The sequence below is a fragment of the Sinomonas sp. genome, assembly GCF_051955515.1.
In the GTDB taxonomy this organism is placed as follows: domain Bacteria; phylum Actinomycetota; class Actinomycetes; order Actinomycetales; family Micrococcaceae; genus Sinomonas.
In genome coordinates, this window is record NZ_JBQCGQ010000177.1 from 1 (window position 1) to 43696 (window position 43696).

At 70.7% G+C, this 43696-nt stretch carries 30 protein-coding genes and 1 tRNA gene; 5 read left to right on the forward strand and 26 right to left on the reverse strand.

What is annotated here, in order from left to right; genetic code table 11:
* The 24 genes from ACTHL9_RS09920 to ACTHL9_RS10035 all read right to left on the reverse strand — a co-directional run bounded on the left by ACTHL9_RS09920 (position 1) and on the right by ACTHL9_RS10035 (position 32108).
* Positions 1-1128 carry a DegT/DnrJ/EryC1/StrS family aminotransferase gene (locus ACTHL9_RS09920; RefSeq protein ID WP_440518749.1) on the reverse strand — a complete coding sequence of 376 codons (1128 nt, stop codon included), beginning with the start codon at positions 1126-1128 and terminating at the stop codon, positions 1-3.
* Positions 1125-1790: an acetyltransferase gene (locus ACTHL9_RS09925; RefSeq protein WP_440518751.1), complete on the reverse strand. Its 666-nt coding sequence runs from the start codon at positions 1788-1790 to the stop codon at positions 1125-1127. The genes ACTHL9_RS09920 and ACTHL9_RS09925 overlap by 4 nt, the downstream gene beginning before the upstream one ends.
* Complete coding sequence (locus ACTHL9_RS09930) at positions 1787-3028, reverse strand: DegT/DnrJ/EryC1/StrS family aminotransferase (protein WP_440518753.1); 1242 nt, start codon at positions 3026-3028, stop codon at positions 1787-1789. The genes ACTHL9_RS09925 and ACTHL9_RS09930 overlap by 4 nt, the downstream gene beginning before the upstream one ends.
* Positions 3025-4020: an NAD-dependent epimerase/dehydratase family protein gene (locus tag ACTHL9_RS09935; RefSeq protein WP_440518755.1), complete on the reverse strand. Its 996-nt coding sequence runs from the start codon at positions 4018-4020 to the stop codon at positions 3025-3027. The genes ACTHL9_RS09930 and ACTHL9_RS09935 overlap by 4 nt, the downstream gene beginning before the upstream one ends.
* Positions 4017-5207 (reverse strand): Gfo/Idh/MocA family protein, encoded by a 1191-nt coding sequence (locus ACTHL9_RS09940; protein ID WP_440518757.1) that lies wholly within the window; start codon positions 5205-5207, stop codon positions 4017-4019. Before ACTHL9_RS09940 ends, ACTHL9_RS09935 begins: the two co-directional genes overlap by 4 nt.
* A 50-nt stretch (positions 5208-5257) precedes the next feature.
* Positions 5258-6766, reverse strand: coding sequence for a sugar transferase (locus ACTHL9_RS09945; protein WP_440518758.1), 1509 nt, complete (start codon positions 6764-6766; stop codon positions 5258-5260).
* Between the two features lie 306 nt (positions 6767-7072).
* The gene (locus ACTHL9_RS09950) at positions 7073-9751 is read right to left on the reverse strand and encodes an AAA family ATPase (RefSeq protein WP_440518760.1); all 2679 of its coding nucleotides are present in this window, start codon (positions 9749-9751) and stop codon (positions 7073-7075) included.
* 61 nt (positions 9752-9812) lie between these two features.
* Entirely contained in the window at positions 9813-12524 is a 2712-nt protein-coding gene (locus tag ACTHL9_RS09955) for a LuxR C-terminal-related transcriptional regulator (RefSeq protein WP_440518761.1), read from the reverse strand.
* Positions 12525-12679: 155 nt separating this feature from the next.
* On the reverse strand, positions 12680-13135 hold the full coding sequence (gene sufU, locus ACTHL9_RS09960) for a Fe-S cluster assembly sulfur transfer protein SufU (protein WP_440518762.1): 456 nt from the start codon (positions 13133-13135) through the stop codon (positions 12680-12682).
* Entirely contained in the window at positions 13132-14511 is a 1380-nt protein-coding gene (locus ACTHL9_RS09965; protein WP_440518764.1) for a SufS family cysteine desulfurase, read from the reverse strand. Before ACTHL9_RS09965 ends, sufU begins: the two co-directional genes overlap by 4 nt.
* Before the next feature lie 308 nt (positions 14512-14819).
* Positions 14820-17471: a LuxR C-terminal-related transcriptional regulator gene (locus ACTHL9_RS09970; protein WP_440518766.1), complete on the reverse strand. Its 2652-nt coding sequence runs from the start codon at positions 17469-17471 to the stop codon at positions 14820-14822.
* Positions 17468-20185, reverse strand: coding sequence for a LuxR C-terminal-related transcriptional regulator (locus tag ACTHL9_RS09975; RefSeq protein WP_440518767.1), 2718 nt, complete (start codon positions 20183-20185; stop codon positions 17468-17470). Before ACTHL9_RS09975 ends, ACTHL9_RS09970 begins: the two co-directional genes overlap by 4 nt.
* Before the next feature lie 249 nt (positions 20186-20434).
* The gene (gene pth, locus ACTHL9_RS09980; protein ID WP_440518768.1) at positions 20435-21019 is read right to left on the reverse strand and encodes an aminoacyl-tRNA hydrolase; all 585 of its coding nucleotides are present in this window, start codon (positions 21017-21019) and stop codon (positions 20435-20437) included.
* A gap of 180 nt (positions 21020-21199) precedes the next feature.
* Complete coding sequence (locus tag ACTHL9_RS09985) at positions 21200-21781, reverse strand: 50S ribosomal protein L25/general stress protein Ctc (protein ID WP_440518770.1); 582 nt, start codon at positions 21779-21781, stop codon at positions 21200-21202.
* A 366-nt stretch (positions 21782-22147) separates the two neighbouring features.
* Complete coding sequence (locus ACTHL9_RS09990) at positions 22148-23128, reverse strand: ribose-phosphate diphosphokinase (RefSeq protein WP_440518772.1); 981 nt, start codon at positions 23126-23128, stop codon at positions 22148-22150.
* Positions 23129-24730 (reverse strand): bifunctional UDP-N-acetylglucosamine diphosphorylase/glucosamine-1-phosphate N-acetyltransferase GlmU, encoded by a 1602-nt coding sequence (gene glmU, locus ACTHL9_RS09995; RefSeq protein ID WP_440518774.1) that lies wholly within the window; start codon positions 24728-24730, stop codon positions 23129-23131.
* A 104-nt stretch (positions 24731-24834) separates the two neighbouring features.
* Positions 24835-24906 (reverse strand) — tRNA-Gln (locus ACTHL9_RS10000).
* A gap of 115 nt (positions 24907-25021) precedes the next feature.
* Positions 25022-25675, reverse strand: coding sequence for a DedA family protein (locus ACTHL9_RS10005; RefSeq protein WP_440518776.1), 654 nt, complete (start codon positions 25673-25675; stop codon positions 25022-25024).
* 10 nt (positions 25676-25685) lie between these two features.
* Positions 25686-25937 carry a hypothetical protein gene (locus ACTHL9_RS10010; protein WP_440518778.1) on the reverse strand — a complete coding sequence of 84 codons (252 nt, stop codon included), beginning with the start codon at positions 25935-25937 and terminating at the stop codon, positions 25686-25688.
* A gap of 96 nt (positions 25938-26033) precedes the next feature.
* A complete protein-coding gene (locus tag ACTHL9_RS10015; RefSeq protein ID WP_440518780.1) occupies positions 26034-27893 on the reverse strand; it encodes an ABC-F family ATP-binding cassette domain-containing protein in 1860 nt (619 codons plus the stop codon).
* Positions 27893-28852, reverse strand: a complete 960-nt coding sequence (locus ACTHL9_RS10020; RefSeq protein ID WP_440518782.1) for a 4-(cytidine 5'-diphospho)-2-C-methyl-D-erythritol kinase — start codon at positions 28850-28852, stop codon at positions 27893-27895. Before ACTHL9_RS10020 ends, ACTHL9_RS10015 begins: the two co-directional genes overlap by 1 nt.
* A gap of 10 nt (positions 28853-28862) precedes the next feature.
* Positions 28863-29720 carry a 16S rRNA (adenine(1518)-N(6)/adenine(1519)-N(6))-dimethyltransferase RsmA gene (gene rsmA, locus ACTHL9_RS10025; RefSeq protein ID WP_440518784.1) on the reverse strand — a complete coding sequence of 286 codons (858 nt, stop codon included), beginning with the start codon at positions 29718-29720 and terminating at the stop codon, positions 28863-28865.
* A gap of 91 nt (positions 29721-29811) precedes the next feature.
* Complete coding sequence (locus ACTHL9_RS10030; protein WP_440518785.1) at positions 29812-30960, reverse strand: transglycosylase family protein; 1149 nt, start codon at positions 30958-30960, stop codon at positions 29812-29814.
* 197 nt (positions 30961-31157) lie between these two features.
* A complete protein-coding gene (locus ACTHL9_RS10035) occupies positions 31158-32108 on the reverse strand; it encodes a TatD family hydrolase (protein WP_440518786.1) in 951 nt (316 codons plus the stop codon).
* A gap of 336 nt (positions 32109-32444) precedes the next feature.
* Between ACTHL9_RS10035 and ACTHL9_RS10040 the strand changes: the two genes are divergently transcribed.
* Genes ACTHL9_RS10040 through ACTHL9_RS10050 form a run of 3 tightly spaced genes read left to right on the forward strand, consistent with a single transcriptional unit; the run spans position 32445 to position 37246 of the window.
* Positions 32445-33482, forward strand: coding sequence for an AAA family ATPase (locus ACTHL9_RS10040; protein ID WP_440518787.1), 1038 nt, complete (start codon positions 32445-32447; stop codon positions 33480-33482).
* Between the two features lie 6 nt (positions 33483-33488).
* Positions 33489-34835, forward strand: a complete 1347-nt coding sequence (locus tag ACTHL9_RS10045) for a DUF58 domain-containing protein (RefSeq protein ID WP_440518789.1) — start codon at positions 33489-33491, stop codon at positions 34833-34835.
* Entirely contained in the window at positions 34829-37246 is a 2418-nt protein-coding gene (locus ACTHL9_RS10050; protein WP_440518791.1) for a transglutaminase TgpA family protein, read from the forward strand. Before ACTHL9_RS10045 ends, ACTHL9_RS10050 begins: the two co-directional genes overlap by 7 nt.
* Before the next feature lie 106 nt (positions 37247-37352).
* On the opposite strand, the gene ACTHL9_RS10055 is transcribed toward ACTHL9_RS10050, so the two are convergent.
* Complete coding sequence (locus ACTHL9_RS10055) at positions 37353-38843, reverse strand: NAD-dependent succinate-semialdehyde dehydrogenase (protein ID WP_440518793.1); 1491 nt, start codon at positions 38841-38843, stop codon at positions 37353-37355.
* 262 nt (positions 38844-39105) lie between these two features.
* Positions 39106-39957 (reverse strand): 16S rRNA (cytidine(1402)-2'-O)-methyltransferase, encoded by an 852-nt coding sequence (gene rsmI / locus ACTHL9_RS10060; protein ID WP_440518794.1) that lies wholly within the window; start codon positions 39955-39957, stop codon positions 39106-39108.
* Positions 39958-39989: 32 nt separating this feature from the next.
* Between rsmI and ACTHL9_RS10065 the strand changes: the two genes are divergently transcribed.
* Positions 39990-41645 (forward strand): dolichyl-phosphate-mannose--protein mannosyltransferase, encoded by a 1656-nt coding sequence (locus ACTHL9_RS10065; protein WP_440518795.1) that lies wholly within the window; start codon positions 39990-39992, stop codon positions 41643-41645.
* A gap of 10 nt (positions 41646-41655) precedes the next feature.
* Positions 41656-43557, forward strand: coding sequence for an AMP-dependent synthetase/ligase (locus ACTHL9_RS10070; protein WP_440518796.1), 1902 nt, complete (start codon positions 41656-41658; stop codon positions 43555-43557).
* Positions 43558-43696 lie beyond the last annotated feature (139 nt).

Consider the following 43696-nt stretch of genomic DNA (forward strand, 5'->3'; position numbering starts at 1 on the left):
TCAGCATCCCCTGACCACCTCCGCCACCAACTGCTGCTGCTCCGGCGTGATGTGCGGGAACATGGGCAGGGACAGGATCTGGGCGGCGGCCTCCTCTGCGACGGGGAAGTCGCCGGTGTGGTATCCGAGGTACGAGAACGCGTCGGTGAGGTGCACCGGCGTCGGGTAGTGGATCCCGGTCCCGATTCCGGCTGCGGCGAGCGCGGACTGGACCCGCTCGCGCTCCTCGGCACGGATGACGTACAGGTGCCACACGTCCTCGTTGCCGGGCTGGCTCCTGGGCGTGCGCACCCCGGCGATCCCGTCGAGGAGTTCGGCGTAGAGCCTTGCCGCCGCCCGCCGTCGTGCGTTCCACTCGGCGAGCCGCTGCAGCTTGGCGCGCAGGACGATCGCCTGCATGGCATCGAGGCGGGAGTTGAAGCCCACGATCTCGTGCACGTACTTCACGACGCTGCCGTGAGCCGCGAGCAGGCGCACCATGTCGGCGAGGAGCGGGTCATTGGTGGTGACGGCGCCTGCGTCGCCAGCGGCTCCCAGGTTCTTGCCCGGGTAGAAGCTCGTGGCGGCGATATGCCCGAGTGATCCGGCAGCGCGGCCGTAGCGCCGGGCCCCTTGCGCCTGCGCGGCGTCCTCGACGAGCGCGAGGCCGCGGTGCGCAGCAAGGGGCACGAGCGCCTCGACGGGTGCGGTCTGCCCGAAAAGGTGGACCGGGACGATGGCCTGAGTCCTAGGCCCCACCGCCCGGCCCACCTTGTTCGTGTCGATGAGCAGTGTGTCGGGGTCGACGTCCACGATGATGGGCCGAGCACCCGCGCGCACCACTGCCTCCGCCGTCGCCACAAATGTGTTCGCGGGGAGGATCACCTCGCCCCCAGGCCCCACGCCCACGGCTCGCAGCGCGAGCTCGAGCGCGTCCGTGCCGTTCGCGACGCCGATGCAGGCGCGCACCCCGACGAATTCCGCGTACTCCTCTTCGAATGCCGTGACGTGCGGTCCGCCGATGAAAGCCCCCAGGTCGAGGGCGCGCACGACTTCCGGCACCACGTCCGCGCTGACTTCCTGCTGCTGTGCCACGAGGTCCACAAAGGGGACCCGCTGCACGCGTCCTGCCTGCGCCTCTGCCGTCATGACTCCACCCCCCGATCCCCGCCGTTGGTTGCTGACGACATGGGCCGGGCGGGGACACCGGCCCATGTCTGCCCTTCGGGCACATCGCTGACGACGGCGGCGCCCATTCCCACGACGGCCCGCGCACCCACCCGGGTGCGCTGCCGAATACTGCTGTTCATTCCCACATATGCGCCGCGGCCGACGACGACGGATCCGCCGAGCGTCGCCCCGGCGGCGAACGTCGCATAGTCGTCGGCGACGTCCCCATGGGTGAACACGACTCCTGGCATGACCACCACGTGTCTCCCGAGAGAGACCGCGGCCGTCAGGACGACGTTGGCAAGCAAGATGCTCCCCTCCCCCACCGTGCAGCCCTCCGGGAGCGAGACGCTCGGATGGACGATGGTGGCGAACCGGCCGGGCGGGAGCCCGAGGGTGCCCAGCCGGCGCACGATGTCGGCGCGGATGGCACCACTCCCCACGCACACCACAACGCGTGCACTCGGGTGCTTCCGTACCTCGGTGAGCGGCCCGAGCACGTGCGCGCCGTCGAGGACGCTGCCGACTCGGATGGGATCGTCGTCGAGGATCCCGAGGAGGTCGTAGTCGTCACCGGCGCGGATGAGCGCCATGACCTCGCGGGCCAGCCCGCTCGCCGCAACGATGAGCAACTCCGTCACCTGGGGCTCGCTTTCGGCTTCTTGTCCCGCATGGTGTTGGCGCCCGGCTTCTTCGAGGCGCGGACGACGGCGTCCGCTACCCTCTCGACGCCCTCCTCGCTGAGCTCGTGGTACAGCGGGAAAATGAGGGTGCCAGCATTGAGCCGTTCGGTCACGGGCAGCGGCACCCGCAGCGGCCGGTCGGCGAAGGCCGGCTCGAGGTGGGAGGCCATGATCCCGGAGCGGGCCGAGATGCCGTCCTCCGCGAGTGCGTCGAGCAGCTCGTCCCGGGTCAGCGGGAAGCCCTCACCGACCTCGGCCCAGAACGACTGGAAGTTCGATTCGCCCTGCGGCGGGTCCTCCACGAAGCGGATTCCGGGGACGCCGTCGAGCAGGTCCCGGTAGAGCGCGGCGAGCGCGCGGCGCCGCTCGACCATCGCCGGGAGCCTGCGCAGCTGGACGATGCCGATCGCGGCTTGGAGGTCCGTCATCCGGAAGTTGAACCCGAGCTCGGTGTACGCCTCGGCCGGCGCCCGGACCGCCTCGTGCCGCTCGGCCGCGGACACGCTCGCCGCGTGCTGGCGCAGCCGCTTCGCGCGGGCGGCCCAGTCGTCGCGATCGGTGGTGAGCATGCCGCCTTCGCCGGTCGTGAGGAGCTTGCGCGGGTGGAACGACCATGCGGCGATGTCCGCGCCGACGCCCACTGGCTTTCCGCGGTAGCGCGAGCCGGCCGCGCAGGCCGCGTCCTCGATGAGCTTGATGCCGCGCGCCTCGCAGAGCTCCGCGATCGGGCTGACGTCGGCGGGCAGGCCTCCCTGGTCGACGACGATGACAGCAGTGGTGCGCGGTCCGATCACTTGGGCGACGGTCTCCGCCGTGACGTTCCCGGTCATGGGGTCGACGTCGGCGAACACTGGCTCGGCGCCGACGTACAGCGGGGCATTGGCCGTCGCCACAAAGGAGAACGACGGCACCACGACCTCGTCGCCGGGCTTCACGCCGGCAACCAGCAGCGCGAGGTGGAGCGCCGTGGTGCAGCTCGACGCCGCCACGCCATTGAGGACGCCTTGGGCCTTGGCGAACGCCCGCTCGAATTCCGCGACGCGCGGGCCCTGGGCGAGCCACCCCGAGGCGATCACGTCGGCGAGGGCGTTCGCCTCCTCGGTGCCGACCCACGGCTTCATGACGTTGAGGCGCTCCATGGCGTGGGCACCGCCAGGTTCCAGCCCGGAGGCGCGGTCGCCGCTCGTGATCGTCATGACGCCGCCACCACTCGGGCTGCCGCGATCTCCTCGCGGAGCGGGCGCCACCAGGCGACGAGCCGGCGCAGGCCCTCGTCGAGCGGCATCTCGGCCCGGAAGCCGAGGTCCCGTGCGGCGGCCCGCGTGTCCGCAAGTCGCCGCGGAACGCCGTTGACCTTGCGCTCGGGGCCGAATTCGACCGCGAGATTGGAATCCATGGCCGTCAGCAGCGAGACGGCGAGCGCGAGCAGGCTCGTCTCCGTTCCGCTCGCTACGTTGTACACGCCCTCGCGCACCTCCGACTCGGCGGCGTAGACGTTGGCCCGCGCCACGTCCGTGGTGTAGATGAAGTCCATGGTCTGCTCGCCGTTACCGTAGACGAGCGGAGGCCGCCCGTCGGCGATGCGCTCCATCCAGCGGACCAGGACCTCGGTGTAGAGGCCGTGGACGTCCATGCGCGGTCCGTACACGTTGAAGTACCGCAGGGCCACGTAGTCCAGGCCGTACATGGCGCGGAAGCTGCGAGCCATGCCCTCGTTGAAGCTCTTCGCCGCCCCGTAGAGGGTGTCGTTGTTGTGATGGTGGTGCCGTTCGCCGGTCGGGAACTCCTCGGCGGCTCCGTACACGGAGGCGCTCGAGGCCAGGACCACCTTGTCGACTCCGTGCTGCGATGCCGCCTCCAGGACCGAGAACGTCCCGTCCACGAGGACTTCGAGCGCGAGCCGGGGCTCCTCGGCGCACTGGGTGATGCGGATCGCGGCCTGATGGAAGACGAGGTCCTTGCCGACCGTCGCGTCGTGGACGAGGTCCCGGTCGCGGAGGTCGGCGTCGATGAGGCGGACCCGCCCCGTAGCGAGCGCGTGGTCGAGGTTCGCAAGCCTCCCGCGCGTCAGGTTGTCCAGGACGTCGATGTGCTCCACGCCGGCGTCCAGCAACTGGTCGACGATCGTGGATCCAATCGTCCCGGCTCCCCCCGTGACGAGCACGCGTGCCCCTGCCAAGACGGTCATGCCCCAGCCTCCTGCTTGAGTGCGCCTTCTTCTTGTTCCATGTCCTGATCCACGATCTGCCGCGCGTAGCCCGAGGCCGCCGGCGCGCCCCCCAATGGCGCCTGCGCTCCCCCGGTCGTCAGGCTTCGCGTCGTGGCCTCGAGAATCCCCAGCACCCGCAGCGCGGACATGCCGCTCGTGGCCGAGGCCCGTTCGCCCCGGATCGCGGCCGCGAACTCGTCCACCATCTGCCCGAGCGCCTCCCGTTCCGGCAGCGCCGGCGACCAGGTGTCCCCGAGCCGGTACGAGATCGCCGCGTCGCGGCGGTCGGCACCGTTGCGGGAGCTGCGGCCCCCGTTCGTGGGAAGCTGGACGCCGCGGTCGTAGACGCTGAGCCGCTGCTGGGGATTGAGGTCGTCCCAGACGAGCGTGCGCCGCGTGCCGCCGATGACCATCTGCCGGATCTTGGTGGGGCTGAGCCAATTCACGTGGATGTGGGCCATGCCGCCGAACGGGAGATCGAAGGAGAGGTGGCCAACGCAATCGTGGCCAGTGCCGAGCGGGTCGGCGCCGTGGGCGGAGACTGCCTCGGGGGTGAGCCCTCCGGGGAGGACGTATTCGAGGATCGACAGGTCGTGGGGGGCGAGATCCCAGAAGACGTCGACGTCCGGCTGCACGAGACCGAGGTTGATGCGCACGGAGTCGATGTAGAGGATGTCCCCGAGCTCGCCGTCGTGGAGCAGTTCGCGCATCTTCTGCACGGCGGGGGTGTAGCAGTACGTGTGGTCGGCCATCAGCACGAGCCCTTTGGCGTCCGCGACGCTCACCATGTCGGCGCCCTTGTCCCAGCGGTCCGCGAGCGGCTTCTCGACGAGCACGTGCTTGCCCGCTCCGAGCGCTGTAAGTGCCACGCTGTGGTGAGTCCGGGCCGGCGTCGCGATGGCCACGGCATCGATCTCGACCGTGTCGAGCGCCTCGTCGAGCGAGCCGAACGCCTTCGCGCCATATTGGCTCGCAAGCCCTTCGGCGCGGTCGAGGTCGAGGTCGCACACGGCGCGCAGGTCCCACTGCTCGGACCGGTGGAAGTTCCGGGCGAGGTTGGGGCCCCAGTAGCCGGCGCCGACGACCGCGACTCCGAGAGTGCGGTCACGGTGGGCTCCTGAGCGGGAAGCCCGGAGCTCGGTGAGCGAGTAGGGAAGGTCTGCCACGGTCGCTTCTCCTCCTGGGTGCACGGATGGATGGCCCGGATTGCCCGGGGTCAGTAGGCCCCGACGGGGGCCAGGACGGCGCGGAAGGTGCGCCAGAGGATCATGAGGTCGCCCATGATCGACCAGTTCTCGACGTAGTACAGGTCGAGCCGGACTGAGTCGTCCCAGTCGAGGTCCGACCGCCCGCTCACCTGCCAGAGTCCGGTGATCCCGGGCTTGAGGAGCATCCTGCGATGCGTGTAGTGCTCGTACTCGCCGACTTCCCGCGCAAGCGGGGGCCGCGGCCCGACCAGGCTCATGTCGCCCTTGAGCACGTTGACGAACTGGGGAAGCTCATCGAGGGAGAACCGTCGCATCCACCGGCCACACCGGGTAATGCGGGGATCGTCCTTGACCTTGAACAGCACGCCAGCGCCCTGGTTCGCTTCGGCGAGGGCGGCAAGGCGAGCCTCAGCGTCCTGCACCATCGAGCGGAACTTGAGCATGGGGAACGGCCGCCCGTCCTTGCCGATCCGCTCCTGCCGGAACAGGACGGGACCGGGCGAGTCGAAGTGGACGATGAGTGCCAGGACGAGGAGAACGGGCGAGAGCGCCGCGAGGGCCGCCGCCGCAAGCACGATGTCCATGGCCCGCTTCACCACGTGCTTGGCGCCCGAGTAGTGCGGCAGGTCCACCTCCATGAGGGGCAGTCCCTGCACGGGACGCCAGTGGATGCGTGGGCCTGCCACGTTGGTGAGCGACGACGCGAGGACAAGCTCCGCGTCGTACTGCTCGAGGTTCCAGCCCAGCTCGCGGACGTACTGGTTGCCCCCCGGCACCGGTCCGGCGATGATCACCGCGCCCGCCTTCTTGAGCGCAACAGTCCGCGCGACGTCGTCCGTCGAGCTGAGCACAGGGAGTCGGTTCCCCTCGACAGCGAGGGACTGCCCTCGCCGCCCGCCCGGGAGGACGACCCCCAGGACGTTGTATGGCGCGCCGTCGCTCGCTGCGATCCGGCGCACCACGTAGCGGACATCCTCGGGTTCGCCGACCACGATCGCGGGGGTCAGGTACAGCCCCATCTGCCGCTGCCGGTTGAGCCAGCGGCGGCTCCCCCACCTCGTGCCGAGGAGGGCCACCAGGCCCGTGCCGAACACGAGGGCGAACACGCGCACCGGAAGCCAGTCTGAGACGATGAGGGCCGCGATCGCGAGCACGGCGAACAGGTGGGTGGAGGCCGCGACGACCCGCCGGTACTCCTCCGCACCGATGCCGAGGACCGAGGCGTCGCGGCTGCCGTAGACGCCGAGGGTCACGGGCCACACGGCGGCGATGAGAACGAGGGCGATCGCCGTCCGCGGACCGGCCTCGCCCAGAACGAGACCGGCCGTGACGGCCGCGAGGACGATGACGCTGTCAGCGCCGCGCAGGTAGAGCGCGTACCGCTTGGCCCAGGCCTGCGCCCGCACCGAACGGGCAATGCGCGTCGACGAGGACTCGAGCCTCAGGGCGGACCGAAGTCGGAGACCGCGCCATGACGGGATCGAGCGCCCAACTTCCTGCTCTGCGCCTACCGACATGACCGCTCCTAGGCTTCCCCGCGGGGGCCGGATCCTGTTGCCGGCCCTCCACCTCCACCAGTACAGACCCGCGGCTCCGCTGGGTCACCAGTAGTCGGTACCCGAGCTTTCGCGGGCCCCGGAGAGGGCAACCCTTGCCGAGTACGCAGGTAACACTCAGTGGACCACCCGTATGGTGCGTACTCACCACGGGGTCGGGGCAGCTCAGTACTCGAAGGGGCGCCAACTAGGGCCGCAAGACCCTGCTTTCGGGGGCAAGGAGGAGGGCGGGGATCAGGCACGGACTTGCGGGAACGGGCGCGGGGGTCAGTCCTCGACGGCGTCGCGCAGCTCGTCGCGGCTCTTGATGCCGAGCTTCGCGTAGCTGCGGTGCAGGTGGCCCTCGACGGTGCGTACCGACAAGTGGAGGCGGTCCGCGATCTGGCGGTCACTCAGGCCCTCGACGGCGAGGTCCACAACATCCTGCTCACGGCGGCTGAGGCGCAGGGAGGCGAGGATCGCCTCTTCCTGCTCGCCGGCGTCGCCCGATCCCGGCAGGCCTTCGCACGCGCGGGCAGCGGTCCCGGCGCGGCGCGCGGCGGCGCGGTCGCCGTCAGTATCGAAGCACCCCGCCGCGCGCGCGTACGCCGCCCGCGCCCGCCGGAAGAGCCCGAGCTTCTGGAAGAGGTCGCCCGCGCCCATGTACCCCTCGCCGCTGGCGGCCGCCTCAGCGCGCGCCCACGCGCCCCACGCCTCGGCCCAGGGTCCTTCCGCGGATCCCGCAAGCAGCGCACCACGCTGCGTCTCGTCCGGGGCACCGAGCTCGAACGCGAGGATCCGCGCGAGGAGCTCCCAGCCTGGCCTCTCCGCCACGCGGTTCTCCTCGGCCAGCTCGTCGAGCTCTTTCACGCCCGCACCGCGCTCGAGCAGCTCGCGCGCCCCGGCCCGGTGCATCGCGGCAAGATGCCGCATCCCCGCGCTGCCGATCCGGCTGGTCTGCTCGGCGCGGGCCAGATACTGCCGGGCCTCGGCCTCGTCGCCGATTGCGGCGAACGCCCACGCAGCGAGCGCGGTGCCGACCGAGAGGAGCTGGAGCGGGTCCATGAGCTCGAGGTTCTCCACGATGTCGCGGAGCATGACGGCGGCCTCTGCCTCGCGTCCCTGCCGCAGGAGCGCGTAGGCGCGCGCGCAGTAGAGGCCGGGGCCGAACACCACGATCGGCCTCGTGTGGCCGCCCGGATACGAGCCCAAGACCCCGTCCACGCTCGACCAGTCTCCGGTGAGGAGCGCCCCGGCCAAGTAGCGGACCAGGCCGTGCTCCTCGAGGGGGAAGTGCTCGTCCTCGGCGCTCCCGTCGGAGAGCGCGAGGCCCGCGTTCCGGGCGGCGGCCTCGAAGCGTCCGGCCGCCAGCTGCGCCTCTGCGTCGAGAAGCAGCCAGAGGTTCCGCTCGATGGCTGGGGCTGCCGCAGCCTGAGGAAGGCGCCCGTCGTGCTCGAGCGCGGCGGCCACGGCGGCGAAGTCAGCGCGTTCGACGGCGGCCAGGGCCCGCAGGAGCCGGGCGCGCCGCAGCACGGACTCCTTGGCCCCGGGCCCGAAGGCGAGCATCCCACCCTCGCTCCGCCCGTCCACGGTGTCGGCGGCGCGCTCGAGCTCGGCGGCGTCGTCGTCGACCTTGTCGAGCTCGCCCACGGCCGTGCGGGCCGTGAACTTCACGAGCGACCCTGCGAGCAGGTCGCGGAGGTCCGAGGGCGAGGCCGGGCCCGCCGAGAGCGCGGCGAGCGCCGACTCCGGGTCGCCGAGGTTGAGATGCGCGCGGGCGACGACGCCCCTCACCAGCGAGCGCTCGGCCGGGCGGTCGATGAGCGCTGCCGCGCGGAGGCCGAGTTCGTTGCGGAAGCGTCGGACAGCTGCCGCGGCTCCCCGCGCGAGCTCGGCGGCCGGGAGGGTGGCGCCCGTGTCGAGCGCAAGCTCGAGAAGGCGCAGCTCGTTTGCGGGATGCCGGATCTCATCCCCGCCGAGGGACAGCGCGCGGCGGTAGAGGTGCAGACGACGGGTGGCCGTCGTCATCCGCCGCACGGCGTCGGCCTCGAGCTGGAAGCGGATCCGCAGCCCGTCGCCGCTCGCGTCGGCGAACCAGCCGAGATCGGTGAGCCGGTCCAGGACGTCGCGGTCCACGAGGGCGCGCGCCGCGGCCCGTGGCAGCGGCTCGGTGAGGGCCACAAGCATGAGCGCCTCACGCTCCGTGGCGGAGAGCGATTCCATACTGCTGCGCACCGGGTCGGCGAGCGCCTCGCCCCGGCTCGCGAAGCCGCTTGTGAGGAGCCAGATGCCTCGCTTGCACACGAGCGTGCCGGCGTGGAGGGACTCGTCGATCAGCGCGAGCAGATGCAGCGGGTTCCCTCCGCTGAGCCCGTGCAGCACGTTCGCGGCGGTCACGGAGAGGCTGCCGCCCAGCCGCTTCTCGGCGGTCTCCCGGCTCTCGTCGAGGCTCAGCGGCGCGAGCTCGATCCGCTCCGCGATGCCGTCATGCCACATGTCCAGAAAGTCCCGGGGCACGCCGTGACGGGAGGTGGCCGCCACCAGAAGGCGCACCCATGAGGATGCGACCGCCTCAGCGATGAGGCCAGCCGATCCGTCATCGAGGTCCTGCGCGTCATCGACGACCAGCACGATCGGGCGTCCCGCTTCTCCGGCGATCCGGTGGAGTTCGGCCCATAGGGCGCGCAGGACGCCGATGCGGTCCTGGACGTCGTCGGGGGCAAGCTTGGGGAGGCGCTCGATGAGCGCGGCGTAGGTCACCGAATGCAGGCTGCGGCCCGTGTGGATGGCCATCACTTGGACCTCGTTGCCGAGCTCGCGGACCACGGCGTCGAGCAGGTGCGTCTTGCCCGACCCGCTCTCCCCCACGACGAGCACGGCGCCCGGTCCCTCGCGGCGCAGCACATCGGCAGCCGACGCCGCGACATCGCGCCGCGTCGCCTCCGCGATGGATGGAGTCCCCGCCAACTTCACCCCTATGCTCGTCGCGCTGGACGTGCTTTCTGTCACGTCAGACCGGATCACCACCTTAGACCAGCCCGTCCAGTCCGCTCCGCGACGATACGCCGAGCTTCATGAACACCTGGTAAAGATGGCCCTCGACCGTGCGAACGGAGACGCCGATGGCGTCCGCGATGTCGCGGTTCGAGGCTCCCGAGGCGGCCATGACGGCAATCTGGCGCTCCCGCTCCGTCAGGACGGGAGCGGGCACCTGCGGCAGGAGCGGGAGCATGGGGAGGACCCGCGTGAGCCGGTCCAGCCGGGTCTGTGCCCGGCCGGCGGCCGCGGAGTCGCTGCGGTCCCGCGCGAAGTCCAGGGCGAGCGCGGCGCAGCGCGCCTCGAGCGCGTCGAGCTCCATCCCGTAGGCCACCTCTGCGGCGTCGAGGAGCGCTTCGGCGTCCTTGCGGCGAGAGCCGACGGCGACGGCGGCCATGAGGTGGGCGAGCGGGCCCTGCCGGCGATGGGCCAGGCGTTCGATCCAGAGGAACTCGCGCTCGGTGCCCGGGACGCTGGCGCCGAACACCTCGATCCCTGCGGCGGTGACGCGCCCGGCGCTCTCCTCGTCGGCCGCCTTGGCCAGAAGGAGCTCGCACGCGCTCGGATCGCCCAGCCAGCGGCGCGCCATGCCCTGGCAGAAGTCGGTGAGGAACTCGAAGAGCCAGGGAGCCGTCATCGAGAGCGCTGCCGAACGCTCGAGGAACCGCTCCGCCTCGCCGCTGTCGCCGATCTGTGCGTAGGCGAACGCGGTGGCCGCGTACGCGGTGCGCAGGGCGTTGCGGGCCGGGAATTCCTCGAGCTGCGCGATCGCGTTCAGGAGGGGACCCAGGGCGGAGCTGCCGCGGCCCGCCATGACAAGAGCCAGGGCGAGGAAGAGCTCTGCAAGCCCGCCGCGCAGGCTCAGCCGCCGGCCGCCGCGGTCGATGTACCGCTCGAAGAGGTCCACGCAGCGCTTCCAGTCGCCATTGGAAATCCACACGGCGAACGCTGCGGCGACGTAGGCGTCGTCGTCCAAGTGCTGGGGCGAGTTGAGCCCGAAGGAGGCCATCAGCGCGGCTGCGTCTGCCTCCCGGCCGCACGCCGCCCAGCCTTGGGCGAGCAGGAGTGAGCTCTCGCGCCGGAAGTCCTCGCTGCACCCCGTCCGGCGGGAGGCGGCCTCGAGCGCGTCGAGGACCGCCGTGTAGTCGCCGCGGAAGGCCCGCATCCGGAATTCGGCGAGATCCAAGATCTCCTCGGCGTCCCGCAGCTCGGACGGATCGGCCTCGGCCATGACCGCCAGGGCGTCCCACGCCTTGTGGAGGGGCGCCTGCGCCTCGCCCCGCTCTGGCAGCCACGTGAGCAGCTCCGACTTCGCCGCCGCGTGGCGCGCGAGGGGCACCGGCGGGAGCGCGGCGAGGGCCTGTTCGGGCAGGGCGTCGAGGGCGACAAGCGCTTCCTCCCTGCGTTCGAGGAGCGTCAGGGCCGAGGCGCGGTGAAAGGCGGCCTCCACGGTGACCTCGGGGGCGAGCCGGCCTGCGCTCTCGAGGATGTCGAGGGCCCGCTGGGGTTCGAAGAGCGCGATGGCGGCCCGCGCGGCGTGGACCACGAGCTCTGGGCCCACAGTGCTGCCGACATCGAGCGACCATTCGACGTAGGAGACGAGGTCTTCCCGGTCGAGCCCCGACTCCTCGGGGGCTCCCCCGAGAGAGGTGAGCGAGGCGAGCTCGCGATGCCGGTCGGGCCCGAGCCGCTCGCGCACCAGCTCGGCCATCCGAGGCTCGCGCAGGTACGCGCACCGGTGTTCGCTCGTATCGACGGCGATGAGGGCCCGGTCCTCCATGTCCACCAGGACCTCAGAACCAAAAAGCCCGGCGAGCCCCGCGATGGGGACCCGCCGGGCGACCGCGAGGTGCTCGATCACCTCGCGGACATCCTGCGGCTCCCGAGCCCACCTCGCCCGGATGATCTCGTCGGTTCCGCTCCCCTGCTCGGGCTGCACGGCGCCGTCGAGCGTCCACACGCCGCCCCGCTTGTGGAGGTTTCCGGTGGCGCGCTCGCGGCGGACGATCCCTTGGACAGCGGCGGGGTTGCCCCCGCACGCGTGATGCAGCTCGCCCACCGCGGAGGACGCCACGCGCCCGTCGACGAGCGCCGTGACGAGCCTCCGGGTCTCGGGGACGCCGATGCCACGCAGCGGGATCTCGGCCAGCCGGCCGCGGCGGAGCAGGCGGAGGAAGTCCGCGGGCAGGTCGGTGGCGCGCTGGGCCACGGCGAGGAGGCGGGCCGTGCCGCTCAGGAGGAGGTGGAGCAGGACACCGACGCTCGCCTCGTCGAGGGCGCCCGTGAATTCGAGGACCAGCACCACCGGCCGCCCCATCGCGTCCTCGCGTAGCATGCGCTCCACTGCGAGCAGGAGTCCCGTGGGCGACGACGATGTCCCCTTGGGAAGCCGGGCCAGCAGCGCCCCGATGCACGCGTAGTCAGACGAATGGCCAGTGGTCGAAGTCCGCAGCCTCAGCGGATAGGCGTCCGAGCCGAGCGCCGAGAGCACCGCGCTCGCGAGAAAGGATTTGCCGACCCCGGGCGGGCCGGTGACCACAGTGCCGAGGGAATCGGGATCGAGGAGGGCATGGGTTGCCGCATCCAACTCGTCCTGGCGCACGAGCATCGCCCATCGCAGGCGGTCGGCCTGCCGCTCGGCGGTCTCCGCCGGCGGTTTCACGGCCCGCCTCGGCTGGGCCGAGACAATCGAATCCCTGAGCATGTCACGCCTCCCCCCTTGAGGGCGGCAGGGACACGCGCCACCCCCCAAGTCAGGCATAGCGTACGCCGAAGTCACAGTTTCGCAACAGAGAACATCTGCCCCTGTGGCGGGGACGCAGATGTGTCAGCGCGGCCCGTCGGCCGCCTGGGAAGGGCTCAGATGCCCGCCTGCCGGGCCGCGTCCTCGGCAGCAACCCACGCGATCATGGCGCACTTCACCCTGGCGGCGTAGCGGGAGACCCCCTCGAACGCCGCCGCGTCGCCGAGCACCTCGGGATCGGCCTGGACCTGGCCTCGGGACCTGATCATCTCCCGGAACGTGTCCACGAGATCGTGGAACTCCGCGGGGGTCGCCCCCTCCGCGAGATCGTGCAGGACGGACGCCGACGCCATCGAGATCGAGCAGCCGTGGCCCTCCCAGCGCAGGCTCTGGACGGCGCCGTCGGCCACCGCCACGCGGACGGTGACCTCGTCTCCGCACACGGGGTTGAGCTGGTGGGACTCCCCGTAGCCCACAGCCTCCGCCTCGGCGAGCCATTCCGCGAAGCCGCTCCCGTGCCGCTCCTTGGAGTGGTCCAGGATGACCTGCTGGTACAGGGAATCGAGGCTCATGATCCTGCCTTCGAGGTCAGGCCGAAGTAGCCGCGCACGTCGGCGAGCGCCGCCACGAACCCGTCGATCTCGGCCTCGGTCGTGTACAGGTACGCGCTCGCGCGGGTCGAAGCCGTGAGGCCGAGGCGTCGGTGGAGCGGCTGGGCGCAGTGGTGGCCCACGCGGACGGCGATGCCGAGGCTGTCGAGGTACTGGCCGACGTCGTGTGCGTGGACTCCGGCGACGTCGAACGCCGCAATGCCGAAGCGCGGGTGGCCGTACCACTCCTCGTCCGGGGCCGGGCCCAGGAGGCGGACGCCGTCGATCGCGGCGATGCCTTCGGCGAGGCGGGCGCCGACCTGCGCCTCGCGCTCCGCGATGCGCTCCATCCCGGTCTCGCGAAGGTAGTCCACGGCCGCCGCGAACGCGACCGCCTGCGAGATCCGCTGCGTCCCCGCCTCGAAGCGCTGCGGCGCGGGCAGGTACTCGGCGCGCTCCATGGTCACGGTGGTGATCATGGATCCGCCCACGAGGAACGGCGGCAGCGCGTCGAGGAGCTCGCGGCGCCCGTACAGCGCGCCGATCCCGGTAGGGGCGAGCATCTTGTGGCCCGAGAAGGCGGCGAAGTCCACGCCGAGCGCCTTCACGTCCACGGGCATGTGGGGCGCGGACTGGCACGCATCGAGGACCACGAAGGCGTCCACTCCGTGGGCCAGGTCCACGAGCTCCTCGACCGGGCTCACGCTCCCGAGGACGTTCGAGGCATGCGAGAAGGCGAGGAGCCGCGTGCGCGCCCCGATGATCTGGCGGGCGGTGTCGAGATCCAGGCGGCCGTCGTCGTCGACCGGGATGTAGCGCAGCGCCGCGCCGGTCCGGAAGGCGAGCTCCTGCCAGGGGATGAGGTTCGCATGGTGCTCGAGCTCGGTCACCACGATCTCGTCGCCGGGCCCGAGGGCGAAGCGGCGCAGCTCGGCCGCACCGCGGCCGCGCTCGGCCCACACCGTCGCATTCGAAAACGCGTAGGCCACGAGGTTGAGGGCCTCGGTGGCGTTGGAGGTCCAGACGAGCTCCTCCGCGTCGGCGCCTATGAACGCCGCGACGGTAGCACGGGCATCCTCGTAGACGTCCGTCGCGCGGACAGCGAGCTCATGCGCACCCCGATGGACAGCAGCATTCCTTGTCTCGTAGAAGTCCTGTTCGGCCTCGAGCACGCTGCGCGGCTTCTGGGACGTCGCCCCGGAATCCAGATAGACGAGCGGGTGGCCGTTGACCTCCTGTTCCAGCGCCGGAAAGTCGCGGCGGATCCGCTCCGCCTCGGCGTCATCGAGGGCAGCAGGTGCGCCCGCGGTGGCGGTTTGCGCGGGCCTGAGCGGGGCCGGGATGCTGACGAGGGCCACGGTGGCGGCTCCTTCACACGGGGGGCTGGAATTAGAGTACGGCTTTGTGCCGCAATCCATTCTCCCACGCCTCGCCGCTGACCCCGCCACCGAGCTCCGGGCCCGTGATTGCGGGGCCCGGACACCAAGAGAGCCGGCGACGGCTGGGGGAGGAACCTTGGTCTCGGGGAGGTTCCGTCGTCGCCGGCTCCGTCCTTGGGGGTGTAACCGGCAGCCGGTGCGTCCGGCTGTGGAACAACTCTCGCACGATCCGCCCCCGGGTGCATGAGTGGCGACTACGCGATTGCGCGGAGGTTTCCGAGACAGCACTACTTGGTCTGCGGAACCGTGTACTCATTCTCCGGAGCGAGGCCGACGGCGGAGGAAAGCTGCTCCCGGCTGCTCACCCCGAGCTTCGAGTAGGCGCGATAGAGGTGCCCCTCGACCGTACGGACGGAGACCGTAAGGCGGTCGGCGATCTCGCGATCGCTCAGCCCGCTGATGGCAAGCGCGACGATCTGCCGCTCGCGGCGCGTGAGTTCCCCGGCGGAGTCCGAGGGCTGGGGCGCCGTCTCGCGCTCGCCCAGCTCCGCGTCGCACGCGCGCTGGCCTTCCCAGACCAGGCGGGCATCGGATCTCGACGGCGAGTTCTCGAGCTGCGCGAGGGCCTCGGAATAGCATTCGCGGGCCAGGCGCGGGAAGCCCGCGCTGCGCAGCGCGTCACCCGCCGCCCGGAGCGAATCAGGGCTGCCCTCGTCGAACGCGGCCCCCAGGAGGACGCCCGCCTCGGCCCACTGGCCCTCCATGGGCCAGGCGACCGCCAGAAGCTCATCGAGCCGATCTCGCTGGCCCGCCTCGAACCACAGGAACAGCGCTTGGAGGCTCACGTCGCGGCGGGGCCCCTGGGCGGCCTCGTCGATCGCGGCCTCGAAAGCGGCGAGGGCCGAGGCGTCGGGGCCGACGGCGCACGCGGCCGCGGCCTCGTACAGCGCGGCAAGCGGGCGGACCATGGAGGCCGAGACGCGACCGCTCGACCTCGTGTCCTCGAGGAAGTCTGCCGCCTGGCCCCAGTCCCCCAGCCGGGCCGCCGCGTAGGCGGCACCCGCGGCGCAGAGGCGGAACACGTGCTGGGAGTCGCAGATCCGGAGCTCTTCGAGCGTCGGCTCGAGTTCTTCGAGGGCGTGCCGGAAGCGGCCCTGCCGCAGGAGCGCGATGCCGCGCGCGCACGCGAGCGTGGCGCCGAGCTGGAAGGAGTCCTCGTGCAGCGGGGGCGCCGCGAAGCGCGCCGGAATCGACTCGACCGCATCCCACTGCCCGGCGGTGACGGCGGCGTAGACGAAGCGGACCGCCGCGAATTCCGAAAGGGCTCCCATCGTCTCGTCCGAGACGAGGAGTTCAAGCGCTTGCGAGGCCGCCGCCATGCTCTCGACGAGCAGCCCGCGGCACGCGAGCACCTCGGCCTCGAGCGCCGCAGCGACGCCACGCTCGGCGGCAGATCGCTCGGTCGCCTCGCTGGCCCGCCACGCGGAGCGCCACGCCGCGAGCCCCACTTCGAGGCCCGCGTAGTCCCCGCGTACGGACGCGAAGATGAGCCGCAGCAGGTCCCAGGGGCCCTTCTCCTCGTGCTCCGCCAGGCCCTTGAGGTCGCGCGCGATCTCATCGTGCGGATGGCCGAGGGCGTCCCGGCTGTAGAGCCAGAGGAGGCCGGAGGCCAGAAGGCCCTCGGCGTCGAGCTCCGCGGACGGTTCGAGGAGTTCGACAGCCTCCGAGTAATGGTTGGACGAGTAGGCCACGAGGCCCCGGACGAGCCGAGCCTGAGCAAGGAGCTCCGGCGACGTCACCGCGTCCGTTGCCCGCAGTGCGAGCGAATGCTCGCCGAGCCGTGCCGCGACCCTCGCCGCCTTCAGGTAGATCGCCTCGTCGAGGACGAGCCCGCAGCCGAGAGCCCAGGACACCGCGCAGAGGAGGCCGTCCGCCGTCGACACCTGCCGCGCACGGTGGTCCGCCGCGAGCTGCTGGAGGCGCAGCGATCGGATGAGCGGGATGAGTTGGAAGATCGCCTCGCCGTACACCACGTGCCGCAGCCGCAGCGCTCCATCGGCGCCGTCCGGCGGGAGGACCAGCCGTTTCGCGACGAGGCTCCGCACCACGTCCCCCCCGAAGTTCGCCTCCACGAGGTTCAGCGGGGCCGGCTGCGCGACGGCCACGAGCATGAGCGCCTCGCGCTCCTCCGCGGAGAGCCTCTGGAGCTGATCCCGCACGAGGCCAACGAGCCCGTCGCTGCGGCGTTCCGGCTCTGCGGCCAGGAGCCAGGTCCCGCGCCGCTCGATGAGCGAGCCGGCCCGCCGGGCCTCGTCCATGAGGCAGCGCAGGAGCATGGGATTGCCCTGGGAGTCCCGCCACAGGCGACGCGCGGTCGAGGGCAGCACCCGTTCGCCGAGGGCAGCCTCGAGGAAGGTCTGGGCGTCGTCCGCCGAGAACGGCTCGAGATCGATCCGCTCGGCACCGCCATCGATCCACAGCTGCATGAGGGGCGGCGGGAGCAGCGCCCCGTCCGGCGACGTCACGAGGGCCTGGGCCCACCCGGCGCCGACGAGCTCGGCGATGACTTCGGCCGTCAGCGCGTCCACCGTGTGCGCGTCGTCGATGACGAGCACGAGGCGGCTCTCGCTGCGCGACCGCAGCTCCTCGACGCGACGCCAGAAAGCGCGCAGGACCGCGATACGCGAGCCCGCCTGCTCCGTGGGCAGGCCGCCGAGGAACGGGGCCAGGACGCCGTACGGAACGCGCTGCAGCGAGGGGCTGCCGTGGATCTCGAACGTCTCGGCGAAGTCCTCGATCTCGGCCCGGACCGCCGCGAGGAGCGCGGACTTGCCCACGCCCGTCTCGCCGAGGATGAGCACGGCCGGAACCCGGTCGCGCAGCATCGCCGCGCATTGGGCCGTTTCCCGCTCGCGGCCGACGAACGCCGGGCCGCTCACAGGAGGCCCGCCAGTTCGGACCGGGAGGTGATGCCGAGCTTCGAGAAGACCTGGTAGAGGTGACCCTCCACCGTGCGGACGGACAGGCCCATCTCATCTGCGATGGTCCGGTTCGACTCGCCACGAGCAGCGAGCACAGCGACCTCCCTCTCCCGAGCGGTAAGCAACGGTCCAAGACTCTGCGGTACGACGGGGAGCACTTCGACCAGTCCGGTGAGGCGGTCGAGGCGGGCCTGGAGGATGCGGGCCGAGCGGACGTCGCCGGTGTCGCGGGCAATATCGAGGGCGACGGCGGTGCACCGCGACTCGAGCGTGTCCAACTCGAGGCCCGCGGCGAGGTCGGAGGCGGCGACGAGGTCGGTGAGGTCGCGCAGCCGCGTCCCGCGGGCGAGGCGGCGGCCGAGCTCGGCGAGGGCACCCTGCCGATGGGAGCACACCTCCTCGAGGAGGGCCAGCTCGTCGTTCCCGGTCTCCACGGTCGCCCCCACGAGCCGGATCCCGGCCATCGTCCAGCGTTCGGCGGCGATGTCCTCCTGCGCGGCATCCACGAGACGGGCGGAGGCGCCCCGCTCCCCGATCCAGCGCCGCGCCATGTCGGCGCAGAATTCCATGGACGCGTGAAGCGTGTAGCTCGTGGGTGCCGACCAGCCTTCGAGCCGATCCAGGTACGAACGGGCGGCGGCGCTGTCGCCCTGCTGGGCGAACGCGAAGGCCGTTGCGGCGTAGGCGCAGCCCAGCGTGGCACGGACGTTGCCCTGCTCAAGCTGGGCGATGGCGGCGAGCAGCGGCGAAAGGGCGTCCGACCCTCGGCCCGCGAACACGAGTGCGAGGCCCGCCGCGAACTCGTAGTGGGCGCCCGAGACGCGCAGGCTCGGAACAGTTTCGTGGCCGGCCGACCGGACGAGGGCAAGGCACTGGCGCCAATGCCCGTTGAAGAGGAGCGTGTCGAAGGCCCGCGTCACGAACTCCTGCCGCACTCGCGGGGTCCCGGCTGGTCCGGCAAGCTCGCTCGAGACGCGGTGGAGCGTGGCGAGCGCCTCGTCCTCGCGGCCCACCATGACCTGCGCCTGCATGAGCAGGCATCCGGCGCGGAGGCGCAGCTCGTCGTCGCCCCCGGGGACTCCCGCGGCGGCGGTCTCGAGGCGGTCGAAGACGGAGGCGAAGCGGCCGCGATAGGCGGCGTCGGCGAACTCGGCGAGGTCGAGGATTCCCCGTGCCCGCTGGGTCTCGGGTTCCGGCGCGCCCCCGAGTTCGGCGTTGACGAGGAGGCGCGCCCGGGAATCCTCGAAGAGCGCGGTGATCTCGCGCTCCCGTCCGGGAGTCGCCCGCTTCACCATCGCGAGCGTCTCGACGAACATCGCGAAATCGATCGGCGAGAGTGCGCCGATCTCCTCCTCTGCGACCTGCTCGAGGAACGCGTGGGCCTGGACCGGGAGGCCGAGCGCGAGGTAGGCGCCCGCCCGTAGTCGCTGGACGGTAGCCCACGTCGCCTTCGCCCGGGACACCCCCTCGAGGCAGTCCAGCGCGAAGTGCGGATCGTGCAGCCGCAGGGAAGCGTGGGCGGCGGCCATCGCGTGCTCCGTGGGGAGGACGGCCTGGCACTCACGGGTCCACGCCGCGTAGCCGAGGAGCTCCACGACGCCCAGCGTCTCGAGCGCGGGTTCCGAGTTCCCGATGAGGAGCGACCGGAGCTCGCGACGGCGCGGGATGCTCAGCCACCCGCGCACCACTTCTTCCATGACGGGATCGGAGAGCGCGACCGAGTGCCGGTCGCCGTCCTCGACGGTGATGAGTCCCGCCTCGTCCATGGTGGAGATGACCTCGACCCCGAAGACACTGGCAAGCTGCTCGAGCGGGAGGCGTCGCGCACATGCGAGGGCCTCGATCACGGTCTGGACCTCAGGGGTCTCGCGTTCCACGCGGGTGCGGACCACGTCGTCGATCTCCCGGCTCCGCGTGGTCTCCGCGTCCTCGGCAAGCGTCCACACGCCGTCGGTCGCCCGCAGCTGCCCGCTTTGGAGGAAGTCCCCGATGATGCGGTAGAGGAGCTCGGGGTTACCGTGCGCCATCGCGTGGAGCATGCGCGCAACGGTCCGCGGCACGATCCCGCCCAGCACCTCCTCGACTACGGCCTCGGTCTTCTCCTCGGGCAGGAGGTCCAGCGGGATCTCCCGGATGCGGCCCTCCGTGAGCATCCAGTGGAAGTCCTGGGGCAGGTCGCTGGTCCGGGTCGCCACCACGATCACCTTGGCGGTGTTCGTGATCATGAGATTGACGAGTGTGGCGGTGCTCAGTTCGTCGAGCCCGCCCGGCGTCTCGAGGGCGATGACGGCAGGGCGGCCTGCCGCATCGGCGGTGAGGGTCTCCATGATGCCCCGCATGGTCGCCGCGGGGTTCTCGAGGGCCTCGTCGGGCAGCCGTGCAAGAAAGGGGGCGAGGGCACCGTAGGGAGTCTCGGTACCCACCCTCGTGCTGCGCAGGGTCTGCGCGTACAGGTCGGGGGCGAGCGAACGGACCAGCGCCGTCTGGAACGCGCCCTTCCCGATGTCCCGGGCGCCCGTGATGACGATCCCGTAGCTCTGCTCGCTCTCGAGCGCCTCGCGGGCCGCCTTCAGCTCATCGCTTCGAACGATGCGTGCCCAGTGCACGCGGTCGGACGCAAAGGCGCGCGCCGGAGACTGGTGCCTCTCGGACACCCCAGTCGTCCACCGCATTGCGCCTCCCCGTATCCCCCAATGCATGCAGGTGTCCAAAAGATACCCCTAAGGCGCGACATTTCAGTAGGGGCAGAGGGACTTCAGTTCTGCCTTTCTCGCCCGAAATGGCGGGGCGCGCGGCGAAAGACGGGACTTAAGTCCCGGTTATGGCACCCTCTTTGTGACGCTTCATGGCGCTGCAGTTGCGAAATCGACGCAACGTCGAGCGAAATCGACTACTGCGCCGAGAGCTGTCAAGAGTGCGTGCTACGCCTTTGCGGGATGGTGTTTCTGCTGCGCAGCGAGGAGGCCTTCGCGTACCAGGAGCTCCACAGCGTCCGCCGCCTCGGCCAGCAGGAAGGGCAGGTCCTTCCGCTCGGCCGTCGAGAAGTCGCGGAGCACATGGTCGGCGGCGTCCATCCGCCCAGGCGGCCTCCCCACGCCGACTCGCACGCGGTAGTAGTCCTTCGTTCCCAAGGCCTTGGAGATGTCGCGCAGGCCGTTGTGCCCTCCCTCTCCGCCGCCGATCTTCAGCCGGACGGAGTCGAAGGGAATGTCGATCTCGTCATGGACGGCGACCACATGATCCGGTGCCACGCCGTAGAACTTGGCAGCGCCCGACGTCGGCCCTCCGGACTCGTTCATGTAGGTGAGCGGCTTCGCGAGCACGACTCGGGGACCGCCGATGCCCAGCCTTCCCTCAAGGACCATGGCACGGGAACGGTGCGACGAGAAGCTCCCGCCGATCCGGCCGGCGAGTTCGTCGAGGACCATCTGGCCCACGTTGTGCCTGTTCCCGCTGTACTTCGGGCCGGGGTTGCCCAGGCCAACGATGAGCCAAGTCTCTGCCATCGGCGAAAGCTCCTTGAAGGGTGGTAGACAGCAAGGCGGCCCGCCCTTGGGGGGACGGGCCGCCTGGGTTCCTTGAGCAGGCTACCGGCGCGCCAGCGTGTCCGCTCTCGTTGCGCCGTCACATCTGCAGGGTGTGCACCCTGCAGACGTGACGTCGCAACCGCCGTTTGGTGCGGAGGACTACTCGGCAGCAGCCTCTTCGCCCTCGGCAGACTCCTCGGGAACCGTCGCGAGAGCTTCGGCGATGTTGACGATGATCGTCTCGGGCTCGGTCAGGAGGGAGACGTTCTGCGGGAGCTGGATGTCCGAGGCGTGCACGTGCTCGCCCACGCCGCGTCCCTCGATGCTGACCTCGAGCGCGGTCGGGAGGTGCGTGGCCTCAGCCTCGACGGTCAGGGCAACGGTCTCGTGGGTCACCACGGTGCCGGGAGCAGCCTCGCCGGACACGTGGACGGGGACGTCCACCTGGACCTTCTCGCCGCGCTGCACGGTGAGGAGGTCGATGTGCTCGATGATCTGGCGGACCGGATCGCGCTGGATGTCCTTGACGAGCGCAAGGTGCTCGGTGCCCTCGACGTCGATCGTGAGGAGGGCGTTGGCCACGCGGACGGCGAGGTTGGTCTCGCGGCCCGGGAGGTTGACGTGAAGCGGCTCAGCGCCGTGGCCGTAGATGACGGCGGGGATCTTGCCGGCGGCGCGGGCGCGGCGGGCGTAGCCCTTGCCGAACTCGGTGCGCTTCTGGGCGGCGAGCTTGTCGCTCATGGAATGCTCCTTCGGTGGGTCAGATGGCTTGGCGGGACGTCAGGCATCTGAACGGCAGAGCCCCGTCAGGAAGAGGGGCACCGAAAGGAGTCCAGACCCAGTCGATCACGGACCGGGCACATGCGCGCTGGTCCCTCGCCAAGGTTCGCCGTCCATCCTAACAGACCGGGGAACACGACTTCGCCGACTTCTCCTCCGCTGACTTCCCCAACATCCCCGCCGACTCCCCCAGCTTTAGAGCGCACTCCGCGGCAGCGCGCCTCCAATGCCAGGGGCAAGCGCCGTCGGTCAATTCGGTCGGCCGCGGAAACTGGGTAAGCCGGCAAAAAAGTTGGGGAATCCGGCAACAGGGACGTGCAGTGTGGACTAGCTGCGGCCGTCGAAAAGGCTCGTGACGGAGCCGTCGTCGAAGACCTCGTGGATCGCGCGGGCAATGAGCGGCGCAATCGAGAGGACGGTGAGCTGCTCGAAGCGCTTCTCGGACGGGATCGGCAGCGTGTTCGTCACCACGACCTCGCGCGCGCCGCTCTCGGCGAGACGGCGCGATGCCGGGTCGGAGAACACGGCGTGAGTCGCGGCGATGATCACCGAGCGCGCCCCCGCGTTCTTGAGCACCTGGACCGCGCCGGAGATCGTGCCGCCCGTGTCGATCATGTCATCGATGAGCACGCAGTCGCGGCCTTCGATCTGGCCCACAACCTGCTTCGACACGGCCTGATTCGGCACATTGACGTCGCGCGACTTGTGGACGAACGCGAGCGGCGAACCGCCGAGGCGCTCCGCCCACTGCTCGGCCACGCGGACACGGCCGGTGTCCGGCGAGACGACGGTGACCTTGTTGAGGTCCACGCGGGTACGGACGTAGTCGGCGAGGAGCGGGATGGCCATGAGATGATCCACGGGCCCATCGAAGAAGCCCTGGATCTGCGCCGTGTGCAGGTCGACGCTCATCAGGCGGTGGGCACCTGCCGTCTTGTAGAGGTCCGCGATGAGACGGGCCGAGATGGGCTCGCGGCCGCGGTGCTTCTTGTCCTGCCGTGCGTACGGGTAGAACGGCGAGACGACCGTGATCCGCTTCGCGCTGGCGCGCTTGAGCGAGTCGATCATGATGAGCTGCTCCATGATCCACTCGTTGATCGGAGCCGGGTGGGCTTGGATCACGAATGCGTCGGCGCCGCGGACGCTGTCCTCGAACCGAACGTAGGTCTCGCCGTTCGCGAAGTCGTACGCCGACGTCGGAAGCAGCTCGGTGCCGAGCTCTTTGGCGATCTCCTGCGCGAGTTCGGGATGGGCCCGGCCTGACGCGACGACGAGGCGCTTCTCGCCGTTGGCCGTGATCTCGGTCATCTACTTGCCTTCTTCTGTTGGGTGCGTGGTGTCGGAGGGAGAAGTCTTCGTCGCCGCGAGGGGCACCACCGGGTCGGCTTCGCGGGCGGCAGCGGCGGCGATGGCCGACGGCGATCCCGGCCGTTTCGCCTCCGTCCAGCCTTCGGCATTGCGCTGGGGTGCGACGCTGAGCGCAAGCGCCCCGGCGGGAACGTCCTTGCGGACCACAGCGCCGGCGCCGGTGTAGGCCCCGTCGCCCACCGTCACCGGGGCAACGAAGACAGTGTTCGACGACGTGCGCACGTGGGCGCCGATGACAGTCCGGTGCTTGTTGACCCCGTCGTAGTTGGCCGTGATGTTGCCGCAGCCGATGTTCGTGCCCTCGCCGATCTCTGCGTCCCCGGCGTAGCCGAGGTGAGAGAGCTTGGCCCCGCGGCCGATCTGGACATTCTTGGTCTCGTAGAAGGCACCGATCTTGCCGTCGGCGCCGAGGACCGTGCCAGCGCGCAGATACGTGAAGGGCCCCACGGTCGCGCCAGGACCGATCTCGGACTTCGTCCCTTCCGTGCGCCGCACCGTGGCCCCCTCGCCCACCACGACGTCGGTGAGGGTCGTGTCGGGGCCGATGACGGCGTCGCGCTCCACCACGGTGATGCCATGGAGCTGGGTGTTCGGCTTGATGGTGACGTCTTCGGCGAGCCGCACGGTCCCGTCGATCCACGTGGTCGCGGGGTCCACGATCGTCACGCCGGACCTCATCCAATCCTCGAGGATCCGCCGGTTGTGCTCGGCCGCGAGGGCCTGGAGCTGGATGCGATCGTTCGCGCCCTCGACCTGCCACCGGTCCTCGGTCACCAGTGCAGCGACACGGCCGCCAGCCTCGCGGACGATGGCGAGCACATCGGTCAGGTACTTCTCCCCTTGCGCGTTCTCCGTGGTGACGCGGCGCAGCGCCTCGGCGAGGACGCGCCCGTCGAACGCGTAGATGCCCGAGTTGACCTCGAGCACGGTGCGCTCGTCCTCACTCGCGTCCTTGTGCTCGCGGATCGCGGCCACGCCGCCGTCGGCGTCCCGCAGGATCCGCCCGTAGCCCGTGGCGTCGTCGAGCACGGCAGTCAGGACGGTCACGGTATTCTCATCGGCCTCGTGCAGCGTCACGAGTTCGCGGAGCAGCTCGGCGCTCAGGAGCGGAACGTCGCCGTACGTGACCACGATCGTCCCCTCGAGCGGCCGCCCCTCCGGCTGCCGCGCCGCCAGCGCGTCGAGGGCCACCTCGACCGCGCGCCCGGTGCCCGGGATGTCGTCCTGGTCCACGATGAGCGCCTCGGGGTCCACGGCGGCGATGTGCTCGGCCACGCGGTCGCGCTCGTGACGGACGACGACGGCAAGATCCCGCGGATCGATGCCCCTCGCCGCGGCGAGGGCGTGCGCGACCATAGACCGGCCGCCCAGTTCGTGCAGGATCTTCGGGGTGCGGGACTTCATGCGCGTGCCCGCACCAGCGGCGAGGACGACGACGGCGGTCGGCTGGCGCGCGCTTCCGTACGGAACAGGACCAAGACCCGGCTGCGGGGACTCCGGGCGGTCGGTTGCGGGACGCTGTCCGGGGTTCTCCGCATTCACTGTCGCTGGTTCTCCTGATCGTCGCGATTCGGGCCGGCCCCACCGAACACGCAGGGGCCTGCGCTTGCCCCGGCCATTCTATCCACGGCTCGCCGGTCCCCCCGTTCCGCCCCTAGGATTCGAACCTAGACTGCACGGCTCCAAAGGCCGGCGTGCTGCCATTACACCAGGGCGGACCGTGCCGCGCTGCACGTCGGGAGAACTCCCGGCGGCGCAAACGGCACAGTCGTTTATTCTGCCATGCCTAGGATGGTCACGTGACCCAGCGGGCGCCAGCCTCAGTTTCGGAGTTCACGCGTCTGCTTGCCCCTCGTGGGGCCGACGGTAGTCTCGCTCGTTGCGGCGCTCGGCGCGCCCCCTGCGCACGCGCCACACGATGAACGCGATCACGGCGATCACCCCGACGATCGCGGCGATGTCCCGCCCCGCGGCCTTCGCGACGGCGTCATAGGAGGCGCCCGCAACGAATCCGAGCAGGGTGAAGCCCACTCCCCACGTGACGCCGCCGAGGGCGTTGAAGGCCACGAAGCGGGGATAGCGCATCTGCGAGGCGCCGGCGAGGGCCGGCATCATGGCACGGAAGAAGGCGACGAACCGCCCAAGGAACACGGCCCATCCGCCGCGCTTCCGGAGGAAGGCCTGGGCGTCCTCGAGCTTCTTGCGGTGCCGGTCGAAGACCCTGAAGCCGAGCAGCCGTGGCCCGAGGTGCTTGCCGATCTCGTAGCCCACCGTGTCCCCCACGACGGCTGCGAGCACCACGAGCGGCGCCATGAGCCAGATGTCCGCCTTCCCTTGGCTCGCGATGACACCGCCAAGCACGGCAGCGGTCTCGCCGGGGATCACGAACCCCACGAAGATCGCGTCCTCCGCGAAGACCAACGCGAACACCAGAGCGTAGGCCAGAAGGGGCGGCATGCCCAGGATCGCATCGACGAAGGAAGCCATTGGGCCGATGCTACAGAGGGAGTCTGGAGGGTTCCAGAGAGTCCACGCTCGAATCGGAGGCGCCATCCCGCCGTCGCACCTCGGCGCGGTCGGTGACATGGATCATGCGGCGGCCGTGGCCGCCCTCCTCCCGGACCCAGAAGACCGACCCGTCGGGCGCCACGTCATCGACCGTTCCGGCTACGTATAACCCGTCGAGACCGTCCACCACGACCCAGTCACCCCGGGCCACCCGTGCGAAATCGTCCGTGCGCTTCCCCATGCCCTACCCCTCACGCCCGTCTGTCCCCTGTGCCAAGCGAGACCACGGTATCGGCGGCGGACGACGGCAAGGTGGCGCGGAAGTGAACTGCGTGGGCTACTCGAGGACCTCCGAGGCCTCGAGCCACGCGAGTTCGAGCTCCTCCTTCTCATTGAGCAGCGCCTGGAGCTGTTCGTTGAGCCCTGCGAGTCGCGGGTAGTCCTCGGCCGCCTCCGCCATCTGCTCGTGGAGCTTGGCCTCCTGGTCGGCGATCTTCCCGAGCTGGCGCTCAACGCGGCCGAGCTCCTTCCGGGCCTGGCGCTTCTCGGCCTCGCTCGCTCCCGAGCCTAGGGCCTTGGACTGGGTCGCTGTCTGGTTCGCTGCTTGGGTCGCCGCCTGAGCCGCCGGGCCGCCGTCGCCCGCTGAATCCCCAGCGGGGACTGCTGCAGCAAGGGCCTCCTCGCGCAGCTTGAGGTACTGCTCCACGCCTCCCGGGAGGGCGCGCACGGTGCCGTCGCCCAGAAGCGCGAGCTGGTGGTCGGTGACGCGCTCTAGGAGGTACCGGTCGTGGCTCACCACGACGAGCGTGCCGGGCCACCCGTCGAGGACGTCTTCCACGGCCGCGAGCGTGTCCGTGTCGAGGTCGTTCGTGGGCTCGTCCAGCATGAGAACGTTCGGCTCGCCCACGAGCAGCCGCAGGAGCTGGAGCCGCCTCCGCTCGCCGCCCGAGAGCTCGGACACCCGCGTCCACTGCTTCTGGTTCGTGAACCCGAGCTGTTCGACGAGCTGGCCCGCGGTGAGCTCCTTGGCCCCCACGGTGAAGGTCTGGCGCTCGCGCTGGATGACCTCGATCACGCGGAGGTCCGCCACGTCGTCGAGCTCGCGCACGTCCTGGCTCAGGACCGCGGTCACCACGGTCTTGCCGCGCTTGACCCGCCCGGAGGTCGGCTGGATGTCCCCCGAGAGGAGCCGCAGGAGGGTGGACTTTCCCGCGCCGTTGACGCCCACGAGCCCCACCCGCTCCCCCGGAGCGAGACGCAGGGTGACGTTGTCGAAGAGGGGTTTCGCGCCGTCGCCTGCTCGGTCGTGGTACGCGAGGGTGACGCCCTCCAGATCGACCACGTCCTTGCCGAGCCGCGCGGTCGCCATCTTGGCGAGCGCCAGCGAATCGCGTGGCTCCGGGACGTCCGCGATGAGCGCGTTGGCGGCGTCGATGCGGAACTTCGGCTTAGAAGTGCGCGCCGGGGCGCCGCGCCGGAGCCAGGCGAGCTCCTTCTTCATGAGGTTCTGCCGCTTGCCCTCGACCACCGCGGCCATGCGGTCCCGCTCGGCGCGAGCGAGGACGTACGCGGCGTAGCCGCCCTCGAAAGGATCGACGATGCCGTCGTGCACCTCCCACGTGCCGGTGCAGACCTCGTCGAGGAACCAGCGGTCGTGGGTCACCACCACGAACGCGCCCTCGTTCGCCCGCCACCGGCTCTTGAGATGGTGCGCGAGCCACGCGACGCCCTCGACGTCGAGGTGGTTCGTGGGTTCGTCCAGCATGATCACGTCGTGCGGCTCGATGAGGAGCTTCGCGAGGGCCACGCGGCGCTTCTGGCCGCCTGAGAGCGAACCGACCTGAGCGTGCCAGTCGACGTCTTCGACGAGTCCGGCCATGATCTCGCGGATCCGCGGATTGGCCGCCCACTCATAGTCGGCCCGGTCGCCCACGATCGCCCGCCCTACGTCGAGATCGCCATCGAGCACGTCGCCCTGGTCGAGGTAGCCCACGTTGACGTCCCGGCGCTTGGTCACGCGGCCGGCATCCGGCTCGCCCCGCTGCGCGAGGAGCCTCATGAGCGTGGACTTCCCGTCGCCGTTGCGGCCGACGATCCCGATCCGGTCCCCCTCGTTGAGCCCCACCGTCACGCCATCGAGGACAGTGCGCGTGCCGAAGGAAATGCGGAGGTTCTCGCCCCCGAGAAGGTGTGCCACTACAGCAGGGTATCGCTCACGATGCGCGCGCCCGGAACCGGTCCGTGCACCGGGATCGCGGGGGTGCCGCGGCGCGCGAGGGCGTCGGCGAGGAGCGCTGCGGCCTCCGCATCCTCCGCGAGCAGTGCCACGGTCGGACCGGATCCCGAGACGAGGGAGGCCAGGGCGCCGTGCGAGTCGCCCCACCCGAGGGTGTTCCGGAGGCCGGGTGCGAGCGAGACGGCTGGCCGCTGCAGGTCGTTGAGCAGGAGGTGGCTCAGGGCGCGTGGATCCCCTGCCCGAACGGCAGCGAGGATTCCGGGCTCAACGTCGGTCGGTTCCTCCGCGTCGACGCCCTCCTCCGAGCGGAGGCGGTCGAGTTCCCGGAACACCGCCGGGGTGCTGAGCCCGAAGTCCGCGGGCACGAGGACCCAATCGAGCCGGGCGGTCGCGAGGGCGGGCGAGAGCTGGTCTCCCACTCCGAGGCCGACGGCGGCCCCTCCGAGGAGCGCGAACGGCACGTCCGCGCCGAGCTCGGCCGCGAGGTGGGCGAGCTCTTCACGGGAGAGGCCGGCGCCCCAGAGCGCGTCGCATGCGACGAGCGTGGCGGCAGCGTCCGCGGACCCGCCGCCCATGCCGCCCGCCACCGGCACGCGTTTGGTGATCTCGAGGTGCACCCCTGTGGGGTGTTCCGAGACCTCGGCCATGAGGGCCGCAGCCCGCACCGCGAGGTTCCGCTCGTCGAGCGGGATCTCGAGCTCGTCGACGTCCAGTGTGCTCTCCGGGCTCACGCTCACCGTGATGCCTGGCTCATCGCGGACGGTTGCCGTGACCTCCTCGAAGAGCGAGACCGCGAGATACACGCTCGCCACGCTGTGGTAGCCGTCGGGCCGGACCGGCCCCACCTGGAGCGAGACATTGACTTTGCCAGGGGCCTTCGCCCGTACCGATCTCCGGCCCGTGCCGCCCGCTGAACGCATGGCCCCCACGCTATCCCAGGGCCTCGCGCTGCTCGGCGATCCTGGCGAATTCCTCGATGCCGAGGGTTTCGCCGCGCGCGCTCGGGTCCACTCCGGCCGCGACGAGGGCGCGTTCGGCCGCCGGCGCTCCCCCGGCCCAGCCCGCGAGCGCGGCCCGCAGCGTCTTGCGGCGCTGGGCGAAGGCAGCATCGATGACAGCGAAGACCTCGGTGCGTGCCGCCGTCGTCCGCGGATGCTCGGCGCGCTCGAAGGCGACCAGGCCGGAGTGGATGCGGGGGGCCGGCCAGAAGACGTTGGTGCCGATCACGCCGGCCTTGCGCATGGTCCCGTACCACGCCGCCTTGACGCTCGGGATCCCGTAGATCTTGGATCCGGGCTCGGCGGCGAGGCGGTCCGCGACCTCGTCCTGCACCATCACGAGCCCGTGGCGCAGGCTCGGAAAATACTCGAGCAGGTGCAGGACCACCGGCACCGCGACGTTGTAGGGCAGGTTCGCGACAATCGCGCTGGGCTCCTGCGGGAGGTCCGTGACCTTGAGGGCGTCGGCGAGGATCAGGTCGAAGCGGTCGACGGCGCCCGGCCGCCATTTCGCGACCGTCTCCGGCAGCCGCTTGGCGAGCTTCGGGTCGATCTCGACGGCGACCACGTGGCGCGCGGCGTCGAGCAGCCCAAGCGTGAGGGACCCCAGGCCCGGGCCCACCTCGAGCACCGTCTCGTCCGGATCGAGCTTGGCCGCCGCCACGATGCGGCGGATCGTGTTGCCGTCGATCACGAAGTTCTGGCCAAGGGTCTTGGTGGGGCGGATGCCGAGCTCGTCGGCGAGCGCCCGGATGTCGGCCGCCCCGAGCAGGTGCGCGGGTTCAGTCACCAGAGCATCCTATCGGGGGCCTTAACCCGTTGCGCCGTCACGTCCGCAGGGTGTGGACCCTGCGCACGTGACGGCGCAAGCGAGAGGGGTGTCAGCTCTTGGCGGCCCAGGCGCAGCCCCACGGGGACAGGCCGGCCTTCGCGTAATAGGTGTTCGCGACGGCGATCTGCTGGGCCTTCGTGGCGAGGGAGGCATTCGGCGCGTACTGGCCGCCTCCGTTGGCCATCCAGGAAGAGATGTCGAACTGGAGGCCGCCGTAGTAGCCGTTGCCGGAGTTGATGGACCAGTTGCCGCCCGACTCGCACTGGGCGATCTTGTCCCACATGGCCTCGTTCATCATGGCCGGGGCATCCGTGCTGGTGGGCGCCGCGGTGGGTGCGGGCTTCGGCTTGGTGCCCACGAGGATCTTCTGGACCACGGGCTGCACCGTCACGTTCTGGGCGACGAGGGTGCGGCCGGCCTCGTGTCCGTCGACGGTGAGGACCTGGTAGTTCTTGACGAGCGATCCGGCGACGCCCTGCTGGACGATCTTGGTGTCGCCGACCGTGAGGTCAGGGCTGTCGGTCTTCTCGACGCTGAACGGGATGGGCTCCGTGACGGTATCGGCCTTGCCGGCGTCCACGCGCGTGACCTTGAGGACCGTGCCGCTCACGATGGGTGTGTTGGAGGGCAGCGACACGTGGTCGTTGTCCGTGAGGGTGAGCCCAAGCTCGGTGAGCAGCTCGCCCACGGTGGCGGCCGCCGTCGTCCGTGCCACGGCCTGGCCGTCGACGAGGATGGTGACGTCCTTGGGCGTGGTGATCGCCACCACGCTGCCCTCGGGCGAAAGCTGCGTCGAACCCGCGAGGGAGACCACGCTGTTCGAGGCCACGCCGAGCTGGCGCACGAGGTCGTCGACCGTGGGAACCGTGGTTTCGACCGTGCGCTGGGCGCCATCGAGCTTGACGGTCACTTCCTTGGAGCGGCTCACGGTGATGACCGAGCCATTCTGGATGCCCTGAGAAAGGGCCGGCTGGACGAGATCGCTGGGCTTGATCTCCACATTGGCGCCCCGGACCACCTGCTCGACGGTTCCGGCGAAGGTCTGGACCGTGCTGGACTTGCCGTCGATGCTGACCGTGACGGTCTTGGTGTTGGCCACGAAGGCGGTCGTGCCGAGCACGAGCGCGCCGACGACGGCGACCTGACCGGCGATTCTGAACGGCTTCGCCGTGGCGCTTTCAGCGGAGTATCTGCTCACAAGGGCCCTTACCTCGCAGGACCGGGCACGGGAGGAGCAGGACGGGGCACAAGGGGTGGGCCCGGCCCAGCGCGCGTGGCACGCAAGGGCTTTCGCGTCCGCGGGCCTTCCCCGACCCCGGCTATTGAGCCCCACCGTAATCGAAGCGTTATCAAAGGGCAAGCCAAGATTACGTTCCGGTCACGCCAGAAAGGAGCTCACTCCCAACTGCCGTAGGCCTCGAGGGTGTTCTCGGAGATGCGCGAGCAGAGCTCGGCGAGGTCGGCGTCCAGCACGTGGGCCATGCTCCTGACCGTGTACGGGACCATGTAGCTCGCGTTCGGGCGGCCCCGGTAAGGGTGCGGGGTCAAGAACGGCGAGTCAGTCTCGACCAGCACCCGGGAGGGCTCGGCGACCGCCAGCGCGCGGCGCAGATTCTCGGCGTTCTTGAAGGTGAGGGTGCCCGCGAACGAGAGGAACCAGCCGTGCTCGTTGCAGATGCGCGCCAAGTCCTCGTCCCCGGAGAAACAGTGGAAGACCACGCGCTCGGGTGCGCCTTCCTCGCCGAGGATGCGGACCACGTCGTCGTGCGCCTCCCGATCGTGGATCTGCAGGGTGAGGCCCAGCCGCTTCGCGATGTCGATGTGGCGCCGGAAGGATTCGCGCTGGATCTCGAGCGCCTCGCCATGGGTGCGGTAGTAGTCGAGGCCGGTCTCCCCGATCGCACGGACGCGCGGGTGGGCGGCGAGCTGTTCGATCTCCGCCAGGGCCGACTCGAACTCGCCGCGGGCGGCATAGCGAGGGGCGTCGTTCGGATGGAGGGCGACCGCGCCGAGGAGTCGCTCGTCGATCTCGAGCGCCTCGACGGTGAAGCGCGACGACGGCACATCGCACCCCACCTGCACCGCCCGGTGCACGCCCACGGCCTCGGCGGCATCCAGGGCTTCGCGGACACCCACCTCGACGAGCCCATCGCGGAAGTTCAAATGGGTGTGATTGTCCATCACCGGCACGGGCAGGGGCTCGGGGGCTGGCGGGTATTCGAGGCGGCGCTTGCGGCCCGATTCGTCGTGGGCTGCCCGGACTTCGCCGGCGGCTCCGCGTGGGCCCGAGTCGGTTCCCTCGGCATCGTTCCAGCGGTACGGAGCGGGGGGAAGCGAGGCACACATGCCCTCCACTGTAATTCGCGTCGCCGGCCCTTCGCCGCTGGGGCCGCCCACGTCGCGTTGTCGCGGACACGTCACGTTGTCGCGGACAAGTCACCATCTCGGCGAGCCGAAGTCACCTTCTCGCGCACAAGTCACGCTGCCGGGAACTTCTGCGCGAAGAGGTGACTGCGACCGTCTCGGGCCGAGAGTCTCGTGGACGCGAGACCCTCCCCAGCCTCACAGCGGAGGCACAGAATGACGCTGAGTCGAAGCGGCCTGTTGCGGGTAACGTGGACTCCACACAGGTGTGACGGACGTCTCCTCCCGGTCACGCCTCCGCCGGGTCGAGGGGGACGCATGGATGTGCATCACGCCGCCGGGACCGCACTCAGCCAGCTGAGCGCCGGCCCTCCACCTGCCCCCATGGCCGCGCCGCGCTTCAGCGAGACGTGCGAGCGGATCCTCGCGTCTGTGGATCAGGTGATCGACGGCAAGGCCGAGGCCTCGCGCGTGGCACTCACCGTCCTCCTGGCACAGGGCCACCTCCTCGTCGAGGATGTCCCGGGCGTGGGGAAGACGATGCTCGCGAAGACCCTCGCGCGGACGATCGACTGTTCCGTGAGCAGGATCCAGTTCACGCCGGACCTCCTGCCGAGCGACGTCACGGGAGTGTCGATCTACAACCAGGCCACCCGCCAGTTCGAGTTCCGGCCGGGTGCGGTCTTCGCCAACATCGTCATCGGCGACGAGATCAACCGGGCCTCGGCGAAGACGCAATCGGCCCTGCTCGAATGCATGGAGGAGCACCAGGTCACGGTGGACGGGACCTCGTACGGGCTGAGCGAGCCGTTCATGGTGATCGCGACGCAGAATCCGATCGAGATGGAGGGCACGTATCCCCTGCCGGAGGCCCAGCGCGACCGGTTCATGGCCCGGATCTCCATGGGGTACCCAGACGAGGCCGCCGAGATCGAGATGCTCGAGAGCCACCAGTCCGAATCGCCCCTCCTCTCCGTCCAGCCCGTCGCGGAGGCGTCCGAGGTCGCCGCCATGGTCGAGACGGTGAAGGACGTGTACGTCTCCGACCCCGTGAAGGAGTACACGGTGGCCCTCGGCAAGGCGACGAGGACGAGCGATCGCCTGCGCCTCGGCGCGAGCCCCCGCGCCATCCTCCAACTGCTCCGGGCTGCCAAGGCCCGTGCCGCGCTCGACGGTCGGGACTTCGTCCTCCCGGACGATGTCGCCGCGATGGCGCCCGCGGTCCTCACGCACCGGCTCATCCTGGACCGTCGGGCGGCCGGGGCGGGACTCACCGCAGCCGGCGTGGTGGAAGCGCTGGTCGCCTCGGTGCCGCTGCCGTCCGACGGCGCGTCCCGCCTCCGCCGGCAAGGCTGAGTCACCATGGCCCTCCCACGCTGGCGCGGATCGCCTTGGCAGGGCAAGCTCACCGCGGCCGGATGGGGCTTCGTCGGGACGGGTGCGGCGGTCCTGCTCGCGGCCCAGGCCATGGGCAGGCGGGACCTCCTTCACCTCGCAGTCTTCCTCCTGCTCGTTCCGGCCGCCGCGTGGATCTCGAACCGGCTCTTCCGTCCAGGACTGAAGGTCGACCGGGCTTCGAGTCCGCCCGTCGTGGAGGCCGGACAGCGCGCCGAGATCCACCTCACGGTTCGGCACTCGGGCGTGCTCGTGGGGCGCATGTCCATGGCGGAACTCCTTCCCACGGCGCTCGGAACGGGACCCGAATTCGGCTATCCGGGGCGAACGGTCGGGGCCGACGGCGCCAGCCGGTACCGCTACCAGCTCCTGTGCCCGCGACGCGGCCTCTACACGCTCGGTCCCGTCGAAGCCCGCTCGACCGACGTCTTCGGCGTCGCCGAGCAGCGCACCCGCATCGACGCGGGCACCCAGCTCGTGGTGACCCCAGCCCCCGTTCCCCTTGCCGCCTCCGTGCTCTCGGGGCTCCGCGGCATCGAGGGGGTCATCGCCACGCGGATGCAGGCCAATCCGTCGGAAGACGACGTGATGACGCGCGAATACCGGCACGGCGATCCCATGCGCCGAGTCCATTGGGCTGCGACCGCTCGCCATGGGGAGCTCATGGTGCGGCAGGAGGAATCGGCCACGTCGCCCGAGGCGACCATCATCCTGGACCTGCGCAAGGATGCCTTCGCTGCCTCCACAGGCCATGCGGTCCCGGCCGGGGAATGGGCTCCGGCCTCGGACGAGTTCGAATGGGCCATCAGGGCGGCCGTCTCCGTGGCGGCGCACCTCTCCGACCTCGACTACACGCTGCGGCTCCTCGACGTCGACGGGAGCCTCGCGCTCTCCCACTCCTCTTCCGCCACAGAGCCCGATGCGCCGGACTACGCCGGCAGGCCAGGCCTCGCCGCAGTAGCCGAGGGCCTGGCAGCGATCCTTCCAAGGGCTCCCGAGGCGGTCAACCACGGGCAGGCGCACGCCACCGAGGGGTTCGGGGACCTCCTGCTGGACCGCATCGAGGCTCACGGCCAGCGCGGCCCCATCGTCGCGATCCTGGGCCGCACGAGCGCCGACGATGCACGAGTGCTCGCGCCCGCGGCCGCCACCACGGAACGCGCCCTGGCCGTCGTCGTCACGGAGCGCGCCGGCACTTGCCGCGCGGCGGTGCAGGCGCTGCGCTCCGCGGGATGGCTCGCGGTGGAAGCCACTCCCCGCACCCGCGTGGACGCCGCCTGGCTGGCCCTCACCGAGGAGGTGGCCGCATGGTGACGACGGCGCCCGCACCCTCCGCTCCCCCGCCCGGCGAACCCGAGCGGCCGGTTCGCCCGCCCGAGCGGCCCGGCGAGCGCCTCGCGCGGTGGCGGCGGGGAATCGCCTGGCGGCCAGCCGCCGTCGGCCTCTGCCTTGGCGCGTCCATCGTGGGTGCCGCGCTCTCGTACGACGGCGTGCTCCGCGGCTGGGCGTGGATGTACCCGATCGCGGTGGTGGTGTTTGCGACGTCGGGGGCTGTCGCCGTCGCCCGCCTCCTCCGCGCACCGCATGTGGTGCCGTCGCTCGTAGGAGTCCTCGTCTGGGTGCTCTCGCTCTCCACCCTGTTCGCCCGCGACACCACGCTGCTTGGCGTGATCCCGACGGTCAAGACCCTCGACGCCCTGAGCGACGCCCTGAGCGAGGCGTGGAACACCATCTCCTTCGAGGCTGTCCCGGCGTCGCCGAACGTGGGGATCGTCGCGCTCATCGCGGGCGGGCTGGGCCTCACGGCAATAGTCGGCGAAGCGATCGGCGTCTCCTGCCGGATGCCTGCCGTGGCCGGAGTCGCGCCACTGTCCGTGCTGGCCGTCCCGGCCCTCTTGAAACCGGCGGGCCCCGGCGGCTGGGGCTTCGCCATCGCCGGCGGGGCCTATCTCGGCGCGCTCGCTCTGGCCCGCGCCGAGGCGGCGTCGCGACGGGCCACGAGGTCCGACGGCGCTGCGGTCTCGCCCGCGCGCGTCGCGGCGATCATCGGTGCCGTCGTGGCGTCCTCGCTCGTGGTTCCGGCCCTCATCCCCGGCTTCGACAGCGGCTCCTTCCCCGAGGGCTCGAGGCTCAAGTACTTCGGCCAGAACGTGGGGCTCAACCCGTTCATCAGCCTGGGAAGCGACCTGCGGACCGGCAATGGGGTCGGGATCATCCGCTACGCCACGGACTCGACCCAGCCCGTCTACCTTCAGACCGAGACCGTGGACTCGTTCGATGGCAGCACGTGGGGCCCCGACAACCGCGACGATCAACGGCAGTACAACCTCGACTCCATAGCGCCCGGCACGGCCCAGACGGCGCCGCTCATCACCACGACAACCGTCATCGCGACCGGCAACTTCACGAGCCCCTATCTCCCCGTCCCGTACGCGCCGATCTCGGTCACGGGAGTCCAGGGTCGCCTCGGCTGGGACCCGATCAACCTCAGCATCAAGGGCGAGCCGGGCGCCAGCCTGGGCCAGAACTACGTGGTCCGCTCCGTGGCGCCGAGCCTGTCCGCCAACGAGCTGAGCGCGGCGCGCTCTGCGCCGAGAGGCATCGGCCGGGAGACCTCTTCGGTGCCCGGCAACGTGCCTGCCCTCGTGCGGAACACGGCAGAGACCATCACGAAGGACGCCACAGGCTCCTACGCCAAGGCCCTCGCCATCCAGGCCTACCTGCGCACGTTCACGTACTCCGAGCAGGCGCCCGTCCAGCAGGGCTACGACGGAACCGGCATGGACGTCCTCGAGAAGTTCCTCGAGAAGAAGTCGGGCTACTGCATCCACTTCTCGGCGGCGATGGCGGTCATGGCCAGGCTCGTGGGCATTCCGAGCCGGATCGCGGTCGGCTTCGCGCCCGGACATCCGACGGGCGGCACGGTGGCGGTAGCGGGCATCGGGTCCCTGCCGGAGTATCAGGTGGACGCGCGCGACGCCCACGCCTGGCCTGAGCTCTACTTCGAGGGGCTCGGCTGGGTCCCGTTCGAGCCCACGCCGTCCCGCGGCGCCGTTCCCGCCTACGCCCAGACCGATTCGCCCGCTGGCACGAGCACGAACCTCGACAACATCAACGACGGACTCCGCGCCTCCCCCGGAGCCACCGCCAGCGCTGCGGCGCCGACGCCAAGCCCTTCGGCGACTGCCGCGGCCCGGTCTGCATCCTCCGAACCTGCCGCCGTGGGCTTCACGGTGGGCATCCTCGTGGTGGCGATCCTGCTCCTCCTCCCGGCTGCCATCCGCGCAGGCCAACGCAGGCGGCGCCTTGCCCGCGGCATCGAAGGGGCGTGGGAAGAGCTCGAAGCGCTCGGACGCGACCACGGGATCCCTCCCGATCCCGCCGACACCCCGCGCACCTATGCGGACCGGCTCGCCTTGTGGGAGGCCGACGACGGCGGCACCGTGCGGCAGGCGTTGACCACTCTTGCCCGCACCTACGAGCGATACGAATACGGCAGACCCGGCTATCATCCCGACGACGACGCCGCGAGATCCGCTGTGGCCACCGTCTCCCTCGCCGGGAGGGCCAGAAGCTCCCGGGTGACGCGGGCCCGCATCGCCGCGCTGCCGCCGTCGGCCTTTGCCCGACGGAAGAGCGCGAAAGGGCGCGCCCCACGTGCGGTGAAGCGCGCCCTCCCCTGGTTGCGCCGTCAGCTCCGCAGGGTGTTCACCGGGCGGAGGTGAGCCCCCGCCCCCGTTGCGCCGTCACCTTTACAGGGTGCGTGGGGGCGAGCACCCAGCGGACGTGCCGGGGCAAGCGGGGGCGGCTCAGATAGGCGGGCTAGCTGTACTAGCCCGCGTACGGGTCCGCGATGCCGATGTACTGCGTGGTCGTGTACTCCGCGATGCCCTCGGCTCCGCCCTCGCGGCCGAGGCCGGACTGCTTGACGCCGCCGAACGGCGCAGCCGCGTTCGAGATCACCCCGGCGTTGAAGCCGACCATGCCGTACTCGATCTGCTCCGCCACGCGGAACATGCGGGCGTAGTCGCGGGTGTAGAGGTACGAGGCGAGGCCGTACTCGGTCGCGTTCGCGAGGCGGATGGCGTCTTCCTCGGTCTTGAACGTTGTCACAGGGGCGACCGGGCCGAAGATCTCGTTCTTGAGGATCTCGGCGTCGTTGGGCACGTCGGCGAGGACGGTGGGAGCGTAGAAGTAGCCGTCGCCCTCGATGGGAGCGCCGCCGGTGGCCACGCGGGCACCTGACTGGACCGCCTCGGTCACGAGCGCGTGGACGTCCTTGCGGGCACCGCCGTCGATGAGCGGGCCGACCTTCGAGTCAGCCTCGGTGCCGCGGCCCGGCTTGAGCGCGGCCATGGCCTCGGAGAACTTGCGCGTGAACTCGTCCGCCACCGATTCCTGCACGAGGAAGCGGTTCGCGGCCGTGCAAGCCTCGCCCATGTTGCGCATCTTGGCGGCCATGGCGCCCTCGACGGCCTTGTCCAGATCGGCGTCCTCGCACACGATGAACGGAGCGTTCCCGCCGAGCTCCATCGAGGTGCGCAGGACGTTCTGGGCGGCGTCCGCAATGAGACGGCGACCAACCGGCGTCGACCCCGTGAAGGAGACCTTCCGCAGGCGGGAGTCCTTCAGGAGCGGGCCCGAGATGCCGGAGGCGGACGACGACGAGACGATGTTCAGCACGCCGGCCGGGAGCCCGGCCTCCTGCATGACCGAAGCGAAGAGCTGCGTGGTCAGCGGCGTGAACTTCGCCGGCTTGACGACCATCGTGCAGCCTGCGGCGACCGCCGGCGCGATCTTGCGGGTCGCCATCGCGAGCGGGAAGTTCCAGGGGGTGATGAGCAGGCAGGGGCCGACCGGCTTGCGCTGCACGAGGATCTTGTTCTTGCCCTCAGGCGTGGTGAGGTAGCGGCCGTAGTCGCGCACGGCCTCCTCGGAGAACCAGCGGAGGAACTCGGCGCCGTAGGTGACCTCTCCGCGGGACTCCGCGAGGGGCTTGCCCATCTCGAGCGTCATGAGGAGCGCGAAGTCTTCGGCGCGCTCGGTCACCAGCTCGAAGGCGCGGCGGAGGATCTCGGCGCGCTCGCGCGGTGCGGTCCGTGCCCACGAGGCCTGGACGGCGTCGGCCGCGTCGAGGGCGGCCACGGCGTCCTCGCTCGTCGCATCGGCGATCTCGAGGAGCGTCTTGCCGGTGGCGGGATCCTCGACGGCGAACGTCTTCCCGCCCGTGGCGTCCCGCCACTCACCGTTGATGAGCAGCCCGGTCGGAACTTTGGCGAGCAGCTCGGCCTCGCGTTCGGAGGTAACAAGGGTGTCAGACATCTCGGCTCCTTTCGCCGTGCGGGACTCAGCGTCGGGTCCCTGGGTTCGCGTTCCACGTTAGGCGCCAGCGACCCTGGAAGTCTACGCATGACTGCACCACAACAAAGTCCCTCTCTTGTACGAACGCACAAGGGAGAATCGCGGGATTCCGGGCTTTTCGTTGCGCCGTCATGTCCGCAGGGTCGGAACCCTGCGGACGTGACGGCACAACGGGCGGGGCCGACGCAACCGGAGGGCCGCACCGGGCGGCTCACCGGGCGGCTCAGCGGGCGGCGAGCACCGCCGCATAGAGTTCACGACGGCTCGCACCCGCGTCGGCGGCGACGGCGGCCACCGCGTCCTTCAGCCGCGCCCCCTCGGACACGAGCCCGTTGACCGCGGCCACGAGATCTTCCGCACTGACCGGCGGCGCCTCGGGCGCGCCCCCGATCACCACGGCGATCTCACCACGCACCTCGTTCCCCTCCGCCCAGTCGGCGAGTTCCCCCGCAGTGCCCCGAAGGACCTCCTCGTAGGTCTTCGTGAGTTCGCGGCACACTGCGAGCGGGCGCTCCGCCCCGAACGAGTCGGCGACGGCGCGGAGCATGGCGGGCAGGCGATGAGGCGCCTCGAAGAACACCAGCGTCCGGCGTTCGGACGCGAGCTCGGCCAGACGGGCTGCCCGCTCCCCCGCCTTCCGCGGCAGGAACCCCTCGAAGCAGAATCGGTCGGTCGGCAGGCCCGAAAGGGCCAGGGCCGTGAGAACCGCGGAGGGCCCCGGCACGGCAGTGACCGCGAACCCCTGGGCAACGGCAGCCTCGACGAGCCGATACCCGGGGTCCGAAACGCTGGGCATGCCGGCATCGGTCACGAGCAGCACGGTCCGCCCCGACCGCACCTCGTCGACGAGCTCCGGCGTCTTCGCGGCCTCGTTGTGCTCGTGATAGCTCAGAACCCGCCCGCTGGGATGGACGCCGAGGCCCTGGACCAAGCGATGGAGCCGACGGGTGTCCTCGGCAGCAATGACGTCCGCCTCTTCGAGGAGCTCGATGAGCCGGCGGCTCGCATCGCCGAGGTTGCCGATGGGGGTCGCCGCGAGGACCACACGCCCCGCGCCCGGCTCTGATTCACGCACCCGCCCAGACTACGCCGGTAGCATGGGCCGGGATGAGCGCCGCCACCGACACCCGCGAGCCGCAGCTCGGCTGGAACACCCGCCGCCGGTGGGTCATCGCCCCGCCCCCGCGCTCGCGCGTGGCGTCGGAGCTGCGGGAGCGACTCCTTGGCCCTCTCGATCCCTGGCGCGACTGGCCGCGCCTCCAGCGGATCCTCTACTGGGCCATCCCCCTGGGCACCGCGCTCATCGCAGGGATCCTCCGTTTCACCGATTTGGGCCGGCCGCATGCCCTGATCTTCGACGAGACGTACTACGTCAAGGACGCCTACTCGTATCTCCAGTCCGGCTATGAGCGGACTTGGGGCGACAACGCCAATCCCCAGTTCCTCCTGGGGAACTTCAGCGGCCTCGAGTCCTCCCCCGAGTACGTGGTGCATCCGCCGGTCGGGAAGTGGATGATCGCTTTCGGCATGTGGCTCTTCGGCCCGGAGAACTCGTTCGGCTGGCGCTTCTCCTCGGCCCTGATCGGCACGCTCTCCGTGGCGCTGACGGCGTGGGCGGCCTACAAGCTGTTCCGCTCGGCGGTCCTCGCCGGCATCGCGGGGCTGCTGCTCGCCGTCGACGGCCACCACATCACGATGTCCCGCATCGGCATCCTGGACATCTTCCTCTCCTTCTGGCTTCTGGCCGCCTTCTGCGCTCTCCTCAAGGACCGGGAGGACGGACGACGGCGCCTCGCGGCCAGGCTGGGCAGGCTCGCCGGTCCCGACGGGCGGCTGTCGACGGCGGTGCTCGCCTCCGGCCCTTGGCTTGGCATCCGCTGGTGGCGCGTCGCGGCCGGTGTCTGTCTTGGCCTCGCCGTCGGCGTCAAGTGGTCGGGACTAGCGTTCGTCGCCGCGTTCGGCCTGCTCACTGTGCTGTGGGACGCCAGCGCCCGGCGCACGGCGGGCATCCGCTCCTGGCTGAGGGCCGCCGTCGTCCGTGATGCCCCGCTTGCTTTCGCGAGCATCGTGGTGATCGGCGGCGCCGTGTACCTCTCGACGTGGACGGGCTGGTTCCTCTCGTCGGACGCGTATTTCCGGCATTGGGCGGAGGCCAACCCCGATCCGGCCTGGTCGTGGGTACCTGCCTCGCTGCGGTCGCTTGCGCACTATCACCTCGAGGCCTACGCCTTCCATACGGGCCTCACGGCGAGCCACCCGTACGCCGCGAGCCCGTGGAGCTGGCTGGTACAGGGCCGGCCCACATCGTTCTACTACGTGGAACCGGCGGGCGGCTGCGGCGGGGACCGCTGCAGCTCGGCCATCCTCTCGGTCGGCAACCCGCTGATCTGGTGGTCAGGCACGATTGCCCTCGCTGTCGCGGTCCTCGTCTGGGCCGGCCGGCGCGACTGGCGAGTCGGCGCTCCGCTGGCCGGGATCGCGGCGGGATACCTGCCGTGGTTCCTGTACCCAGACCGGACGATGTTCGCGTTCTACGAGGTCTCGTTCGAGCCATTCTTCGTGCTGGTCCTCGTGTACGTGCTCGGGCACATCCTCGGCCGGCCCGAAAATCCCCCGTGGCGGCGGCAGGCGGGGCTGCTCGGCGTGGGGATCTACCTCGTGCTCGTGGTGGGCGTCTCGGCGTACTTCATGCCCATCTGGACGGCGGAGAACATCACCTATCTCGACTGGAGGCTCCACATGTGGATGCCGAGCTGGGTGTAAGGCAGGCAGAATGAGCGAACGGAGCGGGATCCCCGAGAGCAGCACCCAGGACGACGGGAGGCACCACGCAGTGGAAACCGGCACGAGCCGGGAGGCACAGGCTCAGCCCCTAGCCCCCTCCCGCCCCGACGAAGCGAACGTGACGTCCCTCCTGCTCGAGCGGGCCGCGGCGACCCCGGAGCGCGCGGTCTACGCCCGGCGCGTCGGTGCGTCCTGGGAGTCGGTGACGGCGGACGGGTTCCTCGAGCAGGTGCGCTGGCTCGCCCGGGGACTCATCGCGGGCGGTCTCGGGCTCGGCGACCGCGTGGCGATCCTCTCGTCCAGCACCTATGCGTGGTCGCTCGCGGACTTCGCCATCTGGTACGCCGGAGGCGTGACCGTCCCGATCTACGAGACGGACTCGCCGAGCCAGATCGAGTGGATCCTCAGGGATTCCGGGGCGAGCAGAGTCTTCGTTGCGCCCGAGCTCGAGGCAACCGCAGTACGCGTGATCGACGGCTCCCCCGAGCTCGCAGAGCGGCTCATCGCCGTAACGTCGCTCGTGGTCGAGGGCGAGGGATCAACGCTCAGCAGTCTCGCCGGGCCGGGGCAAGGCGTGAGCGATGCCGAGCTCGAGCGCCATCGCTCGGCCGCCCGACGCGACTCCCCGGCCACCGTCGTCTACACTTCCGGCACCACTGGCCGGCCGAAGGGCTGCCTCATCACGCACGGCAACTTCCTCGCCCTCGCGGACAACCTCATCCCCCATCTCCCCGATCCACTCGGGGCCCCGGATCCGCGCACCGTGATCTTCCTGCCCCTGGCCCACGTGCTCGCCCACGCCGTCCAGGTCGTGTGCCTCGCCGCCGGCGTGACGGTCGCCTACAGCTCCCCATCGGAGCTCCTGAGCACCTTGCGCAGCTTCAGACCCACGTTCCTCCTCGGTGTTCCGCGCATCTTCGAGAAGGTCTATTCGGGCGCCTATGAGCAAGCCCTTGCCTCGGGCCGCTCGGGGCTGTTTGTCCGCGCCGCGACAGTCGCGCGGGACTACTCCGCGGCGCTCGACGACGCAGCCGCCGGCCGCGGCGAAGGCCCCACACGCGGCCTTCGACTCAAGCACGCCGTCTTCGACCGCCTCGTGTTCGGCCGGATCCGGGCCATCTTCGGCGGTGCGCTCACCACGACAGTCTGCGGCGGTGGACCCCTGAGCCCCCAGCTGGCGCACTTCTTCCGCGGCATCGGGGTTCGCCTGATCGAAGGCTACGGCCTGACCGAGACCACGGGCCCCTGCACGGTCAACACCGCGGACGCCGTGCGCGTTGGCACCGTGGGGCGCCCGGTTCCGGGCACGTCGATCCGGATTGCCGACGACGGCGAGATCCTCGTCCGCGGCGTCGGAGTCTTCGCCGGGTACACCGGGGAGGCGTCCGACGGCGAACCGACCCTCGACGCGGACGGCTTCTTCCCGACCGGGGACCTCGGGACCCTCGACGACGACGGCTTCCTCACCATCACGGGTCGCAAGAAGGACGTCCTCGTCACGGCTGGCGGCAAGAACGTCGCGCCCGAGCCCCTCGAGGAGCGGGTGCGGGAAAGCCCGCTTGTGGCCCATGCGATCGTCGTCGGCGACGGGCGGCCCTTCGTCGGCGCGCTCGTGATCCTCGATCCCGAGGGCCTCGCGACGTGGTGCGGTGAACGGGGACGTGCGCTCGCGGTCGCGGCCGCGGGTTCCGATCCGGAGGTCCTCGCCGTGATCCAGCAAGCGGTGGACGCCGCCAACGCCTCGGTCTCGCGGGCGGAGAGCATCCGCAAGTTCGTCGTCGTCGACCTCGATCCGACGGTCGCCTCCGGGCAGCTCACGCCGTCGCTCAAGCTGCGCCGCGACGTCGTCCTCGCGGCGTGCGGTGACGCGATCGAGTCCCTCTACTCCTGAGTCCCACGGTTGCGCGATTCCCCCCAGTCGCGCGATTCCCCCCAGTCGCGGGGGGGGGGGGGGGGGGGGGGGGGGCGGGGGGGGCCGCGGCGGCGGCGCCGGCGGCCGCGCCGGGGGGGCGGGGGGGGGGGCCGCGGGG

What these genes read in the sequence shown, in the direction of transcription:
- sufU (WP_440518762.1), bottom strand. Translation starts at nt 13,135, where the DNA reads ATGAGCCTCGATTCCCTGTACCAGCAGGTCATCCTGGACCACTCCAAG.
- ACTHL9_RS10010 (WP_440518778.1), bottom strand. Translation starts at nt 25,937, where the DNA reads ATGGGGAAGCGCACGGACGATTTCGCACGGGTGGCCCGGGGTGACTGG.
- ACTHL9_RS10020 (WP_440518782.1), bottom strand. Translation starts at nt 28,852, where the DNA reads ATGCGTTCAGCGGGCGGCACGGGCCGGAGATCGGTACGGGCGAAGGCC.
- ACTHL9_RS10065 (WP_440518795.1), top strand. Translation starts at nt 39,990, where the DNA reads ATGAGCGCCGCCACCGACACCCGCGAGCCGCAGCTCGGCTGGAACACC.
- ACTHL9_RS10005 (WP_440518776.1), bottom strand. Translation starts at nt 25,675, where the DNA reads ATGGCTTCCTTCGTCGATGCGATCCTGGGCATGCCGCCCCTTCTGGCC.
- ACTHL9_RS09935 (WP_440518755.1), bottom strand. Translation starts at nt 4,020, where the DNA reads ATGACCGTCTTGGCAGGGGCACGCGTGCTCGTCACGGGGGGAGCCGGG.
- ACTHL9_RS10055 (WP_440518793.1), bottom strand. Translation starts at nt 38,843, where the DNA reads ATGTCTGACACCCTTGTTACCTCCGAACGCGAGGCCGAGCTGCTCGCC.
- ACTHL9_RS09920 (WP_440518749.1), bottom strand. Translation starts at nt 1,128, where the DNA reads ATGACGGCAGAGGCGCAGGCAGGACGCGTGCAGCGGGTCCCCTTTGTG.
- ACTHL9_RS10035 (WP_440518786.1), bottom strand. Translation starts at nt 32,108, where the DNA reads ATGTGTGCCTCGCTTCCCCCCGCTCCGTACCGCTGGAACGATGCCGAG.
- ACTHL9_RS10045 (WP_440518789.1), top strand. Translation starts at nt 33,489, where the DNA reads ATGGCCCTCCCACGCTGGCGCGGATCGCCTTGGCAGGGCAAGCTCACC.
- ACTHL9_RS10040 (WP_440518787.1), top strand. Translation starts at nt 32,445, where the DNA reads ATGGATGTGCATCACGCCGCCGGGACCGCACTCAGCCAGCTGAGCGCC.
- ACTHL9_RS09930 (WP_440518753.1), bottom strand. Translation starts at nt 3,028, where the DNA reads ATGACGATCACGAGCGGCGACCGCGCCTCCGGGCTGGAACCTGGCGGT.
- ACTHL9_RS09990 (WP_440518772.1), bottom strand. Translation starts at nt 23,128, where the DNA reads ATGACCGAGATCACGGCCAACGGCGAGAAGCGCCTCGTCGTCGCGTCA.
- pth (WP_440518768.1), bottom strand. Translation starts at nt 21,019, where the DNA reads ATGGCAGAGACTTGGCTCATCGTTGGCCTGGGCAACCCCGGCCCGAAG.
- ACTHL9_RS09945 (WP_440518758.1), bottom strand. Translation starts at nt 6,766, where the DNA reads ATGTCGGTAGGCGCAGAGCAGGAAGTTGGGCGCTCGATCCCGTCATGG.
- ACTHL9_RS10070 (WP_440518796.1), top strand. Translation starts at nt 41,656, where the DNA reads ATGAGCGAACGGAGCGGGATCCCCGAGAGCAGCACCCAGGACGACGGG.
- ACTHL9_RS09975 (WP_440518767.1), bottom strand. Translation starts at nt 20,185, where the DNA reads ATGCGGTGGACGACTGGGGTGTCCGAGAGGCACCAGTCTCCGGCGCGC.
- ACTHL9_RS09985 (WP_440518770.1), bottom strand. Translation starts at nt 21,781, where the DNA reads ATGAGCGACAAGCTCGCCGCCCAGAAGCGCACCGAGTTCGGCAAGGGC.
- ACTHL9_RS09955 (WP_440518761.1), bottom strand. Translation starts at nt 12,524, where the DNA reads ATGCTCAGGGATTCGATTGTCTCGGCCCAGCCGAGGCGGGCCGTGAAA.
- ACTHL9_RS10050 (WP_440518791.1), top strand. Translation starts at nt 34,829, where the DNA reads ATGGTGACGACGGCGCCCGCACCCTCCGCTCCCCCGCCCGGCGAACCC.